General features: G+C 46.5%; 52 protein-coding genes, 1 tRNA gene, 1 rRNA gene and 1 other RNA gene. 30 read left to right on the forward strand and 25 right to left on the reverse strand.

The features are described 5' to 3' along the window. The 21 genes from HXW94_RS05780 to HXW94_RS20100 all read right to left on the reverse strand — a co-directional run. A 16S ribosomal RNA gene (locus HXW94_RS05780) occupies window positions 1-391 on the reverse strand; the annotation flags it as partial. Between the two features lie 188 nt (window positions 392-579). Continuing rightward, window positions 580-1,866, reverse strand: a complete 1,287-nt coding sequence (tyrS, locus tag HXW94_RS05785) for a tyrosine--tRNA ligase (protein ID WP_178365954.1) — start codon at window positions 1,864-1,866, stop codon at window positions 580-582. A 15-nt stretch (window positions 1,867-1,881) separates the two neighbouring features. Then, the gene (gene rny, locus HXW94_RS05790) at window positions 1,882-3,444 is read right to left on the reverse strand and encodes a ribonuclease Y (protein WP_178365955.1); all 1,563 of its coding nucleotides are present in this window, start codon (window positions 3,442-3,444) and stop codon (window positions 1,882-1,884) included. Window positions 3,445-3,571: 127 nt separating this feature from the next. Then, window positions 3,572-3,762, reverse strand: a non-coding RNA gene (ssrS, locus tag HXW94_RS05795) — 6S RNA. A gap of 28 nt (window positions 3,763-3,790) precedes the next feature. Further along, window positions 3,791-4,087 (reverse strand): cell division protein ZapA, encoded by a 297-nt coding sequence (locus tag HXW94_RS05800; protein ID WP_178365956.1) that lies wholly within the window; start codon window positions 4,085-4,087, stop codon window positions 3,791-3,793. Between the two features lie 46 nt (window positions 4,088-4,133). Continuing rightward, on the reverse strand, window positions 4,134-4,385 hold the full coding sequence (locus HXW94_RS05805; protein WP_178365957.1) for a hypothetical protein: 252 nt from the start codon (window positions 4,383-4,385) through the stop codon (window positions 4,134-4,136). A gap of 68 nt (window positions 4,386-4,453) precedes the next feature. Next, window positions 4,454-5,206, reverse strand: coding sequence for a sugar phosphate nucleotidyltransferase (locus HXW94_RS05810; RefSeq protein WP_178365958.1), 753 nt, complete (start codon window positions 5,204-5,206; stop codon window positions 4,454-4,456). A 137-nt stretch (window positions 5,207-5,343) separates the two neighbouring features. Then, window positions 5,344-5,751, reverse strand: a complete 408-nt coding sequence (locus HXW94_RS05815) for a F0F1 ATP synthase subunit epsilon (protein WP_178365959.1) — start codon at window positions 5,749-5,751, stop codon at window positions 5,344-5,346. A gap of 18 nt (window positions 5,752-5,769) precedes the next feature. After that, a complete protein-coding gene (atpD, locus tag HXW94_RS05820; RefSeq protein ID WP_178365960.1) occupies window positions 5,770-7,176 on the reverse strand; it encodes a F0F1 ATP synthase subunit beta in 1,407 nt (468 codons plus the stop codon). Window positions 7,177-7,217: 41 nt separating this feature from the next. After that, entirely contained in the window at window positions 7,218-8,120 is a 903-nt protein-coding gene (gene atpG / locus HXW94_RS05825) for an ATP synthase F1 subunit gamma (protein WP_178365961.1), read from the reverse strand. A gap of 60 nt (window positions 8,121-8,180) precedes the next feature. After that, window positions 8,181-9,698: a F0F1 ATP synthase subunit alpha gene (atpA, locus tag HXW94_RS05830; RefSeq protein WP_178365962.1), complete on the reverse strand. Its 1,518-nt coding sequence runs from the start codon at window positions 9,696-9,698 to the stop codon at window positions 8,181-8,183. Beyond that, on the reverse strand, window positions 9,698-10,249 hold the full coding sequence (gene atpH, locus HXW94_RS05835) for an ATP synthase F1 subunit delta (RefSeq protein WP_178365963.1): 552 nt from the start codon (window positions 10,247-10,249) through the stop codon (window positions 9,698-9,700). The genes atpA and atpH overlap by 1 nt, the downstream gene beginning before the upstream one ends. Beyond that, window positions 10,249-10,842 (reverse strand): F0F1 ATP synthase subunit B, encoded by a 594-nt coding sequence (gene atpF, locus HXW94_RS05840; protein ID WP_178365964.1) that lies wholly within the window; start codon window positions 10,840-10,842, stop codon window positions 10,249-10,251. The genes atpH and atpF overlap by 1 nt, the downstream gene beginning before the upstream one ends. Beyond that, a complete protein-coding gene (locus HXW94_RS05845) occupies window positions 10,842-11,273 on the reverse strand; it encodes a F0F1 ATP synthase subunit B family protein (protein ID WP_178365965.1) in 432 nt (143 codons plus the stop codon). Before HXW94_RS05845 ends, atpF begins: the two co-directional genes overlap by 1 nt. Before the next feature lie 254 nt (window positions 11,274-11,527). Then, window positions 11,528-12,637, reverse strand: coding sequence for a rod shape-determining protein RodA (rodA, locus tag HXW94_RS05850; protein ID WP_178365966.1), 1,110 nt, complete (start codon window positions 12,635-12,637; stop codon window positions 11,528-11,530). Window positions 12,638-12,641: 4 nt separating this feature from the next. Then, window positions 12,642-14,507 (reverse strand): penicillin-binding protein 2, encoded by a 1,866-nt coding sequence (mrdA, locus tag HXW94_RS05855; protein WP_178365967.1) that lies wholly within the window; start codon window positions 14,505-14,507, stop codon window positions 12,642-12,644. A gap of 1 nt (window position 14,508) precedes the next feature. Then, on the reverse strand, window positions 14,509-15,042 hold the full coding sequence (locus HXW94_RS05860; RefSeq protein WP_178365968.1) for a hypothetical protein: 534 nt from the start codon (window positions 15,040-15,042) through the stop codon (window positions 14,509-14,511). Between the two features lie 9 nt (window positions 15,043-15,051). Next, window positions 15,052-15,864: a rod shape-determining protein MreC gene (gene mreC / locus HXW94_RS05865; RefSeq protein ID WP_178365969.1), complete on the reverse strand. Its 813-nt coding sequence runs from the start codon at window positions 15,862-15,864 to the stop codon at window positions 15,052-15,054. A 5-nt stretch (window positions 15,865-15,869) separates the two neighbouring features. Continuing rightward, window positions 15,870-16,916 carry a rod shape-determining protein gene (locus HXW94_RS05870; protein WP_178365970.1) on the reverse strand — a complete coding sequence of 349 codons (1,047 nt, stop codon included), beginning with the start codon at window positions 16,914-16,916 and terminating at the stop codon, window positions 15,870-15,872. 115 nt (window positions 16,917-17,031) lie between these two features. Further along, window positions 17,032-18,150, reverse strand: coding sequence for a serine hydrolase domain-containing protein (locus HXW94_RS05875; RefSeq protein WP_178365971.1), 1,119 nt, complete (start codon window positions 18,148-18,150; stop codon window positions 17,032-17,034). Next, the gene (locus tag HXW94_RS20100) at window positions 18,147-19,055 is read right to left on the reverse strand and encodes a S66 peptidase family protein (RefSeq protein WP_343054556.1); all 909 of its coding nucleotides are present in this window, start codon (window positions 19,053-19,055) and stop codon (window positions 18,147-18,149) included. The genes HXW94_RS05875 and HXW94_RS20100 overlap by 4 nt, the downstream gene beginning before the upstream one ends. A 273-nt stretch (window positions 19,056-19,328) precedes the next feature. On the opposite strand from HXW94_RS20100, the gene HXW94_RS05885 reads away from it, so the two are divergent. The 4 genes from HXW94_RS05885 (at window position 19,329) to HXW94_RS05895 (ending at window position 22,131) form a co-directional block, all read left to right on the forward strand. After that, window positions 19,329-19,598 carry a Nif11-like leader peptide family natural product precursor gene (locus HXW94_RS05885; protein ID WP_178365973.1) on the forward strand — a complete coding sequence of 90 codons (270 nt, stop codon included), beginning with the start codon at window positions 19,329-19,331 and terminating at the stop codon, window positions 19,596-19,598. A gap of 275 nt (window positions 19,599-19,873) precedes the next feature. Beyond that, complete coding sequence (locus HXW94_RS19455) at window positions 19,874-20,638, forward strand: sodium:solute symporter family transporter (protein ID WP_246293762.1); 765 nt, start codon at window positions 19,874-19,876, stop codon at window positions 20,636-20,638. A 123-nt stretch (window positions 20,639-20,761) separates the two neighbouring features. Beyond that, on the forward strand, window positions 20,762-21,169 hold the full coding sequence (locus tag HXW94_RS19460) for a hypothetical protein (RefSeq protein ID WP_246293763.1): 408 nt from the start codon (window positions 20,762-20,764) through the stop codon (window positions 21,167-21,169). 389 nt (window positions 21,170-21,558) lie between these two features. After that, a complete protein-coding gene (locus tag HXW94_RS05895; RefSeq protein WP_178365974.1) occupies window positions 21,559-22,131 on the forward strand; it encodes an Ada metal-binding domain-containing protein in 573 nt (190 codons plus the stop codon). A gap of 116 nt (window positions 22,132-22,247) precedes the next feature. Here the strand turns inward: HXW94_RS05895 and HXW94_RS05900 are convergent, their stop codons facing one another. Next, the gene (locus tag HXW94_RS05900; RefSeq protein ID WP_178365975.1) at window positions 22,248-22,577 is read right to left on the reverse strand and encodes a cupin domain-containing protein; all 330 of its coding nucleotides are present in this window, start codon (window positions 22,575-22,577) and stop codon (window positions 22,248-22,250) included. Window positions 22,578-22,721: 144 nt separating this feature from the next. On the opposite strand from HXW94_RS05900, the gene HXW94_RS05905 reads away from it, so the two are divergent. The 15 genes from HXW94_RS05905 (at window position 22,722) to HXW94_RS05970 (ending at window position 41,548) form a co-directional block, all read left to right on the forward strand. Beyond that, a complete protein-coding gene (locus tag HXW94_RS05905; protein ID WP_178365976.1) occupies window positions 22,722-24,719 on the forward strand; it encodes a peptidase U32 family protein in 1,998 nt (665 codons plus the stop codon). A 21-nt stretch (window positions 24,720-24,740) separates the two neighbouring features. Beyond that, window positions 24,741-26,162, forward strand: coding sequence for a sigma-54 interaction domain-containing protein (locus HXW94_RS05910; protein ID WP_178365977.1), 1,422 nt, complete (start codon window positions 24,741-24,743; stop codon window positions 26,160-26,162). A gap of 4 nt (window positions 26,163-26,166) precedes the next feature. After that, the gene (locus HXW94_RS05915) at window positions 26,167-26,529 is read left to right on the forward strand and encodes a NifB/NifX family molybdenum-iron cluster-binding protein (protein WP_178365978.1); all 363 of its coding nucleotides are present in this window, start codon (window positions 26,167-26,169) and stop codon (window positions 26,527-26,529) included. Window positions 26,530-26,538: 9 nt separating this feature from the next. Beyond that, on the forward strand, window positions 26,539-26,685 hold the full coding sequence (locus HXW94_RS19215) for a hypothetical protein (RefSeq protein ID WP_218576592.1): 147 nt from the start codon (window positions 26,539-26,541) through the stop codon (window positions 26,683-26,685). Window positions 26,686-26,715: 30 nt separating this feature from the next. Then, window positions 26,716-27,597, forward strand: a complete 882-nt coding sequence (locus HXW94_RS05920; RefSeq protein WP_178365979.1) for a cytidylate kinase family protein — start codon at window positions 26,716-26,718, stop codon at window positions 27,595-27,597. A 93-nt stretch (window positions 27,598-27,690) separates the two neighbouring features. Further along, entirely contained in the window at window positions 27,691-29,160 is a 1,470-nt protein-coding gene (locus tag HXW94_RS05925; protein WP_178365980.1) for an SLC13 family permease, read from the forward strand. A gap of 281 nt (window positions 29,161-29,441) precedes the next feature. Further along, window positions 29,442-30,806 (forward strand): Trk system potassium transporter TrkA, encoded by a 1,365-nt coding sequence (gene trkA, locus HXW94_RS05930; protein ID WP_178365981.1) that lies wholly within the window; start codon window positions 29,442-29,444, stop codon window positions 30,804-30,806. Continuing rightward, window positions 30,806-32,257 (forward strand): TrkH family potassium uptake protein, encoded by a 1,452-nt coding sequence (locus HXW94_RS05935; protein WP_178365982.1) that lies wholly within the window; start codon window positions 30,806-30,808, stop codon window positions 32,255-32,257. Before trkA ends, HXW94_RS05935 begins: the two co-directional genes overlap by 1 nt. Window positions 32,258-32,507: 250 nt before the next feature. Next, a complete protein-coding gene (locus HXW94_RS05940; RefSeq protein ID WP_178365983.1) occupies window positions 32,508-33,920 on the forward strand; it encodes a transferase in 1,413 nt (470 codons plus the stop codon). A gap of 398 nt (window positions 33,921-34,318) precedes the next feature. Beyond that, window positions 34,319-36,277, forward strand: a complete 1,959-nt coding sequence (locus tag HXW94_RS05945) for a proton-conducting transporter transmembrane domain-containing protein (protein WP_178365984.1) — start codon at window positions 34,319-34,321, stop codon at window positions 36,275-36,277. A gap of 11 nt (window positions 36,278-36,288) precedes the next feature. After that, the gene (locus HXW94_RS05950) at window positions 36,289-37,209 is read left to right on the forward strand and encodes a respiratory chain complex I subunit 1 family protein (RefSeq protein WP_178365985.1); all 921 of its coding nucleotides are present in this window, start codon (window positions 36,289-36,291) and stop codon (window positions 37,207-37,209) included. After that, window positions 37,206-37,850, forward strand: a complete 645-nt coding sequence (locus HXW94_RS05955) for a hydrogenase (RefSeq protein ID WP_178365986.1) — start codon at window positions 37,206-37,208, stop codon at window positions 37,848-37,850. Before HXW94_RS05950 ends, HXW94_RS05955 begins: the two co-directional genes overlap by 4 nt. 3 nt (window positions 37,851-37,853) lie before the next feature. Beyond that, window positions 37,854-39,278 (forward strand): proton-conducting transporter transmembrane domain-containing protein, encoded by a 1,425-nt coding sequence (locus HXW94_RS05960; RefSeq protein WP_178365987.1) that lies wholly within the window; start codon window positions 37,854-37,856, stop codon window positions 39,276-39,278. Beyond that, window positions 39,275-40,789 carry a hydrogenase large subunit gene (locus HXW94_RS05965; RefSeq protein WP_178365988.1) on the forward strand — a complete coding sequence of 505 codons (1,515 nt, stop codon included), beginning with the start codon at window positions 39,275-39,277 and terminating at the stop codon, window positions 40,787-40,789. Before HXW94_RS05960 ends, HXW94_RS05965 begins: the two co-directional genes overlap by 4 nt. An 18-nt stretch (window positions 40,790-40,807) precedes the next feature. Beyond that, a complete protein-coding gene (locus HXW94_RS05970; RefSeq protein WP_178365989.1) occupies window positions 40,808-41,548 on the forward strand; it encodes an NADH-quinone oxidoreductase subunit B family protein in 741 nt (246 codons plus the stop codon). A 142-nt stretch (window positions 41,549-41,690) separates the two neighbouring features. On the opposite strand, the gene efp is transcribed toward HXW94_RS05970, so the two are convergent. Beyond that, on the reverse strand, window positions 41,691-42,254 hold the full coding sequence (efp, locus tag HXW94_RS05975; protein WP_178365990.1) for an elongation factor P: 564 nt from the start codon (window positions 42,252-42,254) through the stop codon (window positions 41,691-41,693). A 150-nt stretch (window positions 42,255-42,404) separates the two neighbouring features. Here efp and guaA point away from each other — a divergent pair, with 150 nt between their 5' ends. From guaA to HXW94_RS05990, 3 genes are read left to right on the forward strand one after another with little or no spacing between them, the layout of a single operon-like run. Beyond that, window positions 42,405-43,934 carry a glutamine-hydrolyzing GMP synthase gene (guaA, locus tag HXW94_RS05980; protein ID WP_178365991.1) on the forward strand — a complete coding sequence of 510 codons (1,530 nt, stop codon included), beginning with the start codon at window positions 42,405-42,407 and terminating at the stop codon, window positions 43,932-43,934. 10 nt (window positions 43,935-43,944) lie between these two features. After that, window positions 43,945-44,937, forward strand: a complete 993-nt coding sequence (locus tag HXW94_RS05985) for a hypothetical protein (RefSeq protein WP_178365992.1) — start codon at window positions 43,945-43,947, stop codon at window positions 44,935-44,937. A 3-nt stretch (window positions 44,938-44,940) separates the two neighbouring features. Beyond that, on the forward strand, window positions 44,941-45,114 hold the full coding sequence (locus tag HXW94_RS05990) for a hypothetical protein (RefSeq protein WP_178365993.1): 174 nt from the start codon (window positions 44,941-44,943) through the stop codon (window positions 45,112-45,114). Window positions 45,115-45,168: 54 nt separating this feature from the next. Here the strand turns inward: HXW94_RS05990 and HXW94_RS05995 are convergent, their stop codons facing one another. After that, the gene (locus HXW94_RS05995; protein ID WP_178365994.1) at window positions 45,169-46,302 is read right to left on the reverse strand and encodes a lytic transglycosylase domain-containing protein; all 1,134 of its coding nucleotides are present in this window, start codon (window positions 46,300-46,302) and stop codon (window positions 45,169-45,171) included. Window positions 46,303-46,636: 334 nt separating this feature from the next. Between HXW94_RS05995 and HXW94_RS06000 the strand changes: the two genes are divergently transcribed. The 7 genes from HXW94_RS06000 to HXW94_RS06030 all read left to right on the forward strand — a co-directional run bounded on the left by HXW94_RS06000 (window position 46,637) and on the right by HXW94_RS06030 (window position 55,186). Continuing rightward, the gene (locus HXW94_RS06000; protein ID WP_343054557.1) at window positions 46,637-47,422 is read left to right on the forward strand and encodes an inositol monophosphatase family protein; all 786 of its coding nucleotides are present in this window, start codon (window positions 46,637-46,639) and stop codon (window positions 47,420-47,422) included. A 24-nt stretch (window positions 47,423-47,446) separates the two neighbouring features. After that, window positions 47,447-47,695 carry a hypothetical protein gene (locus HXW94_RS06005; RefSeq protein ID WP_178365996.1) on the forward strand — a complete coding sequence of 83 codons (249 nt, stop codon included), beginning with the start codon at window positions 47,447-47,449 and terminating at the stop codon, window positions 47,693-47,695. Continuing rightward, the gene (ylqF, locus tag HXW94_RS06010; protein WP_178365997.1) at window positions 47,692-48,546 is read left to right on the forward strand and encodes a ribosome biogenesis GTPase YlqF; all 855 of its coding nucleotides are present in this window, start codon (window positions 47,692-47,694) and stop codon (window positions 48,544-48,546) included. Before HXW94_RS06005 ends, ylqF begins: the two co-directional genes overlap by 4 nt. Then, on the forward strand, window positions 48,530-50,584 hold the full coding sequence (locus tag HXW94_RS06015) for a carboxy terminal-processing peptidase (protein ID WP_178365998.1): 2,055 nt from the start codon (window positions 48,530-48,532) through the stop codon (window positions 50,582-50,584). Before ylqF ends, HXW94_RS06015 begins: the two co-directional genes overlap by 17 nt. A 130-nt stretch (window positions 50,585-50,714) precedes the next feature. Further along, on the forward strand, window positions 50,715-53,957 hold the full coding sequence (locus tag HXW94_RS06020; protein WP_178365999.1) for an AsmA-like C-terminal region-containing protein: 3,243 nt from the start codon (window positions 50,715-50,717) through the stop codon (window positions 53,955-53,957). Next, window positions 53,954-54,406 (forward strand): regulatory protein RecX, encoded by a 453-nt coding sequence (locus HXW94_RS06025; RefSeq protein ID WP_178366000.1) that lies wholly within the window; start codon window positions 53,954-53,956, stop codon window positions 54,404-54,406. Before HXW94_RS06020 ends, HXW94_RS06025 begins: the two co-directional genes overlap by 4 nt. Window positions 54,407-54,769: 363 nt before the next feature. Further along, window positions 54,770-55,186: a PilZ domain-containing protein gene (locus HXW94_RS06030; RefSeq protein WP_178366001.1), complete on the forward strand. Its 417-nt coding sequence runs from the start codon at window positions 54,770-54,772 to the stop codon at window positions 55,184-55,186. Between the two features lie 6 nt (window positions 55,187-55,192). Here HXW94_RS06030 and HXW94_RS06035 read toward each other — a convergent pair whose 3' ends face one another. Further along, window positions 55,193-57,100 (reverse strand): peptidylprolyl isomerase, encoded by a 1,908-nt coding sequence (locus HXW94_RS06035; RefSeq protein ID WP_178366002.1) that lies wholly within the window; start codon window positions 57,098-57,100, stop codon window positions 55,193-55,195. A gap of 186 nt (window positions 57,101-57,286) precedes the next feature. On the opposite strand from HXW94_RS06035, the gene HXW94_RS06040 reads away from it, so the two are divergent. Next, window positions 57,287-57,362, forward strand: a tRNA-Ala gene (locus HXW94_RS06040). Window positions 57,363-57,671 lie beyond the last annotated feature (309 nt).

The following is a 57,671-nucleotide window of genomic DNA, read 5'->3' on the forward strand; positions in this document are numbered from 1 at the left end:
CCATTGCGCAAAATTCCTCACTGCTGCCTCCCGTAGGAGTCTGGACCGTGTTCCAGTTCCAGTGTGGCTGATCATCCTCTCAGACCAGCTAACCATCGCAGCCTTGGTAGGCCTTTACCCCACCAACCAGCTAATGGTACGCAAACTCATCCCCAAACAATTGCTTTCAAGAAGAGGCAATCTTTCATCAATCCACTTGTGTAAATCGACTTTATCCGGTATTAGCTACCCTTTCGAATAGTTATCCCGGGCTTGAAGGCAGATTATCTACGTGTTACTCACCCGTGCGCCACTCTACTCAGGATTGCAAGCAATCCCTTTCTCGTTCGACTTGCATGTGTTAAGCACGCCGCCAGCGTTCATTCTGAGCCAGGATCAAACTCTCCAGTTATAATCCTTTACTAAAACTTTTTAAGGTCTGCACTTTAAGCCCTTAAGCTCAAGCGCATTGTCATTGACCCGCTCTTTTCTTTTTCACTGACCAATTTTCAAAGATCAAAGTTCTGTCTGGTGTTTCCTGTTCAACAAAACCTGGACAATATACATTTGAGTTCAGGTTTTGTCAAACCTTTTTTTAAACTATTTTAAAATAATTTTGTAATATTTTTTCTTTCCCGCCCGGAGCATAATTTCACAGTCATTTGCATCAGCAGCTGTCACAACCTGCTCAAAGGAACCAAGCCTTTCTCCATTAATATAAGCCCCTCCCTGTTTAATCAGACGACGGGCATCGGATTTGGATTTGCACAACCCTGCGTCACAAAACAGGTCAACCACAAACATCTTATCCACCACATCCTTTTTACTAAATGTACTGGTCGGCACTGACGCATCTGTTCCACAGGAAAGCGTTCCCCGGGGGATGCTTGCAGAAGGCAAAAGCTCAGAAGGCACCTCCAGCGATCCAAACATAGACGCTGTGGCTTTGAAGGATTTTAGCGCCTCATCTTCCCCATGTGCAATTTTAGTTGCCTCATATGCAAGAATGGCTTTGGCTTTATTTAAATCCACCCCTGTTAAATTTTTTACCAATTCGATCTCTTCCATGGGAAGAAATGTAAACAGTGCCAAAAATCTTGTCACATCCAAGTCATCAGTATTTACCCAGAACTGATAATATTCATATGGCGAAAACCGTTGTGGATCAAGCCACACAGCACCTTTATGGGTTTTACCCATTTTTATGCCGGACGCCGTAGTTATTAAAGGAAAAGTGATCCCAAATGCCTGTTTACCAAGGGTACGCCTTACAAGATCAATCCCTGCCACAATGTTACCCCACTGATCACTGCCGCCCATCTGGAGCAGACAGTCATGGGTTTTGGCAAGCTCCATGAAATCATACGCCTGGAGCAACATATAATTAAATTCAATAAACGTCAGGCCATCCTCTGACTCCAGTCTGGATTTAACGCTTTCGGCTTTAATCATCTTATTTATGGAGAAATGCCTGCCAATATCCCTTAAAAACGAAATGTATTCCAGATTGGTAAGCCAGGCAGCATTATCAAGCATCAATGCCTTATCTTCGGAAAAGTCAATGAATCTGGATAATTGTCCCCGGATTCCGGCTTTATTTTCATCAATCTGATTCTGGGTAAGCACTTTGCGCAGCTCTGTTTTACCGGAGGGGTCGCCAATAAGCCCTGTCCCGCCACCGACAAGACCGATGGGACGATGTCCCTGCCGTTGCATATGGGCCAGTGCCATAATGCATACCAGACTTCCAACATGCAGACTCGATGCGGTTGGATCAAAACCGATATAACAGGTAGCTCTGTTGTTTTCCAGATAGGCTTCAAGCTCCTGGCTATGGGTTGTTGCATCAATAAATCCACGCTCTTTTAAAATCGATAAAACACTCATGCTGTTTCTTCCTTATCATTTCCTGGTATATTCAACCGCTCTGGTTTCCCGAATAACAACAACTTTGACCTGGCCCGGAAATGTCAGATTCTCTTCAATCTGGCGGGCAATATCTTTTGAAAGCAGCATTGCACTTTCATCAGTAATTTTTTCACTCTCAGTAATGACCCGGATCTCACGCCCGGCCTGAATGGCATAGGTATTTACCACGCCGTCAAAACTATTTGCAATATTTTCTAGATCTTCCAACCGTTTTACGTAGTTTTCAAGGCTTTCCTTTCTGGCACCGGGCCTGGCACCGGAAAGCGCATCCGCGGATTGTACAATGAAATCATAAACACTTTCAGGCATTTGGTCTTCATGGTGGGATGCAATGGCATTAACAACACGTTGGTTTTCACCATATTTCTTAGCAAGCTTAGCGCCAATGATGGCATGGGCCCCATCGACTTCATGATCCACGGCCTTTCCAATGTCGTGAAGCAGTCCCATACGTTTGGCAAGTTTTATATCCAGACCAAGCTCAGCAGCGATAATACCGGCCAAAAACGCCACTTCAACAGAATGTTGCAGGACATTCTGGGCATAGGAGGTTCTAAATTTAAGCTTGCCAAGCACCTTGATGAGTTCAGGATCGATGCCGTGGACACCTAAGTCAAACGCAGCCTGTTCACCTGCTTCTTTAATCGCTAAATCAACTTCTTCCGTTGCACGCGCCACAACATCCTCGATACGGGCGGGATGGATTCTTCCATCTGAAATCAACTTTTCAAGGGAAAGCCGTGCCACTTCCCGCCTGACGGGGTTGAATCCTGACAAAATAACAGCTTCCGGGGTATCGTCAATAATCAGATCAATGCCGGTTGCCGCTTCTAAAGCCCGGATATTGCGTCCTTCCCTGCCGATAATCCGACCTTTCATTTCATCTCCGGGCAGGTTCACCACAGAAACAGTGCGTTCAGCCACATAGTCTCCTGCATAGCGTTGGATGGCAGTCGATATAATCTTTTTAGCCTCTTTATCAGCTTTTTCTTTGACTTCGCTAGTGATCTTTTTGATCATTTTAGCGCCTTCATGTCTGGCTTCATCCTCCATGGTTTTAAGCAGCAGTTCTTTGGCCTGTTCAAGGGTCATCCCGGAAACTTTTTCAAGCTCTTTTTTTGTCTCTTCAAGAAGCTGAGTATACGACGCCTCTTTACGGGTTACTGATTCAAGTTTTTCCGCAAGCTCCCGTTCATTTTTTTCTAGGGATTTTTCTTTTTTGGCAAATTGATCTTCAAGCCTGTCAAGCTTTTCACTTTTTTTAGAAAGCCTCCGTTCTTCTCTTTTCAATTCAGCCCGGGTCTCTTCTGTCTCGGCATCAAAGGTGCTTTTCATTTCAAGCAGGCGGGATCGGGCTTCTAATTTTGCTTCCTTAAGCAGAGTCTCAGCTTTTTTAACGGCTTCTTCCATGGCAATGCGTTGTTCTTCCTGGAAATCAAGTCGTTGCTGATCAATTTTTGTCTTTATCGAATATAAAATGACCGCACCGACAGCCAGCAGCAACAGCATAAATGCAAGCATCGTTATAAAACTCATACAACATCTCTCCTGGAATAATGGATACAACAGATTATGTATCCGTGTGTTATCTTGCTAAAAAGAAATGGAATAATGCGGTAGGATTAAGAAGGGATACCGGCAAAGCGTTTTTTAAAACTATAAAATATCCCCCGCAATTGCCGTGTTGTTTTTTAAGGCTTTGAACCAAAGGTCCAAAAGGCGGAAGATCAATAATACCTTTAGGCTTTTCCCTTACATTCGAGGGAACCTGCTCACCAGTATCAGCGTGACCCTCCTATGTTTATATGCGTTAGGACAAAGTCTGTCATACAATCACGCACACTGCAGGGGGTTTTGTTATAATTTTAAACCAATGAAAAGTTTATTTCATTGTCTTGTTTATTTTCTCCAATAAGGATGATACTCTGTTTTCAATGTCTTCTTCAAAATCGGAATACTTCAAACGCAAATCATGATAATCCTTAGATAAATTCATGGCCGCCAGAAGCAGAATAGCCATCCTGTTTTTATTGCTGGTTGTATTTTGGAAAAGGCTTTCTGCGTCATCTATATATTCCTTAACATGGGCTGCAATCTTTACCGGATCATATGTTTGATCTTTATCCGGTTTAAATTTAAATTCTTCCCCGAAAAGCTCAATTTTAACAATTTCATCCAAAAAAAGCCCTTTACCGAGTATATATATTAAAACGCTTTATAACTTGTCATCCCCCGGATACGGTTTCCGAGAACCCATCCAGTTTTGAAAGAAGTCCGTTTATTTTTTCATCCAACATGGACTCCCGGCCGACATAGACATCTTCGTTTTTTATTTTCTGTTCCAACTGATCTTCAAGTTCTTTAATTTTTACAGAAAGCGCTGCGTTTTCTTTTTGAAGACTCTGGCAGGACTCTATCAAAAAGTCTACATGGATGTTAATGTCATCAAACTTGGCGGCTATATCCTCATTATTCAATTTCTTAAGTCTCGTCTCATAAAATGGTAATTAATTAAGTACTAATATATTCTGCAGCCTGATGAAAGTCAAGATAATTCATTTGATGCCTTATGAAACGCCGTATTGATGCGGGTTAACTGCTCAATGGTATTAACGCCCATGACCTGTTCAGCGTCATCTGTGATCTTAACAAGTGTTTTGGATTTGTTTTGGACGGCAACTTCGACAAGATCAGTAAGATAATATTCGCCTTGACTGTTATTATTTTGAATTCGTCCGAGACCGGACTCAAGAAAGCCTTTTTCAAAACAGAAAATTCCGGAATTAACTATATTAATCTGCCGTTCCAAATCAGTTGCATCCGCCTCTTCACGTATGGCAAGAAGCTGTCCGTCATTATTTTGGATAATTCTGCCATAACCGGTCGGGTCTTTTACTTTTGCGGCGAGAACAGTCAAATCTGCCATTTGGTGCAGGTGCGTTGAAACCAAATCAGCGATGGTCTTCTTCTTTATTAACGGAACGTCGCCACACAAAACCAAGACATGATCTATAGAGGCATCAACCCCCGGCAATGCAACTCTGACTGCATCCCCTGTCCCTAAAAGTTCTTTTTGAAAGGCAAATTGTACATTATGTTTTTTTTGAATCTCTTTTTGCACCTTTTCAGCCTGGTGTCCTACCACGACATGAATATGACCTGAAGCGACTTGCATAGCCGCTTCGATCACATGATTAACCATGCTTTTTCCTGCAACTTTGTGGAGCACCTTAGCCAAATCCGATTTCATGCGACTGCCTTTTCCTGCAGCCAGTATGATAACTGCAATCTTGTTCATTCCCCCCCCCTGTCTCATTTAATCAATATAGGCGATGAAAACAAAAAGGGATGCCATAAAGGCATCCCTTTTTTACTCCATATGTTTCGGCATTATAGGTCCGGTGTTTATCAAACCATCAGACAAGCCAAGTCTTCTTACCGGATTTCAGCCATTTTAATCCGAAATATAGCCCGATGCAAAGCAGCCTGAGCACGAACAATATCCGTATCTGCCGCTTTGTCACTCAAGCGTCTCTCAGCACGCGCCTGGGCCTCTTTTGCCCGGGTAAGATCAATATCTTTACGACGTTCAGCAGATTCAGCAAGAATGGTAACTTTATTCGGAAGCACTTCAGCAAATCCGCCATTGACAAAAAGCATGCGCTCATTCCCAGCTGCATCTTTATAACGGATACTACCAATCTTCAACGAGGTCAGAAAGGTAGTATGCCCTTTCAAGGCACAGAATTCACCTTCACTGCCGGGAGCTGAAATGCTTTGGATAGCTTCACTGACAACAGCCTTTTGCGGTGTTACCACCTCAAGAAAAAATTTATCAGCCATAATACAACCTCCGAATGATTATTCAGATTTGGCTTTTTCAATGGCGTCTTCGATAGCCCCCACCATATAGAAAGCATTTTCGGGAAGGTTATCATGCTTACCTTCGATAATTTCCTTGAAAGACCGAACCGTATCCTCAACCTTCACAAATATGCCGGGCATACCCGTAAATGTTTCAGCCACATGGAACGGCTGGGACAGGAATTTCTGAAGTTTTCTGGCGCGTTCTACAGTCACCTTATCTTCATCAGACAACTCATCCATACCAAGAATCGCAATAATATCCTGGAGCTCTTTATATTTTTGCAGGGTCTGCTGAACGACCCGGGCTACATTGTAATGTTCTTCGCCAATGTAAGCGGCATCAAGAATTCTTGATGTGGAGTCAAGCGGATCCACAGCCGGATAGATACCAAGCTCTGCAATCTGGCGGGAAAGTACAACAGTCCCGTCAAGATGGCCGAAGGTGGTGGCGGGTGCCGGATCAGTCAAGTCGTCGGCGGGTACGTAAACGCACTGTACTGCGGTAATGGAACCTTTATCAGTAGAGGTAATACGTTCCTGAAGCTCACCCATATCAACCGCAAGTGTCGGCTGATAACCAACCGCAGACGGCATACGTCCAAGCGTTGCAGAAACTTCGGCACCGGCCTGGGTGAAACGGAAGATGTTGTCGACAAAGAGAAGCACGTCCTGGCCTTCTTCATCACGGAAGTATTCAGCGCAAGTCAACGCAGACAGAGCAACACGGGCACGCGCGCCGGGAGGCTCAGTCATCTGACCGTAAACAAGCGCACATTTGGGAAGTACGCCTGAGTCTTTCATCTCATGATAAAGGTCGTTACCTTCACGGGTTCTTTCACCAACGCCGCCGAAAACAGAAATACCACCATGCTGCATGGCGATGTTGTTTACCATTTCCATCATGATAACGGTTTTACCAACACCAGCACCGCCGAACATCCCCATTTTACCACCACGGGGGAAGGGAACCAGAAGGTCGATAACCTTTACGCCGGTTTCAAGAACGCGAACAGTCGTATCCTGTTCGATAAAAGCGGGGGCATGTCTGTGGATGGGCAGCATTTTGTCTTGGGAGATATCGCCAAGACCGTCAACCGGGCGCCCCACAACATTAAGAATACGGCCCAGGGAAGCTTCGCCCACCGGCATCATAATGGGAGAGCCGGTATCTTTTACCGGCAGACCCCTTTGAAGACCATCGGTTACGTCCATGCTGATGCAGCGAACCACATTGTCGCCCAGGTGCTGCGCCACCTCAATTACCAGATTGTCTTCCATATCCCCGATGGTGGGGTTTGTTACTGTCAGAGCAGTCAGTACCGGAGGAAGTTTTCCGGGCTCGAACTCAACGTCAACAACAGCGCCGAGGACCTGTGAAATTTTACCTATATTTTCAGCCATTTTATTCTCCTATAAAGCTGTTTTGTCTATGCTTACTTAAATTACCCCTTAAGGGCTTCGGCACCGCCGACAATATCCATAAGGTCGGATGTAATACCGGCCTGACGGGTTTTGTTAAATATGGTCTGCAGCTCATCCACAATATCTTCACATGCTTTGGTTGCATTTTCCATGGCACGCATACGCGCAGCATGTTCCGAGGTTGACGTTTGAAGCAGTGCGTCATATATCTGAATAAAAATATTTTTGGGAAGCATTTTACCCAAAAGCGCATCCGAAGACGGCTCGCAGATATGCTCCGGCAAAAATGTGCCGGCATCGTCTACAGGTGCCGTATCTTCCTGTTCCACGATCTCATCAAGCGATGGGATGGGAAGGATCTGTTTCACTGTCGGGATTTGCTTTGCCATACCTTGGAAATCAGAATAGATCAGATATACTTCATCCACATCTCCTTCAAGGAAACTGTCGATCAGTGCTTGTCCTGAGCCGGAAGCCACAGAGAAATCAACATTGCCGCCCATAATACCGATGTATTCAGCATCAATGGGATTGCCCTGTTTTTTGGCCCAATCGCGGCCCTTTTTGCCGTAGCAGACAAAAGAGACCTCTTTTCCTTGAAGCTCAGATTTGAGCATTTTTACAGCTTTATTGATCAAATTAATGTTAAATCCACCACACAACCCCCTGTCTGATGTACACAGGAGTACGGCCACCTTTTTTACTTCGTCTTTGGAGATCAAAAGAGGGGATACATCCTCCCCTGATTTCCCGGCAATGGATCCCAGAACTTCTGAAAATTTAGAAGCATAGGGTTTAAATGCCTCCATGGCATTCTGGGAACCGCGCAATCTTGAAGTGGCGACCATTTTCATGGCAGAGGTAATCTGTTTAGTCTTTTTTACGCTGACTATTTTCGATTGTACTTCTTTTAATGTTGCCATATGATCTACCTTTGCGCCTATAAGTTATTATTTTTTATAATAAATCCGAATTACTGGACCCTAGCTGAGGGTTTCCTTGAATTCTTCGGCATAGGCGGTAAGGCATTCTTTGAGCTTGGCCTCGAGTTCATCATCAATTTTTTCTTTTTCCTTGAGACCTGCAAACACTTCCGGATAACGGCTTTCCACAAAGGGATACAGCCCGGCCTCGTAGGCGGCAACAGCTTCTTTGGGGTATTTATCCAGGTATCCTTTGGTACCGGCATAAAGCACAGTGACCTGTTTTTCCATGGGAAGCGGCTGGTACTGGGGCTGTTTGAGCAACTCAACCAATCTTTCACCACGGGTCAGCTGTTTTTGGGTTGCGGCATCAAGGTCGGAACCGAAAGCGGCAAAAGCTTCAAGCTCTCTGAACTGTGCAAGGTCCAGACGCAGGGTACCGGCGACCTGTTTCATGGCTTTAACCTGGGCTGCACCACCAACCCGGGAGACGGAGAGTCCAACGTCGATGGCCGGACGGATACCGGCAAAGAAAAGGTCTTTATCCAGGAAGATCTGGCCGTCGGTAATGGAGATAACGTTTGTGGGAATAAATGCGGATACGTCACCTTCCTGGGTTTCAATGATGGGAAGGGCTGTCAGGGAACCGGCACCAAGCTCATCACTCATCTTGGCGGAACGTTCCAGCAGACGGCTATGGTTGTAAAAAATATCGCCGGGAAAAGCTTCACGTCCAGGCGGACGTCTGAGCAACAGAGATACCTGACGGTAAGCAACAGCCTGTTTTGAAAGGTCGTCATAAACGATCAGGGCATGTTCCCCTTTGTCACGGAAATATTCGCCCATGGCGCAACCAGCGTAAGGCGCCAGGTACTGCATGGCGGCAGACTCGGAAGCAGAGGCCACAACAACCGTTGTGTATTCCATGGCACCGTGTTCTTCAAGGGCCGCAACCACCTGAGCAACCGTAGATTTTTTCTGGCCGCAGGCAACATAGATGCATTTAATACCGCTTTCTTTCTGGGCGATGATGGCGTCAACAGCAACAGCCGTTTTGCCGATCTGACGGTCACCAATGATCAATTCACGCTGGCCGCGACCCACCGGGGTCATACCGTCAATCGCCTTAGAGCCGGTGTAGCAGGGCTCGTGAACCCCTTTTCTGGCAATAACACCCGGCGCAACCAGCTCCATATTCATATATGTATCAGAAGTGATGGGACCTTTGCCGTCAACAGGCTCGCCTGTGGTGGTTACAACGCGACCCAGCAGCGCTTCACCAACGGGGACGGAAGCGATACGATCGGTTCTCTTAACCATGTCGCCTTCTTTGATAACTTTGTCATCACCAAGAATGGCCACACCGACGTTGTCTTCTTCAAGGTTGAGCGCAAGACCCAGAATCCCGCCGGGAAACTCAACCAGTTCCATGGCTTTTACCTTTTCCAAACCATAAACACGGGCAATACCGTCACCCGCTGACAGAACGACACCTGTTTCGCTCAGATCAACCTGTGCATCAAACCCCTTAATTTGATCTTTGATTATCTGGCTTATTTCTTCTGCTTTAATTTCCATTATACACTCTCACCTTTTTTTAAAGTTTCCCTCATATTAATCAGCTGGGTTTTTACGCTGCCGTCAAGAACAAGATCGCCGATTTTTGTGACAATACCGCCAATAAGACTTGAATCCTTTTGCACATCAAGCACAACGGTTTTACCGGTTTTCTTCGTCAAAGACTTCTGAATTTTATTAATGTTGGTCTTGGACAGGTTCGTGGCAGCCACAACACTTGCCCTGACAACACCTTTAAGTTCATCAGCCATTGCACTATAATAGGTAGCGATGTCTCTGAGAAAACCGATCCTGCCTTTATCAAAAAGTAATGACAAAAAAGAATTCATCACTTTTGAAAAACCTGCAGCAGCAATTACCGACTCAAGAAGCTTTTTACGTTCACTTTTTCTGATTAGCGGATTGGTAAGGGCCTGTTCAAGACCCTGTTGGGAATCTAAAAGCCCAACCATGGCGGTAAGTTCATTATTGTACCCCTCCGCCTGACCATCCTCCCGGCCTATCAAAATCAACGCCTTGGCATAACGCCTTGAAACTGCAAGATTCTTCATTATGCCTCCACCTTTTTCAAATATTCATCGACCAGACGGTTCTGATCCTGGGTTGTGATGGATTTTTTAATGAGCGCCTGTGCCTGCTCCATTGCACGATCCACAACTTCCTGCTTAAGAGCCGTTTTTGCAGCTTTGAACTCTTGTTCGATATTGCGTTTTGCCATATCTTCAAGTTTTTCAGCCTGGGCTTCAGCCGCTTCGAGAATTCTTTGCTTGGCCTCTTCACCCTGTTTGATGTAATCTTCAACAATCATTTCAGATTCCTGTTCAAGATTTCTAAACCGGGCTTCGTATTCTGCAAGTTTTCTTTCTGCATCGGCTTTTTTCTGCTCCAAGCCTGTCAACTCTTCTTCAATTCCCTTAGTACGGGAAGAAAAAAACTGCGCCACCGGTTTTCTAGCGATGAAAAAGCAGCCAAGCACAAGAAGAACGAAATTGAGGACTTTCCAGGTATCAATATCGTGCCATGCGTTGTGATGCGCTGCTTCACCATGACCGCCGCCGGAAGCCCAGACCACTGTCGTAACCCCTACTATAGCCACGACAGTTGCGGAAACCTTAAGGTGTTTTTTCCAATTAATTTTTTTCATTAACATGCCCTCCCGAGTATCTTTTCGCCGATGGCTTTGGCATAGACCTCAACCTCGGCCTCAAGCGCTTTACGGGCCTGTTCGCTTTCTTCAGCTACCTGTGCCTTGATTTCGGCAAAGTTAGCCTGCGCTTTCTGATTGATCCGGGTAATAATTTCCTTTTCCTGGGCAGACGCCTCCTCGATGAACACCTCTTTTTTCTTGAGGCCTTCACCCCTTGCCTGTCTTAACCCTTTCTCGTAGTCATCCATCTGTTTCTCAAGATCAGCCGAGGCTTTTTCAGCACCTGAACTTAAAGTGCCGACCTTGGCTTTTCTTTCGATAATGACATTTCGAATGGGTTTGTACAGAACCAGGTTGAGGAGGAATAACAGGACAAGAAAATTAACCATCTGATATACTGCTGATATATCAGGAATCACAGTGATCATAAAATCCCTCCACCAGTTAATAATTACAAAAAATCAGCTACTTATATCCTATTGGCTAAAATCTCACGGATTTAGCCTAAATGCTTAGAATGATCGAGACTTGAGTACCATCCAGTAAGCCTTTTGTCAACACAGAATGCAGCAATTCTAAATAGTGCTTGAATGAAGATTAAACCATCTGCGCCTTGCATCTGTGCAACTTTTCATCCCAAAACGGATTTTCGGTCAGGTTCTAAAAAGAGAGAGATCAGGATTCAGGCCGTGTTGAATTTTCGCATGCTGATATTCAGCAAAACACCAAAACCGACCATGTTGGTTACAACCGAGGACCCCCCATAGGAAACCAGGGGTAAAGGCACCCCGACCACCGGCATCAACCCCATCACCATGCCGAGATTGATAAAAATCTGCCAGAATATCATAATGGTAATACCCATGGCCAAAAGAGAGCCAAACATATTTCGACAATTATACGAGATATTCACCCCCCAAAACAGCAAAAGAAAATAGAGCGCCAGCAGCACAGTACACCCCGCAAGCCCCCACTCTTCGGCCAATACGGAAAGAATAAAATCCGTATGTTGTTCCGGCAGAAAACTTAAAGCATTCTGGGTCCCTTGGAGAAACCCCTTCCCGGTAAGCATGCCGGAACCAATGGCAATCTTGGACTGGATGATGTGATAACCTGCGCCAAGGGGGTCCCGCTCAGGATTCAAAAAGGTTAAAATCCTATCTTTCTGATACGCCTTAAGACCAAAAAACCATACCAGGGGAACCAGGGCAAGCCCAGCCCCCCCCAGAATGATTAAAACTTTTTTTTCGACTTTTACAAATATAGTAAGGCAGCCGGCAATAAGCAGAAGCAAAAGCCCTGTACCTAAATCGGGCTGGATAAAGATAAGACCAAAGGGGATAATACATAAAATCGCCGGCTTGATCAGATGCCTGAACCCCAAACCGTCGGGACTGATACTGTCTGCGTACACCGAAGCCAGGCTGATAATCAAAGAAATTTTCATCAGTTCCGAGGTCTGTATCCGAACAGGACCCAACACCAGCCAGCGCTGGGAACCGCCGCCGGTATGCCCCACAAGCCAGGTAGCCACCAAAAGCCCGACACATGCGGCGTATATGAGTAAATGTAGCTTGGCAAACTCTCTAAAATCAATGACAAGACAGCCCATCATAATGGCAAATCCAACGGCAAGCCAGACAACCTGTTTTTTAAACAGCGGATGCAGGGCGGTTCCGGCATATCCGGCGGTCACCGCCGAATAAAGAATGGTCAACCCCAGAATGCAAATAAAAAAAATAATTAAAAAAAATCCCCAGTCAAAATTTGATACGAGACGGCGGTCAAACATTTTTTTACTCCACATATGCCTGGTCTTGTTTGACCACGGCAGTTGGGACGTCAGGGTTCCCAAGATAGGCATGAATCAACTCTTTTGCAACGGGAGCAGCTGCACTGGAGCCATGCTCCCCATGTTCAATGATCACGGCAATGGCTATTTTTGGATTCTGCGCAGGCGCATAGCAGACAAACCAGGCATGATCCTGGAGGGTGCGCCTCAATTTTTTGTTATCAAACTTTTCCCCGGCCTTACGGGAAAAAACCTGTGCGGTACCTGTTTTGCCGGCGATTTGAATGCCGGGAAGACGGATGCGCCGGGCAGTGCCGCGGTTGCCATGAACAACTTCTAAAAGCCCTTGTCGCACAATGGCCAAATTTTTTTGCGACGCCGGCAACCCACCGGTAATATCGGGTTCAATTTCCCTTATCACCTGCCCTTTGGCATCCTGAACGGATTTAACAAGCCTTGGCCGATAAAGGGTTCCCTTATTGCCAACCGCAGAAATAAACACCGCCATCTGTAAAGGGGTAACCAGATTAAACCCCTGGCCGATACTGATGGACAGGGTTTCACCCGCCTGCCAGCGCTCTTTGAATCGCTTTTTTTTCCATGCTGACGTGGGAATCAACCCTGGGCGTTCATGGGCCAGACGAATGCCGGTCAACCGCCCCAGACCGGAGCCATGTGCATACGTTGCCAGGGCGTCAACCCCAATTTTTTCGCCAGCCTGATAAAAAAACACATCACAGGACTGGGCAATGGCATCCACAACATTTAAATGGCCGTGTCCGTATCTATGCCAACAATGGTAGCGCCGGTTGCCAAACTTATAAAATCCCGGGCAGAAAAAGGTTGAATTACGGTCAATGACTTTTTCTTCAAGCCCTGCCAGGGCCGTTATAATTTTATATGTGGATGCCGGGGGATATTCCGCCTGAATTGCCTTGTTGTTCATGGGTCTGCCCGGATCATCTCTTAACGCCTGCCATTTCTCGGTGGAGATACCGCCAATAAAATCATTCTGGTCAAAACTAGGCGATGATGCCATGACCAGGACATCACCGTTTGAGGGGTCAAGGGCCACAACAGCCCCATCATTCTCCCCAAGCAAGCGTTCAGCCTTCTGCTGAAGAGATAAATCCATTGTCAGAACCAGATCCTTTCCGGAAACAGGTTCCACAGTCTTCAATATTTTTATCACCCGGCCGTTTACGTCCACTTCAACCTGGTGCCCCCCCCTTTTGCCCTGTAAATCCGCTTCAAAGCTTTTTTCAACCCCGTATCGACCAATGGAATCCCCGGACCGGACATTAGGAAATTTACCGGAAGCCAATTCTTCCTTATTGATCTCCCCAAGATAGCCTATCAGATGGGCAGCGGTTTTTTTATGGATATAGTTTCTGGTGGGTTCAATATCAATGAGAATACCAGGCAGATCAAACTGATGGGCTTCTATGACCGCAAGCAGATTCCTTGTTATATCCCGTTTAAGAACAACTGGTTTATAAAATGCCGATCGCCCTGCTTTTTTTATGGTTGCCGTCAGGTCTTCATAGGTATCGCCGGTCAGTTCGCTTAGCCGCTCAAGGGTTTGCTTCAGGGGCTTGGCATCTTCAAGTACAATGGTCAAGTCAAAGGCCGGCCGGTTGTCCACGAGAAGATTATGATTGCGGTCATAAATCAACCCCCGGGAGGATTTTATACTTTTAAGCCGGACACAATTGGTCGTTGACAGCCGCCGATACTCTTCGCCATGGATCATCTGAAGATAAACAAGCCTTAGAAAAAGAACGCCGAAAATAAAAATAATGCACAGACCGCCTCCTATATATCGATGCTTGATCCAGTCCCTGTCTGAATGTTTATGGATTCCACCCATATTATCCTCTGTATTTGCGCGCCATGTGCCGGCAGGACTGGTTTACGGCGTGTGAAAAATTCTGGTGTACGCTTCCCATAAACCAGACGCCGATGGGAATACCGACAGCGGCCCATAGGACCTGACCGATGCAAAGGCGGTAATCTGTCGCCGCAATGGCGTTGTGACCCTGGAGCAGAAAAATACTAAACAGAATCAGGATCTGATAAATGCAGGCGGATGTAAGGCTGACGATACATACAAAAACAGCGCTGCGCTGAAAAACCAGCCGCCGCAGAAAAAAAACGACCAGGTAAATACACAGATACGCGGTGGTATGCAGAAAAAACGGCGATCCTGACAGGCTGTCCATGATGCTGCCGATGATCATAAGACAGAAAGGTATCCAGCAGCGCAGGGAAAAAAGGCTCAGATACAATACATTGATGATCATCAGATCGAACGCGTAGGGGAACCAGGAAAACTCCGGAATAACGACAGTTTGAATAATAACCAGACATAGCGTGACAACGAAAAAAAATATGAAATTCATCATACCCGTCTGTCAATCGGCATTTCTATATACCAGCACTTCTTCAAGCCTGTTAAAATCTACGGCGGTTTTTATGATGATATCCTGAAACAGCTGGGAATGATTTTTTTTTACATCAAGTACCGTTCCGATTCTTAATCCTTTTGGGAATACCTGATCCAACCCTGAGGAGACAATCACCTGTCCTTGTTGCACCGGATCCTTTCTCAACGTATATACAAAGGAACAGGTGTCTTTATTATTGCCCTTGACCATGCCGCGAACGCGGGTATCCTGAATCAGCGCATCAACAGCTGAATTGCGGTCGATAATCAGCAGCACCCGGGAAAAACGACCGGATACTTTAATAATCTGTCCTACGATCCCTTCCGACACCAGCACCGGAAGGCCTTTAATTAACCCGTCTTTTTCACCCTTATCAATCATGATGGTTTTAAACCAGGGTGACGGATCCCGGGCAATCACCTGGGCTGCCACATAAGCCGCGGGCATTGAGTTTTGAAAATTGACAAATTTTTTTAAACGGGCATTTTCAAGCTCAAGCTCTTTGCACCTGTTCGCTGCATGTCGGGCCTTTGACAATTCACGTCTCAATACCTGGTTCTCTTCTACGGCAAGCACACAGGAAAAATAGGTTTGCCATACCGATTCGGTAAAACCGATGATGCGGGAGGTCACAAATTGAAACGGAGCAGTAAGGGTTATGGTCAGTCTTTCAATCCCCCCTACCGACAGGGTTTCCCTGCTGGACATGGTGATTACGGTGAGCCCCACCACAACAAAAAAGACCACGCCGACAATCATCATGATCCGTCTGGAAAACATTACCTTTAGCTGATGACCACTTCTTTAAGAATTTCGATACTGTCAAGGGATTTGCCGCAGCCCAGCGCCACGGTGGATAAAGGGTCATCCGCCACGACAATGGGAAGACCGCATTTTTCTTGAATCAGTTTGTCCAGGTTTTTCAACAAGGCACCACCACCGGTTAAAACGATCCCGGAGTCCACGATATCAGCGGCCAGTTCCGGCGGGGTTTGTTCCAGGGCAATACGAACAGTTTCAACAATGGCTTCAATCTGCTCGGAAATAGCCATCCTGACCTCTTCGGAATCAATGGCCAATATCTTAGGGATTCCGGAAACCAAATCCCTGCCCTTGACTTCAATGGTCTCAAGGTGTTCCGGATCAGGATAGGCATTGCCGATTGTTGTTTTGATAATTTCGGCGGTTCTTTCGCCGATGAGCAGGTTATATTTGCGTTTGATATGCTGGCTGATGGAAGCATCCATCTTGTCTCCGGCGACCCTCAGGGATTGTGTATAGACAATTCCGGCCAGGGAGATAACCGCCACCTCAGTGGTCCCCCCACCGATGTCTACAACCATATTGCAAGTGGGTTCCGTAATGGGAAGGCCTGCGCCGATTGCCGCAGCCATGGGCTCTTCTATAAGGAAAACCTCTCTGGCGCCGGCAGATTCCGCGCTTTCCCTGACCGCTCGTTTTTCCACCTGGGTGATCCCGGACGGTACGGCAATAATAATTCTTGGACGCACCAGCGTTTTTCTGTTGTTATGAACTTTACGGATAAAGTGCTTGAGCATGGCTTCGGTGACTGCAAAATCAGCAATAACCCCGTCTCGCATAGGTCGGATGGCCACAATATTCCCCGGTGTTCTTCCCAACATACGCTTTGCTTCCAGCCCCACTGCCAGCACTTTGTTTCTGGTCCGCTTATCCGTTCTAACCGCCACCACTGACGGCTCACTTAATACAATTCCTTTGCCCTTAACATAAACCAGCGTATTTGCAGTGCCAAGATCAATGGCCAGGTCATTGGAAAAAGCCCCAAGCAAAGTATCTGTTACAAAGTTCATTTGTCCTCTTTCATACAAATTGGGAGTTGTGTTTTATCAAATAGATAATGAAAAAATACTACTAAGAACATAGTTGCTAACAAACTTAAATTTTTTTTACAAGAATAAAAGTGTTTCACGCCTGTATATTGTCCTTATAAATAGATGCGATCAAATCATGAAGCCTGGGTCTGAATTTCCTTATATCAATATTTTCACGGCTTGGATGTACCCGATTGGTCAAAAGTATCGTGATCAGTTCATTATCAGGATCTATCCAGAAAGATGTGCCGGTAAAGCCTAAGTGTCCGACAGATCGTTTAGAAAAAAAACGTCCTGACGATGCGTTCTCTTGACTTGGAGAATCAAAGCCTGCCGGACGCGCCATCTCATTGTTTTTATAGGCAAAACATCGAATAACCGAAGAATTTATTACTTTGGTTTCTTTATTTTCAAGTGCGTGCAGGATCTGACAACACAGGCGATGAACCCCGGCAGCTGTACCAAACAGACCGGCATGCCCTTCAATGCCGCCCGCCGCCCAGGCATTTTCATCTTCCACCTCCCCCAGCATCATTTTTTTTCGCCAGGGACAACGGGAGGTCGCGGCAAAAACAAGAGAAGATTTATCCTTCTCGGGATTTATCAAATCAGAGCAAAGGGGATTAAAAAACAAATCATAAATATTTAAAGGCGCAAAGATCCGTTCATGAACAAATGTGTCCAGCCGAACACCGGACAGATGCTCCACCACCCAGGCCAAGAGAATAAATCCCAGATCACTGTAAATTTCCTGGGAATCAGGCTCATATTCCAGGGGTTCAGCCAGGACCAGCTGCCGCAGGCACTTCCCAGCGGCGATGCCGGGGACAGGGACGGGCAGCGATTTAAAATAGGGACGGTGGGCAGGCAGACCAGACCTGTGGCGCAGCAACATGTCAATGGTGATATCGGCTTTACCTGTTCCACAGGCAGCCGGCAGGGCATCTTTTAAACAAGTTTTCCGGGATAACCGCCCTGATGCAATCAGATCTGCCACAGCCAGAGCTGTGGCCAGCGGCTTGGTCAAAGAGGCCAGATCAAAAATCGTATTCAATGTCACAGGGTCCCCGAACCTTATATCCGTAACCCCAAAGGCCTTGTGGTAAAAAATATGTGTTCCATGCGCCCACAGCAGCACAGCGCCCGGAAACACACCGTCAGCCACAGCATTGGTCATGACGTCATCAATCTTTTGAAAGACGCGACATTTCATTTTACGGTAAAATCCCATTCAAGACATGGACGGTCTGCATCCAGGGTAGCGGCTCCCCCCATGGGAAGGGAAAGGTTAACCGCCCCGTGCCCCACGTCAATTCCCATGCAGATCGGGATATCTGCGTCAAAAAACACCTCTTGAATGATCTCGGGGATATAGGCGTCATCGTCACAATTTTCAAAAGACCCGGTCACAACCCCTTTAACACCTTCCAGCACACCGGCCATTTTCATCTGGGTCAGCATCCGGTCAATCTTGTATGCCGGTTCCCCCACGTCCTCTATAAAGAGAATACTGTCGGTAAAATCAGGCTGATACGCTGTCCCGATCATATGAACAAGGGTGGCCAGATTCCCCCCCAGAAGCTGCCCTGTGGCACATCCTCCCGCAAGCACCTGATCAGAAGGCAGATCAATACGTGTAAAACAGCCTGTCAAATTTTTTGAGAAACTGTCCAGCGTCTGTTCATCCGCCCGGCCAAGGGAAACCAGATTTGGCGCGTGCAGGGCACAGATGCCGGTTTTGGATACCAGAGAAATGATCAACGCCGTGGCATCTGAAAACCCCATAAACAATTTCGGGTTTCCGGCAATGATATCCCAATCCAGAAACGGCAAAAGGCGCATGGCACCGAATCCGCCCCTTGCCGCTATGATGCCGTTGATTTTAGGATCGGCAAACAGCGAATTAAGCACATCCGCCCGTTGCCGATCCGTGCCGGCAAGGTATCTGTGCCGGCCTGTTATACCGTTAGGGATATGCACTTCAACCCCCATGGATTTAAGCGCCAGGACCCCTTTTTGAAACATCTGCGCATCAAACCTGGCCGATGGTGCGGCCACGCCAATGATGTCTTTGGGTTTTAAACTGCAAAAAATGGGTTTTACGTCTGGTTTTATCACCTGATTCACTCCTTATTAATGATACCTTGGCTATATTAAATGACCTTAAAATAATTTACCAATGCTTTTTCAACTCTTACAAAATCGTTTTCAATAGTTCAATTTTGTTATTAATGCCGACCTTTCTGATACGATCAACACCTTCTATTTATAACCACTGAAAGCACGGAAACTTGATTTCCGTGCCTTTCCGTGCTTTCCGTGGTTCGGTCTAGTTTTTTTGGCATTGTCTTTGCTTCTTTTTTAATTCATAAAATTTTTCAGGAGAACCATATGACAATTCAAAACGCCCTTAACTTTATTCGGCAAGGCCAACATGACAATGATCTTAGAAGCAGACTGGTAAAAGCACAGACCAGTCAAACCCGGCAAAAGATTCTGGATCAAAATGATTTCGTTTTCACCCCGGAAGAGTTTGAAGAGGCATATTCCTTAAGCCTTTTTAAATGCCAACACCAGGAAGATGCCGACGCCCTGATGGCTTTTAGGATGTGGTGGATCATGCTATACCGAAGTCCTGATCCCGATGTTCCGTTACCATAGCACCTCCTGGTGTTTCTCCCAAAACATAATAAACCCCGATTTCTCCATTGCCTTATGTGCAAATCAAGCGTAGAACTGCACTTTTAAAATTAAAAGCCGAATCCTGCCTAAGAGCCTGCCATCTATTAAATTAGCGCCCTTTGGGCGGACTGTTAGGTGGTGGGTGGTGGGTGCTGGGTGCTGGGTGCTGGGTACTGGAGAATGGAAATTCCTATACTATGAACTTATCCCTGAAAAGGCTCTAAAGGATCCGGTAAATTTCAAGGAGAAAAAAGTTGGGGCAGTTTGTATACGCGCTCGTATTTGTCGGCGCATTTATTCTTTTTTGTAGTCTGGTTTTAAAAAATCAGAGGCGGGTGGTTAATGGATCAGATTTTTCAACGGCCGGCAGATCGCTTTCCGCCACCCAGGTCTCCTGGGTAATTATCGGCACCCTTGTAGGGGGTGTTTCAACCATCGGAACAGTTCAATCAGCCTACGATCATGGCGTCAGCGCCTGGATTTTTACTCTGGGCAGCGGTATCTCCTGTTTTATCCTGGGGTGCTTTTTTGCCGCAGCATTAAGACGGGAGCAGGTCACGACAGTTTCCGAACTGCTCGGCAGATATTTTGGCCGAAACTTCCAGTATTATTGTTCCATGCTCAATTCCTGCGGCATGTTTATCCATATCATTGCCCAGTATCTGGCAGCCATGGCTATTTTAAACTCAGTATTCCATTTCCCGTTGCCGGTCTCCTTATTCATTACCATGGTACTTATGGGATTCTTTGTCATTTCAGGCGGAATTTCCGGGGCTGGAATGGTGGGAAAAATCAAATTTTTCCTGCTGTACGCCATCATGATTGTGTGTGCAGGTATTGCGCTGGTCAACGGCGGCGGAATGACCAACATTTTAGCCCAATTACCCGAAAATACTGATTTTTTTGATTTCTTTTCCAATGGAATAAGAACAACAAGCATTGATATTGCCGCTATGATCACAGGCGTATTGTCCACACAAATTTATTTGCAGGCCATTTTTTCAGCTAAAACCATATGAGAAGCCAGAAATGGTGCATTTCTTACCGCCATTGTCATCCCTCCCATCGGCATTTTAGGTATTATTGTTGGGCTTTTTCTCAGGGCCAACTTTCCGGAACTTGAAGGCAACAGTGCCCAGGCCTTGCCCTTTTTCTTTCAACAGACCCTGCCCTCGGCAATAGCTGCTTTTTGTTCTGCCGTACTTCTTCTGGCTGTCCTGGGTACCGGCGCAGGCCTTGTCCTTGGTGTGACCACCAACATTTATATGGATGGAATTCGACGCTTGTTTACAAAAAATTCGGATCACAGTCTAACCATTATCAGGCTGTGTACAATTGCGATCCTGCTTCTCTCAGGTGCCGTTGTCATGGCTGGATTTAGTACAACGATTTTGCGCTGGAGTTATCTCTCCATGGGTTTCAGGGGGGCTTCCGTGTTCGTAGGATTATGCATTGTCGTATTTACGGGACAAAAAAATTTCTCACCCATGGTACGGGCCCTTCTATATTTTCTGCCGGTCTGTTACTTTATCCTGGCTGTGTTTATATGAAAGTCGTGAGTTTTGAGTGATGCGATTTAAAACAAGCTGTTTTTCTCATAACTCAGCACTCACGACTCACATCTGTCATTGTTTGTTGTGCCCGTCAGGTCATGGCCGTTATAAAAAAAAAGGCATTTTAATGTCAATAATTGTCAATTTTTGCGCCATTGCCTTGACAATGCGGCAATTTTCACTCTAAAAAGGGTAGCATACGGCCTTGGGGGCTCATTAATAAGGCAGAAACAACCCGCTTCGGCGATGAACGGCGGAAGCCGTATTTTGGTAGTAGGTAAGTGTGGATTTTCTTCGATTTACAGTAACCCCTGTAGCTCGGAGAATCTCCTGTAATCCAAAATTCCTACCCGACCTAAAGGACGGGGTTTCCTTTTGGAGGATTGATGAAAAAATTTATCATCGGTGCCTTGGTATTACTCATTGGTGTACCTGGTTTTTCGTTCACTTTTTTTAATTTTTTAAATTTTTTGACAGGACTGATTCCTGTGTTGATGATCCTTGGCGGTGCCATTGCAGTATATCTTGGTATTGAGGAACTCAAGCAATCAGAAAACAATGAAGCTGAGATTGAACCGTCTGAAATAATAGAAAAAAACACGGACAAATCAGATAAAAAAAGCGAAGCTCTCCTCGACAAACAAGATATCAAACCGGCGCAGGAACCAACCGAAAAAATAATAGAAACGAATACAGATGAGCAGCCGGAACCGGAAATAGAGCAAGCCTCTGAAAACCCCGCCACGTTGCCCCGGCAGCCTGCTGAATCCTTAGCACCAGAAGCAGAAGCACCGGCAGATGAATGCGTTCAATTTAAAGGAAATATTGAAACCCTGGTTTTTCATAGCGTGACGTGTAATTTTGCCAGTGGTAAAAATTGCAGCATGGATTTTATCACAAAGGAAGAGGCTGAATCCCAGGGTTACAAACCCTGTAAAATATGCATACCTGACGCTTAAGGCCCTACGGATTCATGTTCATCACTTGATGATCCAATTTTAAAAGTTCCATGGCCCTTACGTTGCCCAACTTCGGCGTTGGAAAAAATTCCCTAAAAACCTGATGATCGAGATCATCAGGTTGCGGGCAGGTACTCTTTCCGTACCGGTGAAAAAACCTCAATAGCAACGCTGTCTTCCAGGACTTCAGCACGATGCTCGACCCCGGACTCAATGCACCAGGAATCTCCGGGGCCGGCATTGCGGCATTCATGCCCGATATAAAGATTGATGCGACCGGAAACAAGATACCCGGTCTGCTCGTGGGGATGGGTGTGGGAAGGCAGCAAAGCGCCTTTGGTCATTTTAAACCGGACCAGAAGCATCTCCTTCCCATACACCAAGGTTTTCATCTCAATGCCTTCTAAGGGCACTGCATAGCCGTTTTCATCATGAATTGCAAACATTTATCCTCCTCATTGTTTTTCCATAATCTTTTTAAATGTTTACCAGGACTGCTTTTACAGCCCAAAGATGGTATTCTGACATTATTAACTGAAATTGCAATATGAAATATCTATTTTTACCCATACTTGAGCATAAAGGGCCTTATGAGCTGCCAACCATTAAAATCACCTATCATTCTGGCACCTGCCGGGGATACACACTCTTTTCTTGCTGCAATAGCGGCCGGGGCTGACGCCATTTACTGCGGCCTTAAGATATTTTCAGCCCGCATGGAAGCCGGCAATTTTTCCATTGAAGAATTGGCACGACTGACCCAATTTGCCCATTCAAAAGGGGTTCAGGTATATGTTGCTTTTAATTCGATTATTAAAGAATCCGAAACCGACAAGGCGCTTCGTATTCTTGACAAGCTTACCCGATATGCGGATGTTGATGCCCTGATTATCCAGGACACTGCCATGGTCAGCCTTGCAAAACAGGCAGGATTCAAAGGCAATCTCCATCTGTCCACCCTGGCCAACTGCACGCATCCTGCCGGGCTTGAAGCGGCCCACAAAGCGGGATTCTCCCGGGTGGTGCTGCCCAGAGAGTTCAACCTTGATGAAATCAGGGCCATGGCAGCGGCTGTCCCCGGAACCATGGATTTAGAAGTGTTTGTCCATGGGGCGCTTTGCTACGCCGTATCCGGCCGGTGTTACTGGAGCTCCTGGTTTGGCGGAAAAAGCGCGCTGCGCGGTCGTTGTGTCCAGCCCTGCCGGCGGATGTATGAACAAAATGGAAAAAAAGCCCGATATTTCTCATGCATGGATCTGTCAGCGGATGTACTGGCCAAAGTACTCAAGGAAATTCCCAACATCACCACCTGGAAAATTGAAGGCAGAAAAAAAAGCCCCCATTATGTTTACTACACGGTGATGGCTTATAAACTGCTCAGGGATGCGCCGGACCAGAAAAAACAAGCGTTGTCATTTTTAGCGTATGCGTTGGGACGACAGGGCAGCCATTACAATCTTTTATCCCACCGGGTATCAAATCCCCTGGATCATGGATCTGAAACCGGATCCGGCTTGTTTTTAGGCCGAATAAAAAATCCTGAGAATCCCTATTTTATTTCAAGGGAGGCGCTTCAGCCGGGGGATCTTTTACGCATTGGATATGAAGAAGAGCGCTTTCACCAAATCCAGAAGGTAATCCGGGCTGTTCCTAAAAAAGGAAAATATTTTTTATCTTCTAAAAAAGGCCGGCGTATCAAAAAAGGCACCTCTGTTTTTATTATTGACCGCAGAGGAAGAGAACTGGAAGCAGAATTATCACGCCTTGATGCCGAACTCAGAGAACTTCCCAACGTGACGATTAAGCCATCCCCCCTGTCCCTTACCCACAAAACTGCAGGGGAGAGCATAACATCACATGGCCAAACAAGGGGTCATAGAAGGAAAAGAGAGCCTGATATATATGCAATGGATGTTTTCAGAAAGAAACCACCGATCACAAAACCACCTAATAATACAGGTTTCTGGATTTCTACAAACAGCTATGGAATCAAAGCCCAGGCCCAGGACTGGTTGTGGCTGGATCCTGTGCTTTTCCCCGATGAGGAAAAAATCTGTCAAAATTATATCAAAACCGCATTAAAAAAAGGGGCCAAAAACTTTGTACTCAATTCTCCCTGGCAGATAACCCTGTTTGATAATCCCCAAAGACTCAACATCTGGGCAGGTCCCTTTTGCAATATCACCAATTGTATTGCAGTGGAAATATTGAAACGCAACGGGTTTTCCGGGGCCATTGTCAGCCCGGAACTGGATAGCCGGACCCTTTTATCCCTGCCGGGACGCTGCTGTCTGCCTTTAGGGGTGGTCTGCCGGGCCAACTGGCCCCTGGCCATATCAAGGATTGCGGCCCCGGACCTGGCGCTTGGTAAAGGCTTTACCAGTCCCATGGGAGAAGTCGCCTGGACCAGCAAGTACAATAAGACCTACCACACCTTCCCCAACTGGCCCCTGGATCTGTCATCCAAAGCCGGGGAATTAAAACAGGCCGGCTTTGTCATGCACGTTAATCTGTTTGAAAATATACCGAAAGGCATTCGGATGAAACCACGCCCCGGCACCTGGAACTGGCACTTGAAACTACTTTAAAAAAAGGAACACCGTTCACGGATGCACTTATTTCCTGAAATTCATCAGTTAATGCGATCTCCTCTGGATTTTGCCCATATTCTGGATGAAATCCCCTTGGGCATCCTGGTGATGGATACGAATTTGCGGGTGGTTCATCTCAACCGATTCTTCCAGGCTCTGACAGGGTTTTCCCTGGATATGGCCAGGGGCATCCCCTGCAGAAATGTCCTGCGAAGTTCTGCATGCATCATCAACTGTCCGGTCCTTGCCACCCACCGCAAAAACCGGTCCATATCCTGCACCAGCGATATTATCAATACAGACCGACAGAAACTGCCGGTCCGCATCACGACCGCACAAATCATGGATACCCAGGGGCATTTCACAGGTTATATGGAGACCATCGAGGATTTGAGAAGCAGTGCGTCTAATGACCGTGAAAAGAATGTGGCCTACAGTTTTGCCAATATCATCGGCCGAAGCCAAAAAATGGAAACAATCTTTCAAACCCTTCCCATGCTTGCCCAAAGTGATGCCTCCATTCTGATCACCGGGGAAACCGGCACGGGCAAAGATCTTGTGGCGGAAGCCATACACCAGACATCCGGGCGTGCAGGCGGTCCGTTTATTAAAATAAACTGTGGAGCACTACCCGCCACTCTTTTGGAATCCGAAATCTTCGGTCATATGAAAGGGGCGTTCACCGGTGCTGTGGAAAATAAACCCGGCCGGTTCAAGCTGGCACACAACGGCACAATTTTCTTAACGGAAATCGGAGACCTGCCCCTGCCCCTGCAGGTTAAATTACTCACATTTCTCGATGACAGGATCATTTATCCGTTAGGGGCCACCAAAGGATTTAACGCCAATGTACGAATTATTGCCGCCACCCACCGCGACCTTAAATATATGGTATCCATTGGTAAATTCAGAAAAGATCTGCTGTTCCGCCTGAATGTGGCCAGGGTACATCTGCCGCCTTTGCGGGAACGCGGGGAAGACATCCGCCTTCTGCTTGACCATTTCCTGAACCACTACACCAAAAAACAGGGGAAAGAAATCAATGGTTTTTCTGAACCGGCCCTGTCTGTTTTATTGAATTACACCTATGAGGGTAATATCCGGGAACTCAGAAATATCATGGAGTATGCCGTGAATGTGGCCCAGAGTACCAGAATCGAAGCGGATAACCTGCCGGCCTATCTCCTGGATCATGAACCGATACAAAGGGTTTCAAAGATACCGGCAACAGAGGCGGTCCCAATCCCCCAATCGGAACAACTGCCGACTTTTACAGCGCCCCAATCAGCAGAAACCGAACAAACCTGGTCTTCGGTGGAGCGGCAGATGATTATTGATGCGTTGAAAACGTCCCGGGGCAAAAAAAATAAAGCCGCGCAAATTCTTGGCATGAGCCGCAGTACACTATGGCGAAAAATCAAGGCGTATCAAATAGAGTAGAATTATGACACTTCATAAAACAGCTATCCCAATACTTGGTGAAGAGATTGTCCCCAGATTTGACCTGACCACTGAAGTCATCATTTTAACAACAGCTGAATTTTCCGATATTCAGGATAAAAAAATTATTGTACTGCCCAGATCCTCCCCGGATGAACTGTGCCATACCCTTCTGGTCCAGGAGATCAATACATTGATCTGCGGGGCCATTGAAGATGAATATTATGAATTTTTAAAATGGAAAAAAATTGAGGTCTTTGACGGCGTATCCGGTAATTGGTCGCATGCCTTTAAGCGGTGGCAGACCCAGACCCTGAATTCGGGAGATATCTTTTTCACCCGTATGATTGAAGGGCGTTTGATATGATGTTTTAAAATGTTTCAAGAAGTGTCTTTCTTTTTATTTCAAAATGTTTCAAATTGGTTTCAGCCTTTTCTTTTAAAAATACAACCATTTGTTTTACAAGCAAATTTAAAATATGGCACATTCCTTGCTGCTTGTGTTCCTGATTTTAATCAATAAACCGAAACCTGACTGATTAGATTAGAGAACATGACCCTGATTGCCATTACATGCGGTATATATGCCGCGCCTTACCGATTCATTGACGCATTATCCACCGTATATCAATGCACTGTATATGAAGATCCGGTATTGGTAAAACAAACCGGTCAGGCCCATGATCTCAAAACAGACCTTATTTTCAGGTCTATCCAGTGCAGACACATCCCCTTTAACAATTTTACCCACGACAGAAAAAAATGCCTGGCCGCATTGAAAGTACAGATATCTCAGAATATTTTAAGCGGCCCCTGCCTTTTTTCAGGTACTTTATCCCACTTGATTCCCGCATCTGTTTCCGGTATCTACAGAATCATGTCGGCGACACCCATGCAGGTCCGCAGACAAAGGGCCATGGGCCTACACCAGTTATCCAGCCAGGCCGCCACCACGGCCATCGCCCGGTCTGACCACAGGGAACAACGATTTGCCGCCCAGTTAAATTTAGACTCTCTATGGGATCCCGCACGACACGATATGGCTCTGGCGTGGAAAAAAATTGATACAACAACACATGACATGACCCGGGACGAGGTTAATCAGACCATCGAAAAAATACGACCGGATATCAAACGCTCAATGAAAAATGCCAATAAAAATAGGCATGCTGTTGATTTTAATATCAGTTCCAGGGTTGATGCAGCGTTAGCCGGCCTTGGATACCACCTGATTATTGAATCGGATTCGGGCCATGTGCTGGTTACGCTGGACAGAAAAGTGATGAATCTTGCCCGGGTACAAAAGGAAATCATGGATCTTGCCGGGGCGGTGCCCGGCGTAAAATCCGTTAAAACGAAAATAGGTCCTAACTTTTACAAGGGCGGCGTCGTTCGCAATTTAAACCTAACCACACCGTTTAAACGGAAAACGTGATAAAACAAACAGTTGAAAAATATTAAAAATGTTAATAAAAACAAAATTTAAATGAAGCAATGATTCATTAACCCAAAGAAGAGAGGGACCCAAATGACAACTGTAAATAAAGATGCATCAAAAACACAACTGGACTGGAAAAGAATTCTGTTTATTCTTATCGGTCTGACCCTGTTCGCTATTGTTAATTTTTCTCCGGCATGGCCGGATGCTGTGGATCCCACAGGCAAACGTTTTGTATTAAGTGCCCAGGGCAAAGGCGCGCTTGCTATTTTTCTTCTGGCCGGTACCTGGTGGGTATTTGAAGTGGTGCCCATCGGCGTGACCAGTCTGGCATTAGGCGCGCTCCAGGTGCTTTTTGCCGTCCGGACAGCCAAGGAAGCCCTGAAGGATTTCATGACCCCGTCGGTTCTGTTTATATTCGGATCTCTGATCATCGGTATGGTCTTTACCAAAACAGGTTTAACCAAGCGTCTGGCTTACAAAATGCTTGCTGTTGTGGGAGAAAGAACCAGCATGATTTACCTGGGCTGTTTTGTGGTCACGGCGGCATTAACCCATATCATGGCCCATACGGCTGTGGCGGCCACCATGTTTCCGCTTTTGATGACCATTTACGCGATGTATACAGATGAGCCCGGCCCCACCAAATTCGGCAAGGGGCTTTTCATGGGTATGGCATTTGTGGCAGGTGCCGGTTCTATTGTCACGCTGTTAGGCGCGGCCAGGGGCGCTGTGGCCATCGGTTTTTTTAAAGATATTGTAGGCCGGGATATATCCTTTTTTGAACTGACCTATTACATGTTTCCTGTGGGCTGGGCCATGACCTTTATCCTCTGGGGATTTTTCATGGTTTTATTTAAACCCGAAAAAAAGACCATCCCAGGAATCAAGGAAAAGGCCAAAGCACTGGAAAAAGCCATGGGTGGCATCACAAAACAGGAGATCCTGGCCGGCACTATTATCTTTCTGGCCATTGCCATTATGTCCATAAAACAGTTCATCCCTGCCATATCCAGCCTGGACAAAAATGCAATCATGCTTGTGGCAACGGTTTTATTTTTTATCTTCAATATTCTTGACATCAAAGATCTTGAAACGATTCCCTGGAATATCATCCTTTTATTTGGCGGTGCCATGAGTATCGGCTTTTGCCTGTGGGAAACAGGGGCTGCGGAGTGGCTTGCCATCAACTGGCTGACCATGTTCCAGAAGGCCAATTACTTTGTGTTCATTTTAAGCATTGCATTTTTTGTCATGATTATGACCAACTTTATCATGAACGTGGCGGCTATCGCCATATCCCTGCCCGTGGCACTGGTGATTGCCCCCTATCTTAATGTAGCACCTGAGGTCATCCTGTTTGCGTCTCTTGTAACCGCCGGTATGCCGTTTTTACTGCTGGTGGGTGCCGCCCCCAACGCCATTGCTTACGACTCCAAACAGTTTACCACAGGTGAATTTTTCATGTACGGTATTCCGGCTTCCGGCATATTGATGGTGATTGTCGCATTGTCCATATTCCTATGGAAACTTATGGGGATGCCCATCACAACGATGTAAAAATTGATCATTGAATAAAAAGAAGAATTGGTTCTAACATCGACCGCTGTAGGGGCATCCCACCGTGCCTGCCCTGACGAGGGCAACCACAGAGGGATTGCCCTAAGAAAAATGGCCTACAATAGAATCAAGCCACCCCCCAACGCCTCGGTTCATTTTTCCTGATGACCCGGGGCGTTTCCCTTATCAGCCTTGGTTATGTTGACAGTTCCCTGTCAAATATAGTAAAAACGGGCTCAATGTTGCAGTCATATTCTTGATATTGAACCGGGAGTTTTCCTTTGAAAATAGTGATAATCGGTGCCGGAGGCGTGGGTTACAACATTGCCGGTCGGCTGGCCCTTGAAAGCAAGAATGTCGTGGTGGTTGATGTGGACGCAAATGCCACCAGAAAAATTGCTGAAGACCTGGATGTCAAGGTCGTAACAGGATCGGGCAGCAACCCGGATACCCTGCGGGAGGCCGGCGTTGTTGGCGCGGATATTCTCCTGGCCGTCACAGACAGTGATGAAATCAATATTGTATCCTGCCTGATCGCCAACCAGATTTCGCCCATGACCAGAAAACTGGTCCGTTTGCGCAATGAAGGATTTATCCCTTTTCATACCAGCCTTAAAAATGAAGCCCCGCACATTGACAACATCATCAACCCCGAAGCAGAGGTTGTCAAAACCATCAGAAAACTGATGACCATTCCAGGTGCCGTGGACAAGGGGGAGTTTGTTAACGGTCGAGTCAAATATGTGGGTATGCGGCTTTCTGAAACATCGCCCATCGCCGGAATGGAACTGGCGGATTTCCATAACGTCTTTGGCCAGGAACGGCCGTTGATTGCCGCCATTATCCGGGACAATAAAGTCATTGTACCCAGGGGTAAACATAAACCCATGGCAGGGGATCTGATCTATTTTGTATGTGACACCAAAAAGCTTAGGGAAACCCTGGGTCTTTTAGGAGTAACGGTCAGGCCGGTGAAACGGGTGCTTATCGTGGGCGGCGGCCGCATCGGCTTCAAACTTAGCCAGTCCCTTGAGAAAGACAATATTCAGGTCAAAATTATTGAGGCCAGTATGGACCGATGCAACGATCTTTCCATGCAAATGGGAAAAACCGTGGTACTTCACGGTGACGGCGGAGACCAAAAGCTGTTCATGGAAGAAAATATCAATCAGATGGATGCGGTGGTCTCGGTAACCAATGACGATGAAACCAATATCCTTGTCTCCCTTTTGGCAAAAAACATGGGGGTCGACAACACCATTACCCGCATCAGTAAAGCAAGCTATTATCCGCTATTGTCCACCATCGGTATTGAAAAAGTGGTCAGCCCCAGGGTATCGGCGGTGTCCTCAATTCTGCAGGATATTCGCCAGGGCAATGTGATTTCAGACATTTCCATTTATGGTGAACAGGGAGAATTCATTGAAGCGGTTGCACTCGCATCCTCGACCATCACCAATGGGCCGATCAAGGATATCTCTTTCCCCAAAGGGACCCTGCTTGTCTGTATCATCCGCCAGGAGGAAATCATTATCCCCATGGGTGACAATCGGGTACAGGCAGGAGACCGAATCATTTTATTTGCGATTCAGGCCGCAGTGAAAAACTTAGAAAAGATGCTCGCTGTAAAGCTTGGTTTCTTCTGATGCGCTGGCCCTTTATTATACGGATCATTGGTGTCCTTCTTTTTGTACTAGGACTTTCCATGGTGCTGCCTTTAGGCTGCAGCCTGTTTTTCAAGGACGGGGCCTATCAAGGCCACCTTACGGCCATGGCGGTGACCAGTATTATAGGCGCAGTAATGATTTTCATCTCAAAAAAGGCCGGTGACCATGACTACATTAACCAGCGGGAAGGCATCGCCGTTGTGGCATTAGGCTGGCTTGGCGTTGGTCTTTTCGGTGCCCTGCCCTTTTTTCTGGCCCCGGATTTTTCTACGTATACGGATGCCTTTTTTGAATCCGTGTCCGGATTTACCACCACGGGCTCATCGGTGATGACCAACATTGAAGGGGCGGCGCCCAGTCTTTTGTTCTGGCGAAGCCTGATCCAGTGGCTGGGCGGCATGGGCATCATTGTTCTTTCCCTGGCCATTCTGCCGTTTTTAGGGGTGGGCGGCATCCAGTTATATAAAGCCGAAGTACCAAGTCCGGTACCTGATAAGCTGACCCCCCGGTTATCAGATTCCGCCAAGATTCTTTGGATGGTGTATGCAGGCATGACGTTTTTACTCACCCTTTTTCTTTATTTCGGGGGAATGAATTTATTTGAATCGATCTGCCACGCCCTGACCACGCTGCCCACCGGAGGCTTCTCACCCAAGAACCTCTCCATCGCCCACTATGATTCCGCCTATTTTGATTATACAATTACCATATTTATGTTGCTTGCAGGCATCAACTTTTCTCTGCATTACCAAATATTGCGGGGCAATGGTATTACGCTTTGGAAAGACGCGGAATGTCGGTTTTTTCTGTGCGCTGTGCTTATAGGCACCCTGATCATCACATTGAACACCTGGGGACCGTTGTATGACAGCTTCTCTAAAGCCTTCAGATTCGCCATATTCCAGGTGGTCGCCATTGTCACCACCACAGGCTACGCCACGGCTGATTATGAATTATTCCCGGGTCTGTCCCATGTTCTTTTATTTTTTGGTATGTTCATGGGTGCCAGTGCCGGCTCCACGGGCGGCGGTATGAAATGCGCCAGAATTATGGTTTGCATCAAATACTGCTACCGGGAACTGTTCAAGCTGATTCATCCCCGCAGCGTCAGCCATATCAAATTGAACAACACCCTGATTTCCGAAGAATTATTGCGCTCCATCCTGGGATTCATCGTCTTGTATATCCTGATTTTTATCATAGCCACCGCGCTTTTATCTTCACTGGGTGTGGATTTTTTGACCGCTTTAGGTGCTGTGGCCTCCTGCATCGGCAACATCGGCCCGGGGTTCGGCACAGTGGGACCAACGGAAAACTTTGCACACCTGCCCCAGGCCGGCAAATGGCTTTTGTGCTGGTGCATGCTGGCAGGACGATTGGAAATTTATACCGTAATTATACTTCTGGTCCCCGAATTCTGGAAACGATAGTTACAAATACGACTTTGCGGGACCCCCTGTTTGGACGAAAAGTTGCCCAGATGCAAGACAAGTTGTTAATGGCCGTCTAAAATATTGTCACTTGATAATTTCTATGGTATTGTTTTTTTTGTTTTAAACCATTTTAACACCAAGGATTGTAAATTGAATTACAGACATGCGCCTTAAGGCCACAAACCCTGGATTTTCACTAATGAATAGGGAAATCCGAAAAATGACAACTTAAAATACAGGACAAAATATGAGCCAGCTACAGCAACTCAGCGACCGGATCATCAGCCGCGTTAACGCTAATTTACTGGAATTCGAGTTTGACACGCAGACCTTTGTCAACCATGCCCTTGATCATGAAAAAATGCTCGAATTCTACGCTTTTTACGGCATTACCTCCCGCCATCCCCTTTATTTTAACTTTAAAAATTCCAATATCGCAGGCAGTTATTTTTTAGGAAAATGTTATGTGGGACGCTCCGCTATTTATAAAAGTGATGTCAGGGGAGATGAACTCAAAAGAGAAGGTGACTGCATAAAATCGGCCAAGGATATCCCCCTGGTTGAGGATGAAATGATTTCCATTCTAGACAGCCTGCTTTATAAAACCCTGGTCCACAGCAATTCCCACAACCCTGAAAGTCCCGAATTGTTTAGTATCCGCAATACTATTTCCGCCCACTACGCCAATATCCACGGATCCACCCTGGAAGGCTGCTTTATAGGTCCCTTTGCCACCGTGGACTTAATGAATTTGCACTCGTGTATCGTGGGAGAATTTTCCTATGTTCAAGTTGGAGAGCTTTTTCATCGGAAAATCGATCCCGGCACCGTCTGGATTAAGAGCCCCCATTTTGAATTTAAATACAAATTTAAGAAAAGTATCCTTGATAATTTTGTAGGAGTGAATGAGACCTTCCAGCCCCAGGGGGTGATTTACGACTTTGTCAGGGCTCGGGATCAGGATTTTGAACGGTTGTTTGAGGTCATGCATTTAGAGCCCTTTGAAGTCCCGAATAGCTCTGCAGTCAACCGGTATGCCAGAATCAAGGGAAAAACCCGTATTGGAAAAAATGTCCTGGTGGCCCAAAGATCCTTTCTTCAGAATGCAACCATGGGAGACGGATCCAATGCCCAGGAAAATTCCTATATTATTGATTCGATCCTGGAAGACAATTGCATTACAGCCCATGGCGGCAAAATTATCCATGCCGATATCGGCCAGGAATGTTTTGTGGGGTTCAACTCCTTTTTAAACGGTGGACCCGATGCACGGATTCAAATCGGTGAAGGCTGTATTATAATGCCTCACACCATCATCAGCCCAAGTATGCCGATACAGATTCCCAACGAACATTTGGTATGGGGATACATTCAATCTCCGGAAGACCTTGCCACCAATACCATTTCGTTGGATGCGTTGGCCGAAGTCAGGGAGAATTTGACTGTAGGGAAAATGACCTTTTCAGGAAAAGGTTCCGTGTTTATCGGCTCCTTCAAGGATCGCTTAAAGAAGATTCTCAAGGACAACGGGGCGCTATTTAAAGACGGAGAAAACAGAGGACACGCCCAGGATGACCAGAATATCTCCTATAACATTATTCAGCCTTACCGGACAGGCGAACGAAAAGGATTATACCCGGCCATAAGAATAAAACCTTAAATCAAAGAACGAGATATGTTCAGGACCGCAAATTTTAAAAAAGGAACGAAATTGCGGTCCTGAAAAAATATTGCAAACCAGTCAAATACCCCTCGGCTCAAGACCGAGGGGCTTAAAAAAGCCCCAAAGTTGACCAGTCTAAAGGCTTCGAGTACTACGTTGGAAACAAGAAGATTTTAAAATTAAGCGTCTTTGTTCTGGATATTCCTGAAATTGGACTCTCTGCATGATTCATTTAAAAAATGGGGATAATTACATTTCATGCTGTGAAATTGTTTCATTCTATTACAATTTTCTTGACAAACCTAAAAAACAACATGTACATACCAAGGACTTTTTTAGCTTAGGAAACTTGACGATAGGAATCTACAAATCGAATAGAATAAATTGGGGAAGGTATGTGTCAATTTTTTAATTCCACATTAATCATTATGCTCGGCGGCTTTCTATCTCTTGTTTTGGCCCGGCAGAAGACATTATCAAGAGGTATTGCCGTGTTGCTTCTAAGCGGGGGCTCTCTTTTAGGGCTGATTGATTCCGCAGGCAAGCTTTTAAATCCAGGCGAGGCCTGGACTTCTTTCAACTATCTGGATCTCTTTTCTCTTTCCTTTCATGTTGACGGTCTTTCCGCCTTTTTTCTGACTGCCATCTTTGCCGTTTCCATGATGGCAGCCATTTACAGCTTCCATTACATGGAAAATGAAGAAGGGGGTATTAAAAACGGGGTCAATTACTTTTTTTTCAGTATGCTGATCGCCTCCATGGCTTTGGTGGTGACCGCCGCCAATATCCTGACGTTCATGCTTTCATGGGAAATCATGTCCCTGTCCTCCTTCTTTCTGGTGATTTACGGCCATGAATCGAGCGAGAATAGAAAGGCCGGTTATCTTTACTTTGTCTTTACTCACATAGGTGCCATGTTTGTTCTGGGCGCATTTGGGCTGATTTACGGCCATACCGGCAGTTTTGACTTCGCGCCCATGGCCGATGTGCCTGAAGCGGTAAAGATATTGATCTTTGTGCTCTCCTTTATCGGGTTCGGCTCCAAGGCTGGCGTGTTTCCCTTTCATGTCTGGCTGCCCCATGCCCACCCTGCAGCCCCCAGCCATATCTCAGCGGTGATGTCCGGGGTAATGATCAAAACCGGCATCTACGGGATACTGAGAATTTACGCAATTCTGGATTTTCATACCCCTATTTTTGGATATATCACCCTGATTGCCGGCGTTTTGTCCGGAATTCTGGGGGTGGTTTACGCACTGGGACAGCATGACATCAAGCGGCTTTTGGCCTATCACAGTGTGGAGAATATCGGGATTATCCTCATCGGTTTGGGCATGGGGATGATCGGTGCGGCAACGGGTAATCCCCTGGTCACTGTCCTTGGATTTGCCGGCGGCATCCTGCACGTTCTCAACCACTCTATATTCAAATCCCTTTTGTTCATGGGAGCCGGCATGGTGCTGCACCAGACCGGCACCCGGTCCATTGACGCATTAGGCGGACTGCTCAAGGGGATGAAAATTACCGGAACTACATTTATCATCGCCTCTCTGGCCATTTGCGGCCTGCCGCCCTTTAACGGATTTGTCAGTGAATTTTTTATCTATATGGGCAGCTTCAAGTCCATCCCCTTAGGCTCCATGACCTTTGCCATGAGCATATTTGCCATCATCAGCCTGGCTGTTATCGGCGGGTTGGCCCTGGCCTGTTTCACCAAGGTGGTGGGGGTGGTTTTCCAGGGAGAACCCCGGACCAAAGTGGCGGAAAATGCCAAGGAACACGGCGTGGCCATGATGGTTCCTATGGGAATACTTGCCGCAGCTTGCGTGATCATCGGCGTATACCCAAAAGTGTTCATCAACATGGCCTTAAAGGCCGTGCAGGCATTAGGCCTTGACTACGGCCAGGTTCCTGTTGAGCCCTTTGGGCACATAACCGGCAACATCACCTTTGCCGCTCTGCTGTTCCTTGTCCTTGTCCTGATTATCTTAGGAACCCGGTCAATTTACTACAGAAAGAAAACCGTGACAAGATCCGGAACATGGGGCTGCGGCTTTACCCAACCAACGGTTAAGATGCAATATACCGGCTCTTCTTATGCCGGATCTATTCTAGAATTTTTCAGTGCTGCGGCTCCGCTCACCGAGGATCATCCGCCCATCAAAGGACGGTTCCCTGTAAAGACCCACTACCACAGCCATGTCAACGACATTGCAGAGCTTCACATGATTAATGCGGTTGTCCGTCCTGTTCTCTACCTGTTTGACAAGCTTCGCTGGATGCAGCATGGGGATATTCATTTGTATATCGGATATATTTTGCTGACAATTATCTTGCTGTTGTTTTTTATATGAAGGAATGTTGTATGATTCAATCCATTTTACTCTGGCTTGCAGCCATTCTGGCAGCACCGTTTTTTTCAGGCCTGATCCTGAAAATCAAGGCATTTTTTGGAGGGAAAAAAGGCCCGCCCCTTTTGATCAATTACTACACCCTGATTAAATTGTTTAAAAAGGGATCAGTTTACAGCAACAGCACCACCTTTGTGTTTAAACTGGGACCTGTCATCTCTCTTGCCGCGACAATGACCGCGCTGATGTTCCTTCCCATTGCAGGACACAACCCGATATTTTCTTTTAAAGGGGATGTGATTTTTGTCCTGTATATCCTGGGACTTGGCCGATTCTTTACCATTGCGGCGGCCATGGATACGGCCTCCCCCTTTGAAGGCATGGGCGCAGCCAGGGAAGCGTACTTCCCCATTATCTGCGAGGCGGCCATGTTCATGATCCTGATCTTTTTTTACCGGATCACAGGGGAACTACAATTATCCGCCTATTTTGCAGGCAACACCACCCAAAGTATGTGGAGTTCGGTAGGGGCACCATTACTGTTCATCGTACTCTCGTTTTTCATCATCCTTTTGACTGAAAATTCCAGGGTCCCGGTGGATGATCCGGCCACCCACCTTGAACTGACCATGATCCATGAAGTCATGGTCCTGGATCACAGCGGCCCGGATTTCGGGCTGATTGAGCTTGGCTCTTTCTGCAAGCTCATATTCTATTCCACTATTATTTCAAGAATGATTCTTCCCTTTGAATCCAGCATCTTCGGATTGCCGATAGTGCTGTATATCACAGGTCTTCTGGTCGTCTATGTTGCCGTAGGCCTAACAGAGTCGGTGATTGCCAGATACAGAATGGACAAGGTACCCCAGTTTGTACTGACATCCTTTGCCCTGGCCTTTTTTGCAACCATCATCACCTTGGAGTTTGTGAAATGATATTCAACCCGGTTGATATAATTTTATCCTTTGTACTGCTGTCGGTTCTGTTTTCATTCGGGACCGATCGGGTCCAGGTCTTGATCAAGCTGGTGGGGTTCCAGGGTATAGTGATTTCCATCATTCCCTTTTTTATCGGGCACGATATGACTACCGGGGGCACGGTGTTCACCTTGGCCACCCTGCTCATCCGGGGTATCATTATCCCTTTGAGTATTTTTGTGGCCATCAGAAAAGGGGCTATCCGCAGACTGGTTGAACCCATTGTGGGATACCATGCTTCCATTTTGTGCGGCCTTGCCTTGATTATCGGTGCCACCTATATATCCGCACGCCTGGATATCGTTTCCGTGAGCGGATTTAAACTTTTGGAGCCTACGGCCATTGCCCTTTTGGTTACAGGTATGTTTCTGCTCATGGCCCGAAGAAACGCCATTGCCATGGTCATCGGTTACATCATGATGGAAAACGGGATTTATCTGGTGGGGTCAGGCTTGTCTGTGGGCACCCGCCATATTGTTGAATTCGGTATTTTGCTGGATGTTCTGGCCGGAGTCATGATCATGGCCGTGATCCTGCGTAACATTAAACAGACCTTTGACGACGTGGATACGGCGTTGCTCAGAACCTTAAAGGACTAGGGTATGGTTGAAATAGTATTTGCGATCCCTTTTATTGCCGGTCTTATAGCATTTTTTCTGCCGAAATTTCTTGGTCGATCCCTGCTGGTGGTGATCGGAGCGGTTCACCTGACGCTTTCGTTCAGGCTTTGGAAAAATCACCCCCCGGCGTATTTTGATCAATATTTTGCAGTGACACCCGAAGGTATGCTGTCGCTGCTGGTGATCTCCCTGCTCTTCTTTTTGATCTCTATTTACACCGTGGGCTACCTTAGAGAAAGTGAAATCCCTTCCGAAGGCCTTTTCACCGGCTCCATGCTGGTGTTTCTGGCCACTATGACCATGGTCACCCTGTCCGACCATATCATGGTGATGTGGATTGCCATTGAGGCCACAACACTGGCAAGCGCACCTTTAATTTACACCCATCGCTCTGCGGCCTCCCTTGAGGCGACCTGGAAATATGTGCTCATCTGTTCGGTGGGCATTGCCATGGCCCTTTTAGGGTCTGTCCTGGTGGCCTTTTCCATGGGCCAGGCCAATTCCGGCACACCGCTCTCTTTTTCCGCCCTGGCCGGGGCAGCCAAAACCCTGGATCCCGTGTGGCTCAAAGCCGGATTCGTCTTTGTCCTGGTGGGATACGGCACCAAGATGGGGCTTGCGCCCATGCACACCTGGCTGCCCGATGCCCACAGTGAGGCACCAAGTCCTGCATCAGCTCTCTTGTCAGGGGTTTTGCTCAACTGCGCTTATCTGGGCATTTTTAAAACCAATAAGATTATGGTGGCCGCAGGGCTTCAGGACTTTTCCGGTGGAATTCTCATGGTGTTCGGCCTACTGTCCATTCTGGCCGCAGCAACCTTTATCCTCAAACAGAATGAGTACAAACGAATGCTGGCCTATTCCAGTATCGAGAATATGGGCATTATTGCATTTGGAACCGGTGTGGGCGGTTTAGGGGTATATGGTGCGGTGATCTGCATGCTCCACCACAGCCTGATTAAATCTTCTTTGTTTCTCTCTTCCGGCAACATTCTTTTAGGATACGGGGACCGGCTGATTAAAAATACCGGGAACCTGGTCAAGGGTATGCCCCGAACCTTTGTGGCCTTTTTTGCAGGATTTGCCGGGATTGCAGGATTTCCTCCCTTTGGTATTTTTATCGGGGAATTTTGCATTGTCATTGCAGCATTCAAAGCCGGTTTTCATGTGGCCGTCACTGTTTTTATCCTAAGCCTGTGTGTTATTTTTGCAGGCTTTGCCAACCAGGTCATGAAAATCAGCTTTGATGAAACGGACACCGTCATCAAAATGAAAGAAAGCATCAGCATGGTTTGGCCCCAGTATCTGTTACTTTTGACCTCACTGGTCTTGTGTTTCTTTATTCCGGATTCATTGAATCAAACCATATCCGATGCAATAACAGCCATTGGCGGAGGACTTAAATGAGCAACGCTTTTTTACAAATTTCAAACGCCCAAAAAGTCAGTCGCAAGGATATTCCCCACCTTCCTTTCGACCAATTCCAGAGCCAGGCCCTGGAATTGGTCGGCAACGGGGGCAAAATTGTCCACTATTTTGCCTACCCGGATAAAGGCAGCTTAAAGCTTCTTGCGGTATTGCGTACCGACAAACTATTTGTAGCCGGCTGTGATGTGCCTGATCCCTACCCTTCGTTCACAAAAACCTGTGAGCCTTTTCACCTGTTTGAACGGGAAATGGCAGAACAGTACGGTATCCGTCCCCAGGATCACCCATGGTTGAAAATGGTCCGATATCACCCCAATTATACAGACGGGGCAGCGGATGTGTTCGGCAATGATTACTCCCAGGATATCCCCGGAAATTATAAGTATTACCAGGTTGAGGGCGAGGAGATCCACGAGGTAGCTGTGGGGCCGGTCCATGCCGGGGTTATCGAACCGGGGCATTTCAGGTTTAACTGTATTGGCGAACGTGTTCTGCACCTTGAAATCCAACTGGGATACCAACACCGGGGCATTGAAAAACAACTTTTGACAGTTCCGGCAAAACGGCTTCCCATTCTTGGGGAAAACATTGCAGGCGATACCACCATCGGCCACAGCCTGTGCATGGCCCAAAATCTGGAGGCACTGACCGGGGTTCAACCGGATCAGGGAGCCGGGGTCATCCGGACCATTGCCCTGGAACTGGAGCGCCTGGCCAACCACATCGGTGACCTTGGGGCGCTCAGTGGAGACGTTGCCTTTTTGCCGCCGGCCAATTATTTTGGCAGGATCAGAGGCGATTTTCTCAACCTTTCCCTTTTGATTTGCGGCAACCGGTTCGGCAAGGGGTTGGTCCGGCCCGGAGGGGTTCGGTTTTCCCTGTCCAATGATATCAGAAAAGTGCTCAACGAACGCCTGGCAGAACTCCGACCCGAAGTGACGCATGTACTGGACCTGCTCTTCAACGCCGTCACTGTCCGGGCCCGGTTTGAAGGATGCGGGGCGGTAAGCCATGAAGATGCCGATCATCTCGGACTGGTGGGGCCTGCCGGCCGGGCCAGCGGCATGGTCTACGACGTGAGACGGTGTTTCCCTACGGAACACTACCCGCACATGGGTATACCGGAAAATAAAAAAACCACAGGGGACGTCTATGCCCGGGCCCGGGTCAGGTATGACGAGATTCTCCAGTCTCTTCAGATGGTTGAATCCCTGGCTGCCATTCCCGTGGAAACCCAGTGTGTAAACGAGGGGATAGCAAACGACCTGCCGGCTTCAAGCTTTTCCGTGGCCCTGAACGAGGCCTGGCGGGGGGAAGTGTCCCATGCTGTCCTGACCGATGAAAAGGGGAAAATACTAAGGTACAAGATCAAGGACCCCTCCTTTCACAACTGGAACGGACTGGCGATGTCCCTTAGGGATACCGGGATATCGGATTTTCCCTTGAACAACAAGAGTTTTAATCTATCCTATTGCGGGTTTGATCTTTAAAAAAGCGGAGAATATTATATGCTCAGTGTATTGAAAAACAGATTTGAACAAGGCTACCGGACCAACCGGTATCCCGAAGAAAAGGTCAAGGTATTTTCCCGCTACCGAGGCAGACCCGTTATCCAGGATAATATTTCCAGAGCAACTCTTGAAACCTGTGCCGCATCCTGCCCCCAGGACGCCATAGATGTGCAGAATCAAAAAATCGACATGGGCCGGTGCATATTTTGCGGAACCTGCGAAAACAACGCCAACGGTCAGATCAAATTTACCAATGACTATGAAATTGCCACGGCAGAACGCGCAGATCTGATAACATCAGGCGATCTGCCGGCCTTGGCCGAACACGCCAAGCAGCATTTTAAAAAACTGTTTGGACGTTCCCTGCAACTGCGCCAGGTGTCTGCGGCCGGTTGCAATGCCTGTGAGGCGGATCTCAACGTTCTGGCCACACCGTTTTTTGACCTGGGCAGATTTGGCATCAACTTTGTCGCCTCTCCCCGTCATGCCGACGGGATTGTGGTCACGGGCCCGATATCCAGGAACATGAAAACAGCCCTGCTCCAGACCTATGAGGCCACACCGGCTCCAAAGGTGGTCATTGCCGTGGGCTCCTGCACCATCAGCGGCGGTCCGTTCATCGGAAGCCCGGAAATTACTGAGGGACTGGACAAAATCCTGCCGGTGGATCTGTTTATCCCTGGATGCCCGCCCCATCCCATGACCAACCTTCATGCGCTGATTTCTTTTTTTAAGTAATTCAAGGGGCTTTGAAGATTCCAGAGAAGGGCCCCGATACAATTAAATACACCGCATGGGTATTTACACAAAAGCGGATAAATTTCCAGCGCGGTAGGGTAGGCACGCTGCGCTTTTGCCCACCCTACCAGGCTTATGGAAACTATTCGCTGGCACGCTCAACGTATGTCCGGGTCCGGGTATCAATTTTAATCAACTGATCTTCATTCACAAAAGGGGGCACCTGGACTTCAAAACCGGTTTCAACCGTGGCGGGCTTGGTGTCACCCGTGGCAGTATCGCCTTTGGCCCAGGGTTCGGTGGCCGTGACCCGCAGAACCACAAAGTTGGGAAGTGTAACGCCAATGGGGTTCTGGTTATGCAGAAGCACGGTACACACGGTGTTTTCTTTGAGCAGGTCCACGTTCTCTCCGATCTGCTCCTTAGTCAGCATGATCTGATCGTAAGTGGTGGAATTCATAAACCACCAGCCATCCCGGTCTGAATAGAGGTACTCCATATCCGTCTCTTCCAGGTCGGCCTTTTCAAATTTGTCACCGGAACGGTAGGTACGTTCAAACTGGGAACCTGTGATCATATTCTTAAGTTTACACTTATACAGGGACTGCCCCTTGCCCGGCTTTTTAAACTCAAAACCGACAATCACATGGGGATCACCGTCAATCTCCAGTTTAAGCCCTTTTCTCAAATCACTGGCTAAATACATCCAATCTCCTTAAATTTAAAATAATGAAAGCGAACCTAATAAAGCATAATCCTTCATTCTTGGCAAGTTCAGACCAAAAACAACTTGCAATTTTGCCATGTTTATAGGAAAATTTGTCGATTTAAATCTAATCATTGCAGGAAAAAACCCATGATCATAGTTATTGACTTCGGATCCCAGTTTAACCAGCTGATTGCCCGGCGTGTCAGGGAAAATAATGTATACTGCCAGGTGGAACCGGCGGATATACCCCTGGAAAAATTAAAGGAACTTTCCCCCACAGGCATCATTCTTTCCGGCGGACCGTCATCCATTTATGAAGCGAACAGCCCGACCATAAACGCCGGTATTTTTGACTTAAACATCCCCATTCTTGGTATCTGCTACGGCATGCACTACATGGTGCATACCCTTGGGGGTACCATTAAACAGGCCGGCAAAAAAGAGTATGGCTTTGCCGAACTGCGTATCAATCCGGGCAACCCGCTGTTCAAGGATATGGATACCAGCTTTCAGTGCTGGATGAGCCATGGCGATTCTGCCAAAACCCTGCCCAAGGGATTTGAAATTACGGCGCAGACCGACAACACCCCCATTGCCGCCATTGCAGATTATTCAAGAAAGCTGTTCGGCCTGCAATTTCACCCGGAAGTTGAACACTCCATTAACGGCACTGCCATGATCCGCCATTTTCTTTTTGATGTCTGCGGATGCCATCAGAACTGGACCATGAAATCCTTTAGTGAAGGGGCCATTGCCCAGATCAAGGATGCGGTTGGCGATAAAAAAGTGATCATGGGCCTTTCCGGCGGGGTGGACTCTTCTGTTGCCGCCACCCTGATCCATAAAGCCGTGGGAAAAAACCTGCACTGCATTTTTGTGGACAACGGACTTTTACGCCTGAACGAAAAAGCGCAGCTTGAGATCAGCCTTCGGGCCAATCTGGACATGAACATCAAATTTGTGGATGCCCAAGAAAAATTTTTAACCGCACTGACCGGGGTTACGGACCCTGAAGAGAAAAGAAAGATCATCGGTAAGCTTTTTATTGAGGTTTTTGACGCCGAAGCCAAAAAGGTTGAAGGTGCCCAGTTCCTTGGTCAGGGCACGTTATACCCGGATATTATTGAATCCAAATCCGCGTTCGGCGGTCCCACGTCGGTCATCAAGTCCCACCACAATGTGGGCGGACTGCCCGAAGAGATGGATCTTAAACTCATTGAACCATTGCAGCTGCTGTTCAAGGATGAGGTCAGAAAACTCGGCCTTGAACTTGGTATCAACGCGGACCTTGTCTGGCGCCAGCCCTTCCCCGGCCCAGGGCTTGCCATCCGCATCCTGGGGGAGATTACCCAGGCGCGCCTTGATATTCTTCGCAAAGCCGATGACATTCTTATCCAGGAGATCAAACAGGCCGGCCTTTACCGGAACCTGTGGCAGTCTTTTGCCGTACTTTTGCCGGTAAAAAGTGTCGGTGTCATGGGAGACAAGCGCACCTTTGCCAATTGTGTGGCCATTCGTGCGGTCACATCCAATGACGCCATGACAGCGGACTGGGCCAAGCTCCCCCACGATCTTCTGGGAAAAATTTCCAACCGCATTATCAATGAAGTGGACAAGGTTAACCGTGTGGTCTTTGATATCACCTCAAAACCACCGGGCACCATTGAATGGGAATAAACAGCTGAAGATGAGTGAAAAGACACTTGGAGAGTACCTGAATCCGGAGGATGAAGGGGTATTTGAGGGTAATGGGCCGGGCATGGGGGGCTCAATGTTCCAACAGGAAGCCAACACCCTAAAAATAGAAAAATTATCCCAGCGGGTGACCATCATTTCCGTAATTATTCCCTGCATCATCCTTGCCATTTTAGTCTTTGTCTATCTGGACATTACCGAAAAGGTGGTGGATGTGGACCAGACCCAGGCAAATCAGACGGCACAGGTATCACAGGATCTTGAAATAAAGCTCAATGCGTTGGATGTACGCATTGCCAAAGCCACCCACGCGTTGGATGAAAAGCTGACAGCCTTTGAATCCAAACGCCGGGCCCTTGAAGAACAGACAGAAAAAATGTCAGCCGCCAAGGTGGATCTCAAGGCCATGGACGCCGCCCTGGCCAAACTGGATAAACGGATTAAGGCCAATGCAGACCAGGATCAGTCCACCCTGGCAGCCATGGAACGTATTAATCAGGAACTTTTATCCACCATTGATAAAAACAGTTCGGATTTTAAAGCGGTCTCCGCGCAAATCAAAAAAGAATTCCGCCTGTTCAAGGAAGAGTTTGACGCAAGACTGCTTGAACTGTCCGCCTATGAACAACAGATTGCGCAGCTAGTTAAGGACACAGGCCTGTTGGGGAAAAGAGTGGATGCATTAGAAACGAATACGGCAGCAGCCATAGACAAAAAATTGGACAAACACTTAAGCCTGCTTAGACAGGATCTTGAAAATCAGATTGCCGGCGTTAAAAAGCGCGCAGACGCAGCATATTCAACAGCAAAAAGGGCAGCAGCAACTGCTGCTAAGCCCAAGACAGCATCGACACCTGAACAACGCCCCCAAAAACCCGCTACCACAACATCGCCAACGTCCACCCCGAAATCACAACCACCGAATCTGCCGGTCCCAAAGGGGCCTGCGCCCTGGGGCATTTCAGAGCAGGATCTTTCCCAATAAAAGATGAACCACACCCCGCCCACCCGCGCACGGTTCCGTGAAGAACACCTGCTGATCAATCATTGCCGGGACTTTTCTGCGGCATATATGGGAATCAAATATATTGGCCGGCATGCAGCCGATTATCCCCCATCTCGACGAATTCAATCAATCCATTTCCATACCGGAATTCATTGAATTTTTGTTTAAATTTTCCGTATTCTGCGTAGCATCCTGTTATTTAAAAAAACATTATTGCACACGTAATTTATCCCCGGGATGAATGATATGTTTTTTTGACAGCTTATTTGTTCTCAACAATCCGGACAGGGATATATTATATTTCTCTGCAATGGCGGAAAGGTTTTCTCCGGCTTTGACGACATGGACCCTTGAAGCAGGTCGCCGCTTTTTAACCAAGGCTTTATAAAGGGCAGGAAATTTTTTATAAAACCCTTTATCCTTTCCCTTGGGCACAAGAAGTGTGGTGCTGCCTTTCTCCAGATGATATCCTCGAAGCTGGGGGTTATAATCCTTAATGGTTTTGAATGGGACGTCACAGGCCTTGGCGACCATGGATAAGGGCACATCATTTTTGGGGGAGAGTTTGATTTCAGAAAACGTAAATACCGGATAAAGATCCTGGGGCTCAAGATGAAATCCATACCTTTCCGGGTTAGACATAATCAATTTAACAGCAACCATTTTCAGGATATACCGCTGGGTCTCCAAGGGCAGGTAAAGGGAAAAGAAATCCCGGGTATCCTGACGCGCCATGGCCTTGCTCAGACCATTTTCGCCCATGTTATATGCGGACATGGCCAGCAGATACGAGCCAAACCGTGAATAAAGATCTTTAATATAGCGGCAGGCCGCCCGGGTAGCAAAAAACATGTTCCGGCGTTCATCGACTTTTGAATCAATGCGCAATCCGTATCTTTTACCTGTGCTTTTAATGAATTGCCAGTATCCAACCGCGCCTTTATATGATCTGCCATGGGGCAGGAGCGCACTTTCCACAATGGGCAGATATTTTAAATCCAGGGGCAGTTTTTCCTGCTTTAAAACGCTTTCGATGTGGGGAAACCACCGATGGGCCCGTTTAAGCCACAGCATCACCTGGGGACGATTCCATACGGCCAGCATCATCTCTTTTTCGAGCCGCTCTCGGACTTCGGGGTCTGTAAAAGGTATTTTTTCCCCGCATAGGTGGATATCGCCGGAAAAACGAACGGTTTCTACCAGTGTCGGAATGTGGGTCCTTACAATGGGCGGCCTCAACTTAGGTGATTCGGATTGGGCGGGGGCGAAGTCTTCTTCTGCCGCCAGTGTTGCATGTGCGGCAAATATGGCTAAAAAAACTGTGGAAACAAAAAATCGCTTCATCCAATCCTCCAAAATGAAACCGGTCATAAAAATTTATAATTGCATTTCACAATTAAAAAATCAAGACTGGGGAAATTGTATTTTAATTAGCGCCCTTTGGGCGGGGTACTGGGTACTGGGTACTGGGAAATTCCTATACTCTTTAATTAGAATTTTCGCAATGGATGTGCGGGGTTTTTAACTATTTTCAAATGCCATGTAATGTGCCATAATAATTAAATTAGCGCCCTTTGGGCGGGCTGTTAGGTGCTGGGTGCCGGGTGCTGGGAAATGGAAATTCCTATACTCTTAAATTAAGTTTTAACAGCCTTTGGAGCAATGAGTAGAAAAAACGGTGAATATCTTGATTCCTTTTATAAAAAACCTGGTCCTTGACGCCGGTATGATCTGCATTGAAGGCCAAAAAAGATTGACGTCCCATGACCTTGAATTTAAATCAACAAAAGATATTGTCACGGAAATAGACAAAAAAGTTGAAGTGTTTCTGGTTAAGGCGATCCTTGCCCGGTATCCGGATCATGGCGTGCTTGGAGAAGAGTACGGGGCGGTCCGGGCAGAAAGCGAATTCCGGTGGATCATTGATCCCATTGACGGCACCACCTCTTTTGTCCACCGGCTGCCCTTTTACAGCATCAGCATTGCCCTTGAAAAAGCGGGAGAGCTGGTGCTCGGCGTGGTCTATGCCCCTGCCCTGAACCAGCTGTTTTATGCGCAAAAAGGCAACGGTGCATTTGTCGGTGACATTCCCATCCATGTCTCTGAAACCAGGGAACTTGACAACGCGGTCATGGCAACGGGATTTGCGTGCCTGAGGGCTGGCCTCGAAAAGAACAATCTACCGATTTTTAATGAGATTGTGCCGAAAATTCGGGACATCCGGCGGTTCGGATCTGCGGCGTTGGATCTTTGTTATACGGCCATGGGCAGTCTGGACGGATTCTGGGAACTGAATCTCAACATTTATGATATTGCAGCCGGAACAGTTATTTTAAGGGAAGCAGGCGGTGTGATCACGGATTTTACAGGCGGCGGACAATTCCCGGAAAAAGGCCTTGCGGCGGCAAACAAGGATTTGCACAATGCGCTGATTCCTATACTGACAGGATTTTGCGCGTTATAAAAATTTTAGACGTTTTATGTACCTATGAAATTCATTTTCGTTTTTATATTTATTTTAAGTCTGACAGCCGGTGGTCTCTTTGGGTATTACAACCATTACAACTGGATTGGATATACCATTGCCTTGGCTGTCAGCGGGTTTATCGGTTCCAGTATCATTGCAATCGTTTTTTCATATCTGTATCTTTTTCAAAAAGAGAGTGTTGAACACGACCCCATGCCGCCGGAAAGAACAATCAATCACCAACAGGAAATTAAAAAAATAAAAAGATGAACATCCAGTGGTTTCCCGGCCATATGCTGGAAACAAAAAAACAGCTGAAAAGTGCCGTTGCCAAGGTCGATGCCCTGCTTGAGGTGGTGGATGCACGGCTGCCTTTATCCAGTTCAAACCCTTTTTTAAAGCGGATTGCCACAGGCAAAAACCGGATAAAAGTACTGAATAAGGCGGATATTGCCAATCCGGAGACGACACAGGCCTGGCTTGAATATTTTAACCGGGAGATTAAACTGCCGGCAGCAGCTATCTGCGGGACCCGCCTGCAAGAGGCGTCACATGCCTTGCAATCACTGGTCGCACAGGTAGACAGAAACAAGGCAAGGAAAACCAAAGTCATGGTGGTCGGTATTCCCAACACCGGTAAATCCACGATCTTGAACACCCTGGCCGGCCGGAAAGTGGCCAAGACCGGAAATGTACCGGCCGTTACCCGGCACCAGCAACGCACCAGCCTTAAAGGCAATATTGATATTTATGATACCCCGGGTATCCTGTGGCCGGTGATCGAACCCCGGCAGCGCGGACTTGTCCTGGCGATGTCCGGGGCCATCAGTGACACAGCCGTTGACTACCATGACATCGCCCTTTTTGCCGCACAGCTTTTACTGGAAAGATACCCGGCCTGCCTTGTTGCGCGTTACCCGTTCTTAAATCCATTACCCGGAGCGCCCCAGGATCTTATCGAATCCGTGGGCAACGCCAGGGGATGTCTTAAAAAAGGCGGATATATCGATTTTCAAAAAGCAGCACAGCTTATCATCAGGGACCTTAGATCCGGCAGGCTTGGCCGGATCAGTTTTGAACGACCAAAGGATATAAACACAAACTATGACACAGATCAATAAACTTCACCACAGGCTTCGGGCTGTGCTGGTTGTCGCCATCTTTTTTTATTTCGCACCTCTTTGCCATGCACAAATTGCCGAACTGACGTTTCAAAAGGAGCAGTCCCAGCGGTGTATTGCCATCCTTAATGCCCTTGAACGGGATCATTTTACCGGAAAAAAACTGGATAAAAACATGTCCGTTCTGGTGTTTGACCGGTATATCAAATCCCTGGATCCAGGCAGGCATCTGCTGACCCAGGCAGATCTCAGCGATTTTCAACCGTTAAAACAGCAGATGTATAAATATCTGAAAACGGGAAACCTTGGACCGGCCTTTAAAATTTTCAACCGTTACCAGTCCCGCAGTGAACAGCGTCTTGAATATATTCTCGAACTGGCCCAATCCTGGCAAACCCAAATTAATTTTACCCAAAACGACAGCCTTGTCATTGATTATGATCATAAACCCTTTATCCGGGACGCGTCAGGCCTTAAACCCCTGTGGAAAAAAGAGCTGAAAAATCATATCATTAATTTAAAAATCAATAAAACCCCGGATGACGAGATTTCTGAAACCCTGGAAAAAATTTATACAAACCGCTTGTCCCGCCTGACCCAGACACAGTCCCGGGATGTATTCCAGATTTTTATGAATGCCGTCACCATGTCTTTTGACCCCCATTCCCAATATTTTGCCCCGCGTCTGTCTGAAGATTTTGACATTCATATGAGACTGAGCTTAGAGGGCATTGGCGCGGTGCTGCAAAACGAATATGAATACACAAAGGTCGTCCGACTTATTCCCAAAGGTCCGGCAGACAAATCCCGGAAACTTGCCCCCGGAGACAAAATCATCGGCGTAGGTCAGGGCCGGGATGGAGAGATAAAAGATACCATTGGCCGGCGCATTGACGATGTGGTTAAACTGATTCGGGGACCCAAGGATACCTTTGTGCGGTTAAAAATCATTCCTGCCAGAAAATCCAGCGTAACCGACACCATCAGCATCAAACGCGACAAGGTAAAGCTTGAGGAACAGTCAGCCCGGAAAAAAGTGGTAGACCTGACCGCAAACGGCCGGCGCTATAAGCTGGGCATCATTGAAATCCCCAATTTTTACATTGATTTTGACGCCTATCACAGGGGCGATCCAAATTACAAAAGCACCACCGGAGACGTGACAAAACTGCTCGCGCAATTAAAAAAAGAGAACATTGACGGATTGATTATTGACTTAAGGGACAACGGGGGGGGATCGCTTAAAGAGGCCAATGATCTGACAGGGCTGTTTCTTAAATATGGGCCCACGGTACAGGTCAAAACCAAATTCAGAGTATCGCGCCTGTATGATGAAGATCCCAGGATTGTCTACACCGGACCGCTGATGGTGCTCATCAACAGAATGAGCGCATCGGCCAGTGAAATTTTTGCAGGGGCGATCAAAGATTATCACCGGGGCCTTATTATGGGCACCCGAAGTTTCGGCAAGGGCACGGTTCAGGAACTCAAACCCCTGGGGGATGGACGATTGAAGATGACCTCGGCTAAATTTTACCGGGTCTCCGGTCAAAGCACCCAGCACAAAGGCGTTGAACCCGACATCTGGTTTCCCCAGGTTTACAGGATCAAAGATACCGGCGAAAGCGCCCTTGACGGTGCCCTGCTCTGGGACCATATTGATGCGACCCGTTATTCAGCATATACGTCTTTGCAGCCCATGATCAAACCGTTGGACGATGCCTATAAAAAAAGGGCTGAAACTTCTTTTGGCATCAAATATCTCACCCAACGGATTCAGTTGGCGGAATCGATGAGTGAACAAAAAAAACTCTCTCTGAATCTGGCGGAACGCCTTCGAACAGATGCCGTTTTTAACCAAAAAGAGCTGGCTCTGGAAAACAATTACCGGAAACAGAAAGGGGAAAAACCTCTGACAACCCTGGATGATATTGACCCGGAAAGAGAAGAAATCAAGGATATCCTGACAGACCAGGCCAAATACATTGCTGCGGATTTTATTACCTTAAGTCGTAAAACCGGATATAAATGGCAATAGCATGTGAGTTTTGAAATGTGAGATTTAAAACAAGCTGTTGCTCACAACTTAATAAAAAAGTCTAATTGAATCGTAAGTTAAATACTTTTGATTACTATTTAATGAGATTTTATAACCTGAATGCATGGTCATGAATAAAAAACGCATACTGCGCATTGCTGTTTTTTTTTCGGTAACCGTGACCGCCTGCGCAATAACTCTGTTCTTTACCATTACCCCGTTGATCAACACGAAGCAAGTCAAAGCGCATCTGACCAAGGTTCTTCAGGAAAAGACCGGCATTGACGTCCGGTTCAATCAATTAAGGTTTATTTTTACCCCCCTACCAGGTATCTGCATAACAGAGATATCAGTACAGATTGACCAAAGAAACCAGGTGACAATCAACAAAGCGCGGGTGGAACTGGATCGAGGCCGGCTGCTCAAATTAAACACGGTTGTAAGGCGCATCACCCTTGAATCCCCTGAACTGATCCATAACAAAACTGTTGTCGAAAAAAATAAATTCACAGTGCCACCGGATTTGGCCACATTAATACAGAACGGATTTGACCGATTGCTTGATCACCCCCTCGCAGATGCAGACCAACTGGATATTATCGTAACCAATGCCCGGTCAAATTATTTTAACACCATGGACTGTCGGGTTCGGATAACAGGCCGGGAACGATCTGTGAATATCAAGACGCAGATATCCGGAATTCGATTAAAAACAAATCATATCCCAAGACTTGCGTCCGCACTCAACGGCCGAATAACAGGTCTTAATATCCCACACATGGCAGTGGACTGCCAACATGATGCGAACACCTTTCTTGCAGGCAATCTTAAAATCGCATCCCTTCAGGCTGACCTTGACGTACCCAATGACCACAGCATTGACGCAAGGGAACTCGACCTTAAATTTGCCCTGTCAAAAAAGAGCGTGACTGCACACCTTGCCCCTTTGACACTTGTTTATCCCAAGGGGCGCGTTGAAATAGATGTATCCCTTCCCCACGGACAAGAGACATCACGCATTGAATTTATCGGAGAGCATATTGATATCAGGCAGGCAAAACAGGTATGTCTGCCACTTCTCAACTGGCTTAAAACACCGCGAATCCTGTTTGATATACTCAGGGCAGGAATCGTTCCAAAGGTTACGGTGGGGTTTAAAAGCAAAGACAGACGTCACCTGTTTAATGCAGAAAATCTCTTTATAAACGGCTGTGCTGAATCGACCACAGTTAAAATCCCCCATGTACCTGTCATTGTTGACAATGCCTCGGGCTGTGCTGAAATGCAAGAGAACGTGTTGAGCATTCACCTGAAAGGCGGCCATGTGGGAAAAACCGTTATCACCGATGGTGACCTTGATATCAATTTGACCCATCAACCCACCAACATTCCCTTTTCAGGTCAAATCCCCCTGAAAGTCGATTTAGCAGAACTTCCTGAAACACTTATCTCTTTGTTACCGGATACGGCACTTGCCCGGGAAATCTCAAAAATATCCGATCTGAGTGGCCGGGCAGATGCGATTCTTGCGTTAAATAAATCCCAAGGTCCAAAAAAACTGGCGGTCAAGGTCACAGCAAAAAACATCCAGGCAGACGGGAACTACCAGCGCATGCCGTTGCCCATTCATATTGACGGCGGCTCTTTTCTTTTGGATAAACAAAGGATTATTCTCAAAGGCATGTCAGGGGCTATAGGAAACAGCAGGATATCAAACCTAAATGCCGGTATAGACACCAAGGATTCCGTACCTATAAATATAAAAAATCTGGCCGCCAATATCATTCTGGAAGAGGTGGCACCGTTGATTGATCTTTTCCCTGGCGCGAGAAAGAAATTTGACCCGGTTAAAAATTTATTTGGAATCATGGAGATTAAAAATCTTAGAGTTAAAGGTCCCATGTTCTCGCCGGATCTGTGGCAGGTTCACATGATGGGCCGGATAACAAACGGGGATATTATATTTTCAAACAAGCGCAAAGGGATATCCGATATATCCTGCAAATTTGACGCAAGCCCATCAACAATCAAACTGTCTGACATTGCCTGCACCATTAACGCGCTCTCCTGGCTTAAAAAAAACATTTCACCGGAATATACCCAAAGTATTATCCTGCCTCTGACATTGACCCGGGGACAGTTTATGAGACAGGCAGGCGCGTGTCTGTTTCAGGGGGAGTTACTCACGACCTCAGGTGCAAAGATATCCTTCATGGCAGACGGTTCTGCCATGGACAAAATGCTTCCTTCAAACGTGCAAATAGCAGATGGGGAACGAAGCGATGCGGATATAATATTTTACAAACAGCCGGATATGCCCAAAATTAATTTTTCCGGAAAACTGGATAAAACAACCCTGAAAAATATACTTCACCCGGATTCGTATCTTTACCGCAGACTTCAGGTGGTAACCGGTAAAAATGCGCTATCGGTTTCAACGGACAAAACACGCAACATCATCATTACCGCAGACAAGCTTAATCTTGATCCCTTTTTGTCCCGACACAAAATATCTGCATCCGATCGCCCCCCGCGCCCCCTGGTAAAACAGAAACAGATTTTTCTCAATATCAATTCACTGATTTATGACCAGCGGCTATACCAAGAGGTTCAGGCAAGGGTAACAATTAATCAGCCGACCACGGATATATATATTACCCATGCACGCTTTTGCGACCTTGAACTTTCAGGACAGATAACCGTCGATCATGTCGGAGACAGGCCCAGGGTTTCAACCCACATTTTTTTTAATACGGATCAGGCAAAGGAGGTGTCGTTCTCAATCGGTTGCCTGACAGGAAGCCAAAGTGTGATTAAAGGAAGCTATACACTCGAGGGAAAACTTTCCGGCGGGGCACAGACCCTGACCCAAGTAATATCCAAACAAAACGGGTATCTTAATTTCCAGGCGCAGTCCGGCCGTATATTTAAAGCCACGCTGCTTTCCAGGCTTTTATCAGTACTCAATATTTTGGGGGACACAGACCTGCAGCAGCAAGGATTCGGATTTAAAACATTCACGGCCAATGCAGACATAAAAGAGAGCGTGGTGCATATAAAAAAAGCCTTTATTGATGCAGACAATATGGCCATCATTGCTGATGGATGGGCAGATCCGCTAAATGATGCCCTTGATATCACCTTTCTGGTGGCCCCGTTTAAAACCATTGATACCATCATTAAGCAGATTCCGATTGTAAATACGATGCTTAAAGGCCGTCTGGTCTCTTTGCCGGCCAGGGCCTATGGAAAAATATCAGACCCCATTGTGGTTCCCCTTCATCCGTCTGCAGTGGGAAAAGGATTACTCAACCTGCTGGAAGATCTGATTACGACACCCGGCCGTCTAATTGAAGGCATGAAAAAAAAATGACTGTTGAAAACGCATACCAAAAGGCCTTAGGATATCTATCAAAAAGCCCTAAAACCATCCGACAAATGAAAGCATATTTGACGAATAAAGGATATGATCCCAACATTATTGAGCAGGTTATTGCACAGTTGTCAAACTTTAATTACCTTGACGACAGGGCCTTTGCACGCCAGTTCATTGAAAGTCGAATCCGTTACAACCCCAAATCCGTATTTGCCCTTGAATTTGAACTGCGCAAAAAAGGCATTGACCCGGCACTTACCGGAGAATTGTTAACTGCCTACAAAGACGAAGACCTGGCATTAAAGGCCATTGAAAATAAAAAGCAAGCCTGGCGCCGGCTGAATGAATCAGATCGCAGAAAAAAGATGATGAATTATTTGCGATACAGGGGGTTTAACTACAGTGTATGTCAAACTGTATGGCAGATATTTGAAACAACGTCATAGAACTCGATAGTATAGGAATTTCCATTTCCCATTTCCCAGCACCCAGCACCTAACAGCCAGCCCAAAGGGCACTAATTTAATAATTGAGTAGAATATAGTCACCCCATAGCCGCAGAAATTTTTTCTCAATTTAACACTTTATTTACACAATTATTACCAAATAAATTTCATATTAACTTAAAAAATTTATATTAATCCTAACAAGATCAAAATAAAATTTTTTTGCTCATTCACGATTATCGTCGCTTAAAACTTAGTAGGAGTTAATATAAAACCATAAATGACTCTTTAGGTATGAATATTGCATATACAACCGGTAGGATAAACAAAAAATTTTTAACACAGAATGTTGGAACTTTACTTATGGTTGGCAGAAAAAGAACCATCGAACGTCGAAAAAACAAACGATATAAAGCGGTAGAGGGTGCTTATGCGGCCATCAGTCCCAATTCAAATAAGATCGGTCAAATCATCGACATCAGTATGGGCGGACTGTGTTTCAAATATATAAACACCGAAAACAAATCAGCAGAACCTTTCAATAGAAACGAAAGGTCTATTTTTTTAAGCAGTATGGGATATTATGTCGGCGATCTTCCCTTTCAAACCATTGCCGACTATGAAATAACGGATAAACCGTCATTCAGTTCAATGAAAGTTAGAAAGCGCCATGTTAAATTCACCGATCTTACGTTCAAACAGCTGTTTGATCTGGATTATTATCTAAAAAATAATGTGTCCGAACAGATAAAACCACTTCCCTCTCAACATGAATCATGATGAGACTCAATTAATAATGTCTCTATTTATGCGTATCTCAACCTTCTCTTTGCGTGCCGCCAACCATTGAGAATAATAGTCTTGTTGCTTTCGGGTTTCAAGTTGCAGCTTAACTTTGTCAAGATTCTCGGCAATGGCAGCGGCATCAGGTGTCTGTTTTTCCTTCAAACCAATAATGTAAAACCTCCCGGAAGCCTCAAGAACCTTTTTATAGATACGATTTTTTTCATCAAGGGTAAAAGCGGCTTGTGCAATAGCCTCTGATCCGGAAATACCGGGAACAACAGCTTTATTGCGGGTAAACAGCGCACTGGATTCAACCTTGAGCTGGTTGTCAGCGGCTAATTCTTCAAGACTGTCAGCATCACTTCCTAATTTTTCAAGCATTGACTCAGCAGCTTTCTTCGCGGCCTGTTTTTTCAGGCCGGTTGTCAATTTAACAGCAATTTTATCTTTTACAACTTCATAGGCAAGCAGTTTGGGATCTATCTGTTCAAGCATATGTATCAGATAATAATTATTTCCGATTTTCTTGACGTCACTGATCTCATCGTCAAGCAGGGAAAAAGCTGTGCCGGCAAATTCACCGGGATTTGAAATCCCCAGATCCTTAAGCTCGGTTCCCATGGCAGTAAAGGCAGGCGTATTTACAGGCTGTTTCGCTGCAACCAAGGCAACCTGTTCAAAGGAATCACCGTCAAGCACGGCATCATAGGCATCCTCAGCCTTGTTATATGCCAAATCTTGAATCTGACTTGCAGCCAGTTCCTTTTGAATCTGTGCCCTGGCGGTCTCAAAAGGCGTCAGGGTTTCAGGCGTTTTATCCGTTACTTTAATAATATGCCACCCGAAACGGGTTCTTACAGGTTGAGAGATATCACCTGGATTCATGGCAAATGCGGCATCCGCAAAGGGTTTTACCATACTGGTTTTGTTAAATCGCCCCAGATACCCGCCGCTGGTGGCCGACGGTCCCTGGGAATAGGTCTTGGCAAGTTCTGAAAAATCTGCTGCGTTGACGGCTTTTTCATAAACATTTAAAGCTTCTGCTTTAGCCGTAGCCACAGCCTGTTCATCCGCATTTTCATCCACCTTTATCAGGATATGACTGGCTTCAACCTGTTCCGGTGTGGTAAAACGGCCCGGGTTCTGATCGTAAAAATCCCGGATTGAAGCTTCATCAATCGTAACCTGTTCCTCAAAATCCTCCGGCGCAAACACGAGAAAGGTCACTTTGCGTTTAGGCTCAGACATGTAGTGATCATGATGATCATCATACTCGGAACGAACCTGCTCTTCACCAACAGCGACATCAGAAAATGTTACCGGATCAATCAGAACATAATTGATACTGGCTTTTGTGTTATTGAACGCATACCAGGCCTGGGCTTCCCGGTCTCCTACGGTTATACCATTAATCACCATGCGCTGGAGTTTATTATTCCTGATAGCGTTACGCTGCATTGCTTCAAAAGTTTCAGGGGTCATGGCGTTTTGTCCAAGTACCCGCGTGTACAGATCCATATTAAAGACACCGTCTTTTTGGAATGCCTTGACTGAAAGCAAATCTTGTTTCAGCTCACCGTCAGATACAACAATATTCAACTTTTGGGCCTCAATTTCCAGAATTTTTTGGTCAATCAGGCTGTTCACCGCATGCTGCTTAACATTCAATGATTTTATCAAGTCATCATCTAAAGAGGTGCCGAACTGTTGCTGAAGGCGCTGGATCATGCGCTGATAGGCATCACGATATTCCGAAAAAGTGATGGCCTGGTCATTAACCGTGGCCACCTGATTGTGTTTGTCGGCATTCATACTGCCGACACCTAAAAATACAAACACAATAACAATGATGGCCAGAAAAGACTTTATGATCCAATTTCCCGTATTTTCCCGAAGGTAACGCAGCATTCCTGTTTAACTCCTTGACCTGTTTAGTTTATTGGAACTTTCATATAAAAAGTATGAAATACTATCGCTTCACACCAACTTGTGTCAATAACTATTCTAAGTCTGCCGTTTTCATTTATCTAAAAAAATATTTTTTTGTATTGACACACCATGCGGTTTCTATTATACATCTACCCACTCTGTTGTGGGGCTGTAGCTCAGCTGGGAGAGCGCATGGCTGGCAGCCATGAGGTCAGGGGTTCGATCCCCCTCAGCTCCACCATACTAAAAAATCAAGCCGCTGTTTTACAGTGGCTTTTTTTATTATTATATTCTTCTCTTCTCTTCTTTTCTCTTCGCCTTGATCCTCAGGTTCACTATTTTTTGTATTATCCGTGATCTGCAATCAGCAGTATGGCAAAACGGGCTGCCTTGAAACAGGCAGCCCGTTTTAAAAAAGGAGGGAGATTTTTCCGCTGGTTTGATTTATCAACGATTGTTACCGCATTTGCCGCAACAGCAAATTATCCAGCGCTGATTTATAATTTAGCACCTGAACATGACCTGAATATGACACCAGTATTATCAAATG

The organism is Desulfobacter latus (assembly GCF_013389365.1).
GTDB classification, from domain to species: Bacteria; Desulfobacterota; Desulfobacteria; order Desulfobacterales; family Desulfobacteraceae; genus Desulfobacter; species Desulfobacter latus.

Bases quoted from the DNA above. Each gene is read 5' to 3' on its own strand.
- mrdA (WP_178365967.1), bottom strand. From the start codon at position 14,507: ATGGGTGGAATCCATAAACATTCAGACAGGGACTGGATCAAGCATCGA.
- HXW94_RS05885 (WP_178365973.1), top strand. From the start codon at position 19,329: ATGACAATTCAAAACGCCCTTAACTTTATTCGGCAAGGCCAACATGAC.
- HXW94_RS05860 (WP_178365968.1), bottom strand. From the start codon at position 15,042: ATGATGAATTTCATATTTTTTTTCGTTGTCACGCTATGTCTGGTTATT.
- mreC (WP_178365969.1), bottom strand. From the start codon at position 15,864: ATGTTTTCCAGACGGATCATGATGATTGTCGGCGTGGTCTTTTTTGTT.
- HXW94_RS06020 (WP_178365999.1), top strand. From the start codon at position 50,715: ATGAATAAAAAACGCATACTGCGCATTGCTGTTTTTTTTTCGGTAACC.
- HXW94_RS06025 (WP_178366000.1), top strand. From the start codon at position 53,954: ATGACTGTTGAAAACGCATACCAAAAGGCCTTAGGATATCTATCAAAA.
- tyrS (WP_178365954.1), bottom strand. From the start codon at position 1,866: ATGAGTGTTTTATCGATTTTAAAAGAGCGTGGATTTATTGATGCAACA.
- HXW94_RS05915 (WP_178365978.1), top strand. From the start codon at position 26,167: ATGACACTTCATAAAACAGCTATCCCAATACTTGGTGAAGAGATTGTC.
- HXW94_RS05935 (WP_178365982.1), top strand. From the start codon at position 30,806: ATGCGCTGGCCCTTTATTATACGGATCATTGGTGTCCTTCTTTTTGTA.
- HXW94_RS05990 (WP_178365993.1), top strand. From the start codon at position 44,941: ATGAACCACACCCCGCCCACCCGCGCACGGTTCCGTGAAGAACACCTG.
- HXW94_RS05995 (WP_178365994.1), bottom strand. From the start codon at position 46,302: ATGAAGCGATTTTTTGTTTCCACAGTTTTTTTAGCCATATTTGCCGCA.
- HXW94_RS05905 (WP_178365976.1), top strand. From the start codon at position 22,722: ATGAGCTGCCAACCATTAAAATCACCTATCATTCTGGCACCTGCCGGG.
- atpH (WP_178365963.1), bottom strand. From the start codon at position 10,249: ATGAAGAATCTTGCAGTTTCAAGGCGTTATGCCAAGGCGTTGATTTTG.
- HXW94_RS05870 (WP_178365970.1), bottom strand. From the start codon at position 16,916: ATGAACTTTGTAACAGATACTTTGCTTGGGGCTTTTTCCAATGACCTG.
- HXW94_RS05845 (WP_178365965.1), bottom strand. From the start codon at position 11,273: ATGATCACTGTGATTCCTGATATATCAGCAGTATATCAGATGGTTAAT.
- efp (WP_178365990.1), bottom strand. From the start codon at position 42,254: ATGTATTTAGCCAGTGATTTGAGAAAAGGGCTTAAACTGGAGATTGAC.
- HXW94_RS05970 (WP_178365989.1), top strand. From the start codon at position 40,808: ATGCTCAGTGTATTGAAAAACAGATTTGAACAAGGCTACCGGACCAAC.
- HXW94_RS05910 (WP_178365977.1), top strand. From the start codon at position 24,741: ATGCACTTATTTCCTGAAATTCATCAGTTAATGCGATCTCCTCTGGAT.
- HXW94_RS05900 (WP_178365975.1), bottom strand. From the start codon at position 22,577: ATGTTTGCAATTCATGATGAAAACGGCTATGCAGTGCCCTTAGAAGGC.
- rny (WP_178365955.1), bottom strand. From the start codon at position 3,444: ATGAGTTTTATAACGATGCTTGCATTTATGCTGTTGCTGCTGGCTGTC.
- HXW94_RS05810 (WP_178365958.1), bottom strand. From the start codon at position 5,206: ATGAACAAGATTGCAGTTATCATACTGGCTGCAGGAAAAGGCAGTCGC.
- HXW94_RS05965 (WP_178365988.1), top strand. From the start codon at position 39,275: ATGAGCAACGCTTTTTTACAAATTTCAAACGCCCAAAAAGTCAGTCGC.
- atpD (WP_178365960.1), bottom strand. From the start codon at position 7,176: ATGGCTGAAAATATAGGTAAAATTTCACAGGTCCTCGGCGCTGTTGTT.
- HXW94_RS06015 (WP_178365998.1), top strand. From the start codon at position 48,530: ATGACACAGATCAATAAACTTCACCACAGGCTTCGGGCTGTGCTGGTT.
- HXW94_RS05920 (WP_178365979.1), top strand. From the start codon at position 26,716: ATGACCCTGATTGCCATTACATGCGGTATATATGCCGCGCCTTACCGA.
- HXW94_RS05895 (WP_178365974.1), top strand. From the start codon at position 21,559: ATGAAAAAATTTATCATCGGTGCCTTGGTATTACTCATTGGTGTACCT.
- HXW94_RS06005 (WP_178365996.1), top strand. From the start codon at position 47,447: ATGAAATTCATTTTCGTTTTTATATTTATTTTAAGTCTGACAGCCGGT.
- HXW94_RS06030 (WP_178366001.1), top strand. From the start codon at position 54,770: ATGGTTGGCAGAAAAAGAACCATCGAACGTCGAAAAAACAAACGATAT.
- HXW94_RS05950 (WP_178365985.1), top strand. From the start codon at position 36,289: ATGATTCAATCCATTTTACTCTGGCTTGCAGCCATTCTGGCAGCACCG.
- HXW94_RS05925 (WP_178365980.1), top strand. From the start codon at position 27,691: ATGACAACTGTAAATAAAGATGCATCAAAAACACAACTGGACTGGAAA.
- HXW94_RS05955 (WP_178365986.1), top strand. From the start codon at position 37,206: ATGATATTCAACCCGGTTGATATAATTTTATCCTTTGTACTGCTGTCG.
- atpG (WP_178365961.1), bottom strand. From the start codon at position 8,120: ATGGCAACATTAAAAGAAGTACAATCGAAAATAGTCAGCGTAAAAAAG.
- atpA (WP_178365962.1), bottom strand. From the start codon at position 9,698: ATGGAAATTAAAGCAGAAGAAATAAGCCAGATAATCAAAGATCAAATT.
- rodA (WP_178365966.1), bottom strand. From the start codon at position 12,637: ATGTTTGACCGCCGTCTCGTATCAAATTTTGACTGGGGATTTTTTTTA.
- HXW94_RS06035 (WP_178366002.1), bottom strand. From the start codon at position 57,100: ATGCTGCGTTACCTTCGGGAAAATACGGGAAATTGGATCATAAAGTCT.
- guaA (WP_178365991.1), top strand. From the start codon at position 42,405: ATGATCATAGTTATTGACTTCGGATCCCAGTTTAACCAGCTGATTGCC.
- HXW94_RS19215 (WP_218576592.1), top strand. From the start codon at position 26,539: ATGTTTCAAGAAGTGTCTTTCTTTTTATTTCAAAATGTTTCAAATTGG.
- ylqF (WP_178365997.1), top strand. From the start codon at position 47,692: ATGAACATCCAGTGGTTTCCCGGCCATATGCTGGAAACAAAAAAACAG.
- HXW94_RS05940 (WP_178365983.1), top strand. From the start codon at position 32,508: ATGAGCCAGCTACAGCAACTCAGCGACCGGATCATCAGCCGCGTTAAC.
- HXW94_RS05985 (WP_178365992.1), top strand. From the start codon at position 43,945: ATGAGTGAAAAGACACTTGGAGAGTACCTGAATCCGGAGGATGAAGGG.
- HXW94_RS05815 (WP_178365959.1), bottom strand. From the start codon at position 5,751: ATGGCTGATAAATTTTTTCTTGAGGTGGTAACACCGCAAAAGGCTGTT.
- atpF (WP_178365964.1), bottom strand. From the start codon at position 10,842: ATGAAAAAAATTAATTGGAAAAAACACCTTAAGGTTTCCGCAACTGTC.
- HXW94_RS05945 (WP_178365984.1), top strand. From the start codon at position 34,319: ATGTGTCAATTTTTTAATTCCACATTAATCATTATGCTCGGCGGCTTT.
- HXW94_RS05960 (WP_178365987.1), top strand. From the start codon at position 37,854: ATGGTTGAAATAGTATTTGCGATCCCTTTTATTGCCGGTCTTATAGCA.
- HXW94_RS05875 (WP_178365971.1), bottom strand. From the start codon at position 18,150: ATGAAATGTCGCGTCTTTCAAAAGATTGATGACGTCATGACCAATGCT.